Source organism: Geothrix sp. PMB-07 (genome assembly GCF_030758935.1).
In the GTDB taxonomy this organism is placed as follows: domain Bacteria; phylum Acidobacteriota; class Holophagae; order Holophagales; family Holophagaceae; genus Geothrix.
In genome coordinates, this window is sequence record NZ_CP132333.1 from 2,615,726 (window position 1) to 2,673,396 (window position 57,671).

The 57,671-nt window shown below is 65.3% G+C and carries 41 protein-coding genes (2 of these 41 running past the window's edge); 16 read left to right on the forward strand and 25 right to left on the reverse strand.

Features of this window, described 5'->3' with window-relative positions; genetic code table 11:
* The 3 genes in view from Q9293_RS11625 to Q9293_RS11635 are tightly spaced (at most 21 nt apart) and all read left to right on the forward strand, a layout consistent with a single transcriptional unit that may run on beyond the window.
* Nucleotides 1–568 carry the 3' portion of a shikimate kinase gene (locus Q9293_RS11625; RefSeq protein WP_306246636.1) on the forward strand. The gene continues 578 nt to the left of window position 1, outside the view, so only the last 568 of its 1,146 coding nucleotides appear in the window; its start codon lies off the left edge, out of view; the stop codon is at nucleotides 566–568.
* 21 nt (nucleotides 569–589) lie between these two features.
* Nucleotides 590–1,330 carry a metallophosphoesterase gene (locus Q9293_RS11630; protein WP_306246638.1) on the forward strand — a complete coding sequence of 247 codons (741 nt, stop codon included), beginning with the start codon at nucleotides 590–592 and terminating at the stop codon, nucleotides 1,328–1,330.
* Nucleotides 1,331–1,344: 14 nt separating this feature from the next.
* Nucleotides 1,345–2,046: a PilZ domain-containing protein gene (locus Q9293_RS11635; protein ID WP_306246640.1), complete on the forward strand. Its 702-nt coding sequence runs from the start codon at nucleotides 1,345–1,347 to the stop codon at nucleotides 2,044–2,046.
* A gap of 2 nt (nucleotides 2,047–2,048) precedes the next feature.
* On the opposite strand, the gene Q9293_RS11640 is transcribed toward Q9293_RS11635, so the two are convergent.
* Nucleotides 2,049–3,524: an MFS transporter gene (locus Q9293_RS11640; protein ID WP_306246641.1), complete on the reverse strand. Its 1,476-nt coding sequence runs from the start codon at nucleotides 3,522–3,524 to the stop codon at nucleotides 2,049–2,051.
* 94 nt (nucleotides 3,525–3,618) lie between these two features.
* The gene (locus tag Q9293_RS11645; RefSeq protein WP_306246643.1) at nucleotides 3,619–5,775 is read right to left on the reverse strand and encodes a PKD domain-containing protein; all 2,157 of its coding nucleotides are present in this window, start codon (nucleotides 5,773–5,775) and stop codon (nucleotides 3,619–3,621) included.
* A 109-nt stretch (nucleotides 5,776–5,884) separates the two neighbouring features.
* On the opposite strand from Q9293_RS11645, the gene Q9293_RS11650 reads away from it, so the two are divergent.
* On the forward strand, nucleotides 5,885–6,778 hold the full coding sequence (locus Q9293_RS11650; protein WP_306246645.1) for a polysaccharide deacetylase family protein: 894 nt from the start codon (nucleotides 5,885–5,887) through the stop codon (nucleotides 6,776–6,778).
* Nucleotides 6,779–7,054: 276 nt separating this feature from the next.
* On the opposite strand, the gene secD is transcribed toward Q9293_RS11650, so the two are convergent.
* The 3 genes from secD to tgt all read right to left on the reverse strand — a co-directional run bounded on the left by secD (nucleotide 7,055) and on the right by tgt (nucleotide 11,427).
* A complete protein-coding gene (secD, locus tag Q9293_RS11655; protein ID WP_306246647.1) occupies nucleotides 7,055–9,901 on the reverse strand; it encodes a protein translocase subunit SecD in 2,847 nt (948 codons plus the stop codon).
* A gap of 71 nt (nucleotides 9,902–9,972) precedes the next feature.
* Complete coding sequence (yajC, locus tag Q9293_RS11660) at nucleotides 9,973–10,287, reverse strand: preprotein translocase subunit YajC (protein WP_306246649.1); 315 nt, start codon at nucleotides 10,285–10,287, stop codon at nucleotides 9,973–9,975.
* Nucleotides 10,288–11,427: a tRNA guanosine(34) transglycosylase Tgt gene (gene tgt, locus Q9293_RS11665; protein WP_372342209.1), complete on the reverse strand. Its 1,140-nt coding sequence runs from the start codon at nucleotides 11,425–11,427 to the stop codon at nucleotides 10,288–10,290.
* Nucleotides 11,428–11,698: 271 nt separating this feature from the next.
* Here tgt and Q9293_RS11670 point away from each other — a divergent pair, with 271 nt between their 5' ends.
* Genes Q9293_RS11670 through Q9293_RS11685 form a run of 4 tightly spaced genes read left to right on the forward strand, consistent with a single transcriptional unit; the run spans nucleotide 11,699 to nucleotide 14,331 of the window.
* Entirely contained in the window at nucleotides 11,699–12,499 is an 801-nt protein-coding gene (locus Q9293_RS11670) for an energy transducer TonB (protein ID WP_306246653.1), read from the forward strand.
* Between the two features lie 50 nt (nucleotides 12,500–12,549).
* On the forward strand, nucleotides 12,550–13,278 hold the full coding sequence (locus tag Q9293_RS11675; protein ID WP_306246655.1) for a MotA/TolQ/ExbB proton channel family protein: 729 nt from the start codon (nucleotides 12,550–12,552) through the stop codon (nucleotides 13,276–13,278).
* A 58-nt stretch (nucleotides 13,279–13,336) separates the two neighbouring features.
* The gene (locus Q9293_RS11680; protein ID WP_306246657.1) at nucleotides 13,337–13,834 is read left to right on the forward strand and encodes a biopolymer transporter ExbD; all 498 of its coding nucleotides are present in this window, start codon (nucleotides 13,337–13,339) and stop codon (nucleotides 13,832–13,834) included.
* Nucleotides 13,834–14,331 carry a biopolymer transporter ExbD gene (locus Q9293_RS11685; RefSeq protein ID WP_306246659.1) on the forward strand — a complete coding sequence of 166 codons (498 nt, stop codon included), beginning with the start codon at nucleotides 13,834–13,836 and terminating at the stop codon, nucleotides 14,329–14,331. Before Q9293_RS11680 ends, Q9293_RS11685 begins: the two co-directional genes overlap by 1 nt.
* 65 nt (nucleotides 14,332–14,396) lie before the next feature.
* On the opposite strand, the gene Q9293_RS11690 is transcribed toward Q9293_RS11685, so the two are convergent.
* The 3 genes from Q9293_RS11690 to Q9293_RS11700 form a co-directional block, all read right to left on the reverse strand.
* Nucleotides 14,397–15,617 (reverse strand): polysaccharide lyase, encoded by a 1,221-nt coding sequence (locus Q9293_RS11690; protein ID WP_306246661.1) that lies wholly within the window; start codon nucleotides 15,615–15,617, stop codon nucleotides 14,397–14,399.
* Nucleotides 15,618–15,636: 19 nt separating this feature from the next.
* Nucleotides 15,637–16,545, reverse strand: a complete 909-nt coding sequence (locus tag Q9293_RS11695; protein ID WP_306246663.1) for a DMT family transporter — start codon at nucleotides 16,543–16,545, stop codon at nucleotides 15,637–15,639.
* Nucleotides 16,546–16,609: 64 nt separating this feature from the next.
* Nucleotides 16,610–18,106, reverse strand: a complete 1,497-nt coding sequence (locus Q9293_RS11700) for a DUF512 domain-containing protein (protein WP_306246664.1) — start codon at nucleotides 18,104–18,106, stop codon at nucleotides 16,610–16,612.
* Between the two features lie 158 nt (nucleotides 18,107–18,264).
* Between Q9293_RS11700 and Q9293_RS11705 the strand changes: the two genes are divergently transcribed.
* A complete protein-coding gene (locus Q9293_RS11705) occupies nucleotides 18,265–19,470 on the forward strand; it encodes a right-handed parallel beta-helix repeat-containing protein (RefSeq protein WP_306246666.1) in 1,206 nt (401 codons plus the stop codon).
* Between the two features lie 203 nt (nucleotides 19,471–19,673).
* Here Q9293_RS11705 and Q9293_RS11710 read toward each other — a convergent pair whose 3' ends face one another.
* The 4 genes from Q9293_RS11710 to Q9293_RS11725 form a co-directional block, all read right to left on the reverse strand.
* The gene (locus Q9293_RS11710; protein ID WP_306246668.1) at nucleotides 19,674–21,641 is read right to left on the reverse strand and encodes an elongation factor G; all 1,968 of its coding nucleotides are present in this window, start codon (nucleotides 21,639–21,641) and stop codon (nucleotides 19,674–19,676) included.
* 253 nt (nucleotides 21,642–21,894) lie between these two features.
* Nucleotides 21,895–24,258, reverse strand: a complete 2,364-nt coding sequence (locus Q9293_RS11715) for a 3-hydroxyacyl-CoA dehydrogenase/enoyl-CoA hydratase family protein (protein ID WP_306246670.1) — start codon at nucleotides 24,256–24,258, stop codon at nucleotides 21,895–21,897.
* Between the two features lie 12 nt (nucleotides 24,259–24,270).
* Nucleotides 24,271–24,693 (reverse strand): GxxExxY protein, encoded by a 423-nt coding sequence (locus tag Q9293_RS11720; protein ID WP_306246672.1) that lies wholly within the window; start codon nucleotides 24,691–24,693, stop codon nucleotides 24,271–24,273.
* 43 nt (nucleotides 24,694–24,736) lie between these two features.
* Entirely contained in the window at nucleotides 24,737–25,885 is a 1,149-nt protein-coding gene (locus Q9293_RS11725; RefSeq protein ID WP_306246674.1) for a thiolase family protein, read from the reverse strand.
* A 161-nt stretch (nucleotides 25,886–26,046) separates the two neighbouring features.
* Here Q9293_RS11725 and Q9293_RS11730 point away from each other — a divergent pair, with 161 nt between their 5' ends.
* Both Q9293_RS11730 and Q9293_RS11735 read left to right on the forward strand, forming a co-directional pair.
* Complete coding sequence (locus tag Q9293_RS11730; RefSeq protein WP_306246676.1) at nucleotides 26,047–26,997, forward strand: MoxR family ATPase; 951 nt, start codon at nucleotides 26,047–26,049, stop codon at nucleotides 26,995–26,997.
* An 87-nt stretch (nucleotides 26,998–27,084) separates the two neighbouring features.
* Nucleotides 27,085–27,480: a hypothetical protein gene (locus Q9293_RS11735; protein ID WP_306246678.1), complete on the forward strand. Its 396-nt coding sequence runs from the start codon at nucleotides 27,085–27,087 to the stop codon at nucleotides 27,478–27,480.
* 94 nt (nucleotides 27,481–27,574) lie between these two features.
* Here Q9293_RS11735 and Q9293_RS11740 read toward each other — a convergent pair whose 3' ends face one another.
* A complete protein-coding gene (locus Q9293_RS11740; RefSeq protein WP_306246680.1) occupies nucleotides 27,575–30,631 on the reverse strand; it encodes a serine/threonine-protein kinase in 3,057 nt (1,018 codons plus the stop codon).
* Nucleotides 30,632–30,944: 313 nt separating this feature from the next.
* On the opposite strand from Q9293_RS11740, the gene Q9293_RS11745 reads away from it, so the two are divergent.
* The gene (locus Q9293_RS11745; RefSeq protein WP_306246682.1) at nucleotides 30,945–32,699 is read left to right on the forward strand and encodes an ABC transporter permease subunit; all 1,755 of its coding nucleotides are present in this window, start codon (nucleotides 30,945–30,947) and stop codon (nucleotides 32,697–32,699) included.
* A 7-nt stretch (nucleotides 32,700–32,706) separates the two neighbouring features.
* The gene (locus tag Q9293_RS11750) at nucleotides 32,707–34,008 is read left to right on the forward strand and encodes a nitrate/sulfonate/bicarbonate ABC transporter ATP-binding protein (RefSeq protein WP_306246683.1); all 1,302 of its coding nucleotides are present in this window, start codon (nucleotides 32,707–32,709) and stop codon (nucleotides 34,006–34,008) included.
* Nucleotides 34,009–34,169: 161 nt separating this feature from the next.
* Here the strand turns inward: Q9293_RS11750 and Q9293_RS11755 are convergent, their stop codons facing one another.
* The 8 genes from Q9293_RS11755 to Q9293_RS11790 all read right to left on the reverse strand — a co-directional run bounded on the left by Q9293_RS11755 (nucleotide 34,170) and on the right by Q9293_RS11790 (nucleotide 45,625).
* The gene (locus tag Q9293_RS11755) at nucleotides 34,170–38,132 is read right to left on the reverse strand and encodes a right-handed parallel beta-helix repeat-containing protein (protein WP_306246685.1); all 3,963 of its coding nucleotides are present in this window, start codon (nucleotides 38,130–38,132) and stop codon (nucleotides 34,170–34,172) included.
* A 195-nt stretch (nucleotides 38,133–38,327) separates the two neighbouring features.
* Nucleotides 38,328–39,632, reverse strand: coding sequence for a carbohydrate porin (locus Q9293_RS11760; protein WP_306246687.1), 1,305 nt, complete (start codon nucleotides 39,630–39,632; stop codon nucleotides 38,328–38,330).
* Between the two features lie 70 nt (nucleotides 39,633–39,702).
* Nucleotides 39,703–40,584, reverse strand: coding sequence for a DMT family transporter (locus tag Q9293_RS11765; protein ID WP_306246689.1), 882 nt, complete (start codon nucleotides 40,582–40,584; stop codon nucleotides 39,703–39,705).
* A gap of 24 nt (nucleotides 40,585–40,608) precedes the next feature.
* Nucleotides 40,609–40,980: a response regulator gene (locus tag Q9293_RS11770; RefSeq protein ID WP_306246691.1), complete on the reverse strand. Its 372-nt coding sequence runs from the start codon at nucleotides 40,978–40,980 to the stop codon at nucleotides 40,609–40,611.
* Between the two features lie 60 nt (nucleotides 40,981–41,040).
* Complete coding sequence (locus tag Q9293_RS11775; protein WP_306246693.1) at nucleotides 41,041–42,177, reverse strand: D-alanyl-D-alanine carboxypeptidase/D-alanyl-D-alanine-endopeptidase; 1,137 nt, start codon at nucleotides 42,175–42,177, stop codon at nucleotides 41,041–41,043.
* A 2-nt stretch (nucleotides 42,178–42,179) separates the two neighbouring features.
* On the reverse strand, nucleotides 42,180–42,734 hold the full coding sequence (locus tag Q9293_RS11780) for a hypothetical protein (RefSeq protein WP_306246695.1): 555 nt from the start codon (nucleotides 42,732–42,734) through the stop codon (nucleotides 42,180–42,182).
* Nucleotides 42,735–42,756: 22 nt separating this feature from the next.
* Nucleotides 42,757–44,589 carry an HD domain-containing phosphohydrolase gene (locus Q9293_RS11785; protein WP_306246697.1) on the reverse strand — a complete coding sequence of 611 codons (1,833 nt, stop codon included), beginning with the start codon at nucleotides 44,587–44,589 and terminating at the stop codon, nucleotides 42,757–42,759.
* A gap of 130 nt (nucleotides 44,590–44,719) precedes the next feature.
* Nucleotides 44,720–45,625 (reverse strand): ACP S-malonyltransferase, encoded by a 906-nt coding sequence (locus tag Q9293_RS11790; RefSeq protein WP_306246699.1) that lies wholly within the window; start codon nucleotides 45,623–45,625, stop codon nucleotides 44,720–44,722.
* A 31-nt stretch (nucleotides 45,626–45,656) separates the two neighbouring features.
* On the opposite strand from Q9293_RS11790, the gene Q9293_RS11795 reads away from it, so the two are divergent.
* Nucleotides 45,657–46,715: a hypothetical protein gene (locus Q9293_RS11795; protein WP_306246701.1), complete on the forward strand. Its 1,059-nt coding sequence runs from the start codon at nucleotides 45,657–45,659 to the stop codon at nucleotides 46,713–46,715.
* A gap of 111 nt (nucleotides 46,716–46,826) precedes the next feature.
* The gene (locus tag Q9293_RS11800) at nucleotides 46,827–48,545 is read left to right on the forward strand and encodes a sensor histidine kinase (protein ID WP_306246702.1); all 1,719 of its coding nucleotides are present in this window, start codon (nucleotides 46,827–46,829) and stop codon (nucleotides 48,543–48,545) included.
* 3 nt (nucleotides 48,546–48,548) lie between these two features.
* Here the strand turns inward: Q9293_RS11800 and Q9293_RS11805 are convergent, their stop codons facing one another.
* From Q9293_RS11805 to carA, 4 genes are all read right to left on the reverse strand, one after another.
* Nucleotides 48,549–48,956, reverse strand: a complete 408-nt coding sequence (locus Q9293_RS11805; protein ID WP_306246704.1) for a CoA-binding protein — start codon at nucleotides 48,954–48,956, stop codon at nucleotides 48,549–48,551.
* Between the two features lie 50 nt (nucleotides 48,957–49,006).
* Complete coding sequence (locus tag Q9293_RS11810; protein ID WP_306246706.1) at nucleotides 49,007–52,756, reverse strand: PAS domain S-box protein; 3,750 nt, start codon at nucleotides 52,754–52,756, stop codon at nucleotides 49,007–49,009.
* An 89-nt stretch (nucleotides 52,757–52,845) separates the two neighbouring features.
* Nucleotides 52,846–56,061, reverse strand: coding sequence for a carbamoyl-phosphate synthase large subunit (gene carB / locus Q9293_RS11815; RefSeq protein ID WP_306246707.1), 3,216 nt, complete (start codon nucleotides 56,059–56,061; stop codon nucleotides 52,846–52,848).
* A gap of 102 nt (nucleotides 56,062–56,163) precedes the next feature.
* Entirely contained in the window at nucleotides 56,164–57,243 is a 1,080-nt protein-coding gene (gene carA / locus Q9293_RS11820; RefSeq protein ID WP_306246709.1) for a glutamine-hydrolyzing carbamoyl-phosphate synthase small subunit, read from the reverse strand.
* Nucleotides 57,244–57,624: 381 nt separating this feature from the next.
* On the opposite strand from carA, the gene tadA reads away from it, so the two are divergent.
* Nucleotides 57,625–57,671, forward strand: the 5' end (the start) of a protein-coding gene (gene tadA / locus Q9293_RS11825; RefSeq protein WP_306246711.1) for a tRNA adenosine(34) deaminase TadA. It continues 388 nt past the right edge of the window; the window shows 47 of its 435 coding nt (coding positions 1–47); the start codon lies at nucleotides 57,625–57,627; its stop codon lies off the right edge, out of view.

Consider the following 57,671-nt stretch of genomic DNA (forward strand, 5'->3'; position numbering starts at 1 on the left):
GGGCGAAGTGCATCGCAGCGCCGATCCCTCCGCCCTAGGCTGGGAGGCCCAGCGCCTGCGGTGGCGGGCCCGTCCGCCCTTCACCCGCGGTCAGGGTGTGGTCCTCATCGGCGGCAGCGGCGCGGGGAAAACCACCTTCGGGCGGCAGCTGGCCTGGGCCCTCCACCTGCCCTTCCACGATCTGGATGCGACCATCGAGGACCACGCTGGAAAGCCTGTGGCCGACATCTTCGCTGCGTCCGGAGAGGCTGCCTTCAGGCGCCTCGAAACCGACCTGCTGCCCAGCCTGCTGACCCGACCCGCCGTGGTGGCCCTGGGCGGCGGCGCCTGGGAAGCGCCCGCCAACCGGGCGGCAGTGGCCGAAGCCGGTTTTGCCCCGCTCTGGCTGGCCATTCCTCCGCAGCAGGCCTGGGAAAGGGCCAGCCGCGATGCCAACCGGCCCCTGGCCCGGGACCGGGCGGCCTTCATGGCCCGCTGGGCCGCCCGCACCCCGGCCTGGTCGCTGGCGCCCATGATCCTCAGTTTTGGTCACAGTTCCCGGGACTTAGTCTCCGCTTTGTTAGACTAGGACCTCTCCCCCGGACATCCATTGGACCTGATCCTCTCCGATCTGCACTCGAACCTGCACGCCCTTCGGGCCGTGCTGCGCTTCGCGCGGCGACGGGCCATCCACCGCTTCGTGTTCCTGGGCGACCTCGTGGGCTACGGGGCCAACCCCAACCAGTTGCTGGACAAGGTGCGGGAACTGCGGCCCCGCTTCATGGTGCGGGGCAACCACGACAAGGTCTGCGCCGGGCTGGAACCGGATGCCTCTTTCAGCCTGCCTGCCCGCCAGGCGGCGGACTGGACGCGGGAGCGGCTGCGCCAGGACAACTGGCGCTTCCTCGCGGAACTGCCTGTGGGGCCGATCTGGGTGGGCGAAGACTACATGATCGCCCACGGCTCGCCCATGGACGAGGACGCCTACCTGCTCCACATGCGGGAGATCAGCCAGGCCTTTGACGCCTTCCAGGGCCAGCTCTGCTTCTTCGGCCACACCCATCTGCCCGGCTGCTTCGAGCTGGATGAGATCCGGGGACAGCTGAACTGGATCAGCCTGGCCCCTGGCGAGTGGTTCCACCTCCAGCCCCACTGCCGCTACCTCGTCAACCCGGGCTCCGTGGGACAACCCCGGGATCGGAATCCCCAATTGTCCTTCATCACCTTCGATCCCAAGAGCCGCCGCCTGCGCCTGCACCGCCTCGACTACGACGTGAAGGGCGCAGCCAAAGCCATTCTCGCCGCGGGATTGCACCACAACCTGGCTGACCGCCTCAGCCAGGGCATCTGAAAGGCAGATCCACCATGGGCCACGCCTCTCTCCTGTCCCCACCCGTCCTGGAGCAGTTCCTCATCCAGGCCCGCCTCACCAAGGCCGTGGTGAGCCTCAGGCTGCAGGGCACCCCGTCACGCCTGCTGGGCGACCTGCGCATCCATGCCTTTCGCGTGGGCTCGGCTCTGGATCTTTCCGGCCTTCACGCCCGCGACCTGGTGCCTGCCGCAGGCACGCCCGTCACCCTGACCATCCTCCTGGGCGACGAGGTGCTCACCCTTCAGTCGGCCCTGCTTCCTGCGGCGGGAACCGATGAATCCGGCGCCGCGCTGCTGCGCCTCGACTGGCCCCAGGAACCCGCACGCCTCCACCACCGACGGGATGTGCGGGTGGCCGCTCCGGACCAATCACCCCTCAAGGTGAAAGTGAAGGTGGAGGGCCGCCAGCTCGAAGCCCTGCTGGTGAACCTCACGGAGACTGGCGTGGGGCTGGCGCTGGAAGCAACCCTGATGGTGGAACTTCACGCCATGGTGGACATCGACGCTGAGCTGCCGGATGGCTCCCTCCTGCGCTGCCCAGCCGAGGTGCGGCACCTCACCTACATCGAGGGGCAGACCTTCCCCACGCGGCTCGGACTGGTGCTGCGGCCAGGCGATACCACCGACATGGCGCCCATCCACCGCTTCATCCAGACCCGCCGGACGGATCGCTCCCACAGCTTCCGGCAGAACTGAATTCAGCGCTTCGCCAGGCTCACCACCATGCCGCCCGCGCCCAGCAGCAGCATGATCACCGCCTGCACCATGGTCTTGTACGAGATCTCGGCGCCACCCCAGAGCGAGGACCGCAGGAAGAGCAGGCCCACCACCAGCAGCAGCGCGTAGATGCCCATCATCACCTTGCGGGCCTTGGCATTGGTTTCCGGCGTGTCCTGAGCGAACACCCGGTCATACACCACCAAGCCGATGGCCGCACAGATGTTCAGCGCCACGAAGATCAGCCAGAACTTCCGCGCCACCAGGGCCGCTCCGGGCTGGCCAATCACGGGCTTCAGCATGGAGCCATAGAGCGCACCGCCCAGGCTGGAGCCGATGAGGCTGCCGATGACGCCGTAGAGGAAGGCATAGCCCATGTAGACAGCCTTCTTGTCCGCGGGCGCGACAAGGCCGACGTAGCTGTAGTACTTCGGGTGGGCGGTCATCTCACCGATGGAAAACACCGACAGGCCCAGGATGAACACCCACACGTTGGTGGAGATGGCCAGGCACAGGAAGCCCAGGGTGCCAATGACGATGCCCGACACCATGGTGGGCAGGGGCCGGATGTTCTTCACTACGCGGCTCACCAGCACCTGCAGCAGGATGATGGTGCCGCCGTTCACCACGGTCACATGCTCCGTGTCGAACTTCAGAGGCACGCCGAAGGACGCGAAGAAGGCGTTCACGGGTTGGGTGTTCACGAAATCGCGCAGGTACCAGAGCACCGAACCGAAGCTCTGGAAATAGAGGATCCAGAACCCGGAATACACCACGATCATCAGCATGAACCGGGCGTCGCCCAGCACCATGGCGGCGCCGTGGGCCACTTCCCGCAGGCTCTTGGTGTTCTCGGGTTTCGGCGGATCCTTGAACAGGAACACCGTGGGCAGCAGCATCGCGGCGCAGTAAAGGGCCGAGGCGATGAAGACATAGCGCCAGGAGAAGCCCTTCAGCACGGTCACGAGAAGTGGTGCCAGGAAGGCGCCGATGTTGATCATCCAGTAGTAGATGCCGAAGCCGAAGCCGGAGTTCTCCTCCGTGGTGGTGCGCGCCAGGGTGCCTGAGATGATGGGTTTGAAGAGGCCCGCGCCCGTGGCCATGAACAGCAGCGAAGCGAAGACCGCGCCATACATCGTCACGTTGCCCGCAATGAAGTAGCCCGCCGACAGGATGGAGAAGGCGAAGAGCAGCATGCGGCGGTAGCCGTAGCGATCCGCCAAGGCGCCGCCCGCGATGGGGATCACGTAGGTGAAGGCGTAGATGAGGCTCTGGAGGAAGCCCACGGACTGCTCCGTGAAGCCCAGGCCGCCTTCGGAGATCTTGTTGGTGAGATAGACCGCCAAAACCGAGTTGAGGCCGTAGTAGGCGGCCCGCTCGAAGAGCTCCATGACATTCGCCAGCCAGAAAACGGGCGGGAAGGAGCGGAGGATTCCGGAAGGGCGCGGTGTCGACATCCGGCGATTATACGTGACGGTCGGGTCGCGAAAACCTCAAAGAGAAGGGCCAGCGATCCCCTCGAAAGATGGAACCGCTGGCGCAGCTCAGGCCTCAGAACCCCGACACTTGGAAATCGTCGAAATTGACCCGCCGCGTGGAACCATCTGTTTTGCGGATCTCGAAACGGATGGCGCCGGGAACGCTGAGGGAGAAGGTGGCCGTCTGGAGGGTGGGTGAGGCCGTGGTGATGGTGCCGCCCACCTGGGTCCAGGTGCTGCCGCTGTTGGTGGAGTACCACAGGGTCCAGGTGGTGCTGGCGTCGGAACCATAACTGCCATGCTTCACGGACACGCTTTGCGCACCGTTGGCCCAGCTGGTTTTCATGGTCAGCTTGCCGCTATTGCGCATCCGCACGCTCTGGGCGCCGATCTTGGGATCGGCGCTGGTGTTGCCCAGCAGGGCATCGTTCAGGGTCCAGGTCCCGGAGGCGAAGGTCACATCTCCTGTGGTGTAGGCCGCCTTGGTGCCGGTGTCGAAGGTTTCCGTGAAGGAGGTTCCGCCACTGGTGGCGAAGGCCGCTGCGATGCTGTGGTTGGCGACGACGTTGGAGAAGGTGTAGGTCCCCAGGGCACCCTGGTTCACGCCATCTACCGTCACGCTGCTCACCTGGTAGCCCGCGTTGGGCGTCATGGTGAAGGAGCGGCTGGCGCCCGCGCTCACGGAGACGGCGCCCGAAGGGCTGATGGTTCCGTTGGCCCCGGCGGAAGCCGTGATGGTGTAGGTGGTGCCACCGGGCGCCACGGTGATCAGGCGCGTGGCGCTGGCGCTGGCGCCCGAGGCATCCGAGGCGGTGAAGGTCACGGTGTAGGTGATGGGGCTTGCGGTGGCGTTGCTGAAGGTGTGGGTGGCGCTGGCGCCCGTGGCCGTGCCGCCATCCCCGAAGGTCCAGGCGTAGGTGATGGTGGCGGTGCTGCTGCTGTCCGTGGCGCTGCCCGCGAAGGAAACCGCTACCCCCGCATTCACACTGAGGTTGCCGCTGGGCGTGGTGATGACGGCCGTGAGGACGTTGGGCAGCACGGTGCCCGCGTTGTACGAGCCCGCCTTGAAGGTGGTGGGGTCGTACCACTTGTAGCCAGCGGCTGGCACAGCCCAGGGCTCGGCCTGGGGCTCGGTGGAACTGGCGGGATCCTCCATGGCCAGCAGCGCGGTGGGAGTGTCCAGCTGGAGGCCCGCAACCTGGCTCAGCGCCGAATAGGATTCACGGGTGGCCAGCCAATCGATGAGGTTGGGCATGAGCGTGGCATCGTTCTGCTCCTGCCAGCCGGCGTAGGTGGTCTTGGCGCCGCCGGTTTCCTCCTTGAGGTATTTCGGGGTGGCATCCTCGATGGGGGAGGAATCACCGATGAAGGCGGCCTTCCCCAGGCCCACCTTGGCGATGGCCACCATGGGACCCTCAGGGCGTCCGCCGCCGTTGTACACGCCCTGATCCACGGCGCTGGCCCACTTCACCGTGGTGGTGGGAAGGTAGACGATGCCTTTGGCTTTGGTGGGATCCAGGATGGCCAGGGTGGCCCCGGCGTGCATGGCCACGGTGGCCACACCGGTGGTGATGTTGAAGGCCTGGCTGGGGGCCACGATGTCATTGGCCACCAGATCGCCCAAGGCGTTGTAGCGAAAGCGCACGCCGAAATTCGTGGCGAGCCAATCTGAGCTGACCACACCCTGCATGGGGTACGAGGCCGCTTCGGCGGCGCTCATGCCCTTGGCTGGATTGGTCCAGGCGCCGCGGCGGTAGCCATTGAAGACCTCCGAGCCGTCCCAGCGGTTCTTGTTGCGGTCGGCGTTGTAGTGATCGGCAATGAGGAAGAGGGCGCCGCCATTCTGAACGTACTGCAGCAGGGCCGCCTGCTCCGAGGCTTTGAAGGGGATGTTGCACTCGGCCATGACCACCACATCCCAGCCACTGAGATCGCTCAGGGTGATGGGCGTGACCTTGCGGAGCTCCTTCACGTAGTAGCCCTTGTCCGCCAGGGCGTTGGCGAAGTCGGAGAAGGCGCCGTCGATCACCCAGTCCGCCGCACCGGCGGTGGAGCCATGGGTGTTGTCGAACAGCACCTTCTTGCCATTGACGGTGCCCCGGGCCTGGATAAAGGGCGCCGGATCATTGGCGCCTTCGGCCAGAAGTGAGGTGGAGCCCGCCACCCAAAGCAGGGCGGCGAGCAGGGGATGAAAGACACGGCGCACGCGATCCGCCAGGGGGGAGGCCATAATGATCCTTTCAGGATGTGAGGCGCCAAGCTTACCCACGGCTGGGGCGCCTTTCCGCCAACACCCCTGTTAATTGATGTGAATTTTTCAATCAATGGAGAAACACTCGGTGAAGACCATCTCCCTCCGCGTCGATGTGGACACCCTGGAAGGCTCCCTGACGGGCATTCCCACCCTGCTGCGCCTCCTGGACAAGCACCAGATGCAGGCCAGCTTTTACTTCTGCTTCGGCCCCGACAACAGCGGCAAGGCCATCCGCCGCGTGTTCCGTAAGGGTTTTCTCGAGAAGATGCGGCGCACCTCCGGCCCCGGCAAGCTCTACAGCCTGAAGACCATGATGTACGGCACCCTGCTGCCCGCGCCCATCATCTGGAAGCGCGCCGCCGCCGAGATGCGGGCCGCCCGCGAGGCCGGTCACGAGGTGGCCATCCATGGCTGGGACCACGTGCAGTACCACGACCTCATTGACCGCAAGTCCCGTCAGTGGCTGTCCGACTGGTATGCCCAGGCCCACGAAGCCTTCGAGGCGGTCTTCGGCGTGAAGGCCAAGGGCGCCGTGAGCCCCGCCTGGCGCTGCAACGACACCACGCTCGACCTGCAGGAAGCCTACGGCCTCGACTACGCGGGTGACTGCCGGGGTGAGGCCCCCTTCTATCCCATCGTGAAGGGGCGCACCCTCCAAACGCTCCAGATCCCCACCACCCTGCCCACCCTGGACGAGTGGCTGGGCCTCGATGGCCGCACACCGGAGCAGGTGAACCGCGACATCTGGGACCTGGTCCGCGAAGACGCTCTCAACGTCTACGCGCTGCACACGGAAGTCGAAGGTGGTGCCCTGCGGGAAACCTTCGACGCCTTCCTCGCGGGCCTCAACGACCGCGGCGTGCGGGCCCGCACCCACGCCGACTGGCTGCCCGAGCTGCTCGCCGCGAACCCACCGGCCAAGGAAATCACCCGGCGGGAGATCCCGGGTCGAGCGGGTTGGGTGAGCTGGGCGGGCTAAAGCAAAGGCCATTCAGCCGCAGATAAACACGGATGAACACAGATGAAAGCGATTAAGGGCACGGAGCCACCGAAGCGAGTAGGCCTTAGCCTTGTCCTTTATCTGCGTTCATCGGTGTTTATCTGTGGCTTCAAATGCCTTGCCCCTTGAAGTGGGTTGATCGCTCATCTGGCCCAACCCAGCAAAGGCATGCCTACCGCTAAGGTTTCCACCCAAGGCTCCAAATAAGAAGCGGCCCAATTGGGCCGCTTCCACTCGAAATCAAAACAAGAAACCTTACGCGTGCTGCTTCAGCTTGTCCTTGCCACCGAACCACTGATCCCAGTACACCACCACCGGGGCGGCGATGTAGATGGACGAGTAGGTGCCGGTGATGACGCCGATGACCAGCGGGAAGGCCAGATCATGCAGGGCCGGGCCACCGAAGAGCCAGAGGCAGACGGACACGAACAGCACAGAAAGCGAGGTGAGGATCGTCCGGCCCAGAGTCTGGTTGATCGAGTCGTTCACCAGCTTGGTGACGGAGGCGCGGCGATACTCAGGGCGGTGACTGTTTTCACGAATTCGGTCGAAGACCACGATGGTGTCGGCCATGGAGTAGCCCATGAGGGTGAGGAAGCTCGCCACCACAGGGACATTGAACTCGTAGCCGAAGGCCGCGAAGAGGCCCAGGGCCATGAGCAGATCGTGGATCAAGGCCACGATGCCACCCACGGCGAAGCTCGCGGTGAACCGGAACACCACGTAGACCAGGATGGCCAGCATGGCGAGTCCCACGGCCGTGAGCGTCTTGCTCGTCCATTCGCCGGAGATGCTCGGGGAGAAGCTTTCGTTCTTGCGGATGGCCACCGCACCCAGGCGGTACGTGGTCTGGACCGTGTCCTTCACCGCCACGGGCAGATCCTGGGGCAGTTCACTGAAGGCGTGGTAGAGACCGGAGGTCAGGCGGTCGCGGCTGGCAATGATTTTTTCCGCCAGGGGCGTGTAGGTGGTGGTGAGGATCGTTTCATCGTTGGCCGCATGCAGCGGATTGGCCTTGGCAAGGGTGTCGGCCAGGGTCTTGGAGCCTTCCAGGTTCAGGGCGGGCAGCGGGCTACCAGCCGCTTCGGGATCCAGCTGCTTGAAGATGGCCCGCAGGGCGTTGGCCTGGATGGTGCTGTCCTTCTGGTCGCTGTCTTTGGAGGCCTTCACCTTCACGGCGAAATCACGCACCGACTTGTCAGGGTTCTCGTAGGGCACCACGGTGGCATCGGTGAAGCCCTGCTTGGCCAGCGCGGCGCGGATGGTTTCCGCTTCGATGTTGCCGCGGAAGCGCACCGTCATGTCGTTGCCGCCCACGAACTGCATGCCCAGCTGGATGCGGTTGTTGTGGGTGAGGTTCCAGGGCCGCACGAACAGGAGGCAGAGCACGATGATGCCCCAGCTGATGGCCAGAGCCATGCCCTTGTACTTCATGAAGTCGAAGGAGGCGCCCTTGAAGAAGGTATGGACGCCCACGGAAAGGGTCTTGGTGCCCGGATGCTGCTCCAGCACCCAGTCGTAGATGAAACGGCTGATGTAGATGCTGGTGAACAGCGAGGCCACCACGCCCACGGTGAGGGTCACGGCGAAGCCCTTCACGGGGCCGGTGCCGAAGATGAACAACAGCAGGGCCGCGAAGAGCTGAGTCACGTGGCTGTCCACAATGGTCCAGAACACGCGGTCAAAGCCTGCATCGATGGCGCCGGGCACACTCTTGCCGAGAGCCAGTTCTTCCTTGATGCGCTCGAAGATGAGGATGTTGGCGTCCACGGCCATGCCCAGGGTGAGCACGAAGCCCGCAATGCCAGGCAGGGTCAGGGTGGCGCGGAAGGAGCCAAGCAGGCCCATCATCACGATGACGTTCACAACGAGAGCCGTGATGGCGTTGGCGCCGGACCAGCGGTAGAAGTAGACCATGAAGCCGATGATGACCAGGAAGCCCACCAGGGCCGAGGTCACGCCGGCATGGATGGAGTCGCGGCCCAGGCCGGGGCCGACCACGCCTTCCTCCAGGAACTTCATGGGCGCGCGCAGGGCGCCGCTGCGCAGCTGGCTGGCGAGATCGTCGGCCTCCTGGGCGGAGAAGCTGCCGCTGATGCGCACGGCACCGCCGATGATCTTCTCCTTGGAGCTCATCGAGGTGACCACCTTGTGGTCGAGCACGACGGCGATCAGGCGATTCTCTTCGGAAGCAATGCCCGTCAGCCGCGCGAAGTCATCGTCGCCCTTCTTGTTGAGGGTGAAATTCACCTCGTTGGCTTCGGTTTGAGAGTTGGAGGCCCGGTGCGAATCGATGATGTCGGCCCCGTCGAGGCCCACCCTGCTTTCCAGCAGCACCCAGCGGCTGATTTTCTCCTCGCCGGGTTTGGCCTTGACCACCGGCTGGCCAGCACGCTTCGCCTGGCGCTCGCTTTCGATCTCAGGCAGAAGCTCGAATTCCGGGGGAATGGTCCCTTTGTAGAAGGCCAGCGCCTCCTCTTTGGTCGCGAAGTAGACCTGCGGAGCCTTGGCATGGAGGCGCTGCTCCAATCGACCGGGCGTGGCCAGGAGCTTCTTGATGCGCTCACGGTCACCTTCCTCGATGCCCGGGATCTCCACCACGATGCGGTTGCCCTCAGCGCCGCTAGCAGTGATCTCAGGCTCCAGCACGTTGGCGGGATCGATGTCGCGGATGCGCTTCTCGATGACTTCCAGAGCGCGCTTGTTGGCATCGTCCCTCAGCTGCTTCTGGTAGGAGTCCTTCTGGGTCAGGCGGAAGCCATCACCATCCGCCGCCACCACGAAGCCGGGAAAGTAGTCCTTGGCGACCTTCTCAACCGTGGCTTTCTGCTCCACGCCAACGCCATCCACCCGCAGAGCCGCGCCATCCACGCGCACGGCGGCGCCGGGAAGGCCCTTCTCCTTCAGGCGGGAGGCCAGGCGGTCCTTGCCATCGCGCAGATCGGCGGCCAGGGCCTCCTGGCCCTGGACCTCCAGTTCGAAATGGACACCGCCCCGAAGGTCGAGGCCGAGCTTCACCTTGGACAGCGGCAGGAAGAAGTATCCACAGCCGAACAGCACGGCCAGGACGACGGCGAGGCGCCAGAGGCTCCGTTTGGTCACGGGGCGCTCCTTACAGGAAGCGGACCGACGTCAGTTCGAGATGGGCGCCGGTCCGGAAGGTCATGGAGAGATCAGTTCTGCTTGGTTTCGGGTTCGGTGGCCAGCGAGGCCACCGCGGTGCGGCGGGCCTTCACCACGGAGCTGCCCAGCTTCACCCAGATGTGCTTGTCCTCGACGCGGTCGATGGTGGCGTAGAGGCCTGAGCTGAGCACCACTTCGTCGCCAGCCTTCAGCTTCGAGAGGCGGGCTTCCATCTCCTTGCGGGCCTTGCTCTGCGGCCGGATGAGGAGGAAGTAGAACATCAGGCCCATGCCGCCGATGAAGACGAACTGGGTCCAGCCGGGGGGGCCTGCTGCGGGGGTCTGCTGAAACAGGGCGAAGGTCATTCAGGGCTCCTCGGTCATCCATCCGGCGCGTGTGGTCTGGGCGAAGGCCGGAAACCGGTTCTCCAGCAGGGCCTGCCTCGCGGCGCGGGTGAGTCCCACAGTGTAGCTCAGGTTGTGGATCGTGTTCAGCGTGAAGCCCAGCAACTCCCCGCAGCGCAACAGGTGATGCAGGTAGGCCCGGGAGAAGGTGCGGCAGGTGTAGCAGGCGCAATCAGGATCCAGGGGGAGGTCCGCCTCCCGGTGCCTGGCGTTCTTGAGGTTGAGGCGGCCCCTCCCCGTGAGGATGCGCCCATGACGGGCCTCCCGGCTGGGCAGCACACAATCGAAGAGATCCACCCCATGCTCGATGCCGAAGAGCAGATCCTCAGGTGTGCCGACACCCATGAGGTAGCGGGGGCGGTCCTGGGGGAGCTCCTTCACGAACTCGGCCAACACGGCGTTCATCTCGACCTTGGGCTCGCCCACACTGAGTCCGCCCACCGCAAAGCCTTGGAATGGGACCTTCGCATCCAGTTCGAGCGCCTCGGCCAAGTGACGGCGGCGCAAATCCAGGTGGGTGCCGCCTTGGTTGATGGCGAACAAACCCTGGTGCGGCTGCAGCGGCACCGCGCGGCTCCGCGCCAGCCAGCGGGTGGTGCGGGCCATGCTGATTTCGAGTTTCGAGCGCTCCAGCTGGCCCGGCGGGCACTCGTCCAGGGCCATGACGATGTCGGAGCCCAGGTTGCGTTGGATCTCCATGCTGCGCTCGGGCGACAGGAATTGCGGGCTGCCGTCGATGTGGCTCTGGAAGGTGACACCTTCCTCATTCATCTTCCGCAAATCCGCGAGGGAGAAAACCTGGAAGCCGCCTGAATCCGTGAGGATGGGCCCGCTCCAACCCATGAAACGGTGCAGGCCGCCCAGCCTGGCGATGAGCGCGTCACCAGGACGCAGACCCAGGTGGTAGGTGTTGCCGAGGATGACCTGGGGCGCGATCTCACGAAGCTGGACGGGCGTGATTCCCTTCACGGTGCCCTGTGTGCCAACCGGCATGAATGCTGGCGTCAGCACTTCTCCATGAGCCGTGCGGAAGCGTCCAGCGCGCGCGGGCTCCGCTTCACCCCTGCTTTCGCCCCTGAAGGTAAAATCTGAAGTTGTGATCTGAGACATGATGGCGACCTGGCTTTCTTAACAATATTTAACAATTCCATCCTTTTCGCGGCTCAAAGGATGTCGTGGTGATCATGAAAAAACAGAGGAATGCCGCATCCACGGGGGCTTGCAAGCAGTTTCTAAGGCTTGACCAACCGCCGCCCCTTTGCCATCTTAGCCGCTGGGCTCGCCCCAGTTCTTTACCCTAAACCTTGTGGCCGAACCGGTGTTCCCGCTGGCTCGGCTTGTTTTTTCTTCCTGGATCTTTCAAGGGAGTCGCATGAGCAAAGATCCCCAGAAACCCGTTCCCGCCAAGTCGGCTGCCCCCGCAGAGACGTTGGAGGATTCCGTCTATCGGTCCTCCCTCTCCGCAGGGAACGACGCCATCAAGCGGGGCAATCCCATGGTGACCATCCCGACGACGGTGGCCATGTACGCGCTCTTCGGCTTCGTCGCCCTCCAGCTGGCCAAACAATCGTCAGTGGTCAAGGAGAAGCTGAAGACTGTGGGCATCGACATCAGCGAGAAAGCTGAAGACGCTCCGCCGCCTCCCCCCCCTCCTCCGCCGCCACCCCCACCGCCGCCGCCGCCGCCGATGGCCGCTGTCAGCTCCAAGGCCGACACGACCCCCATCGACCCCCGGCAGGAAGTGGTGCCTGAGCAGGCCCCGAAGGAACTGCCCAAGCAGGATCACTCCCTGGGCGGCGTCCCGGGCGGTGTCCCGGGCGGCGTTCCCGGTGGCGTCATCGGTGGCGTGGTCGGCGGTGTGGTCGGCGGCGTGGTCGGCGGTCAGGGCAAGGTCGTGGATTTCGACTTCAGCCAGATCAAGATCAAATATCAGCCCCCCCCGCCTCCCTACCCCCCCCTCGCCAAGATCGCGAAGATCCAGGGAACCGTGGTGGTGGAGATCACCGTGGGACCGGACGGCATCCCCACCTCCGCGGTGGCCAAGGATGGCCCGCCCCAGCTGCGTCCCTCGGCCGAAGCCTACGCCATGCAGTGGAAGTTTGAACCCGCTTTGCTGAACGGGCAGCCGCAGTACGCCCGCTTCAAGCTGACGATGCCCTTCCGACTCAAGTAGCCCACCCCAACCCTGTCATCCACCTTTCTCCTTCCTCATAAGGAAATCTCATGAACCTGCTTTCCTCCCCCCTCATGCTCGCCCTCGCTGAAGGCGGCCACGACAGCTTCTCCCCCAAAGAGCTCTTCATGGCGGCCTCGCCTGCGAACAAGGGGATCATCATCATCCTCTTCATCCTGCTGGCGTACCAGATCTACGTGACGGTCGAGCGCTTCGTGACCTACGCCCAGAGCAACGCGGCCTCCGACAAGTTCCTGAAGCTCTTCATGGATACCCTCCGCCGCGGTGACTTCGAAGCCGCCAAGCGCGCCGCCACCACCCACAACAAGAGCCACGTGGCCCTGGTGCTCAAGCACGGCCTGGACATCTTCCAGTACGAGAAGCAGCTCAAGACCATGAACCCCAACCACGACGCCATCCAGCCCGTGGAGCGCGCCATTGCCCGCGGCACCGCCGAAGTCCTCGAGCTCCTCAAGAAGGGCATGAGCGGCCTGGCCACCATCGGCGCCCTGGCCCCCTTCATCGGCCTCCTCGGCACCGTCATCGGCATCATCAAGGTCTTCTCTGACCTGAAGACCAAGGGCGCTGGCGACATCAACGCGCTGGCCGGCTCCATCGGTGAGGCTCTGGCCACCACCGCGCTCGGCCTCATCGTCGCCATCCCCGCGGTGTGGATCTACAACCTGCTGACCAACAAGCAGGACGTGGTCGTCACCAACATCAACAACGCCGCCTCCCAGATGATCGACGAGTTCATCCGTCGCGAAAGCCAGAACTAAGCGGATATTCCACCCCGTCCGGGGGCGCGAGCCCCCGGGCCATTCAGAGGAGTACACCATGGATGCAGGTGGTGGTAAGAAGGGTGGCGTGAAGTCCGACATCAACGTCACGCCCCTCGTGGACATCGTGCTGGTGCTGCTGATCATCTTCATCGTGATCACGCCCGCGGTGAACAGCAGCGTGAAGCTGCCGCTCGCCAAGCACAGTCCCAAGGCCGAGAAGAACAAGGATGAGAAGTACCTCACCCTGCTCTTCCAGTCCAAGCGCAACGACAAGTACGAAGTCATTGGCCCCGGGCCCGTCCTCATCGACGACAAGGACGCCAAGGACGAAGTCTTCTTCGTGAACAATGAAGCCCAGCAGCAGAAGCTGATCGACTACATCAACCGCAACGTCTCGGCGCTCAGCCAGAAGGTTGTGTTCGTGAAGGCCGACGCGGATCTGCCCTTCAAATACGTCAACGAACTGTTCCAAGTCTGCCGGAAGGGTGGCGCTGACGAGGCGTCCATCGTCACCAGCGAAGACAAGGCCGAAGAGAAGAAAGGGGGCAACTGATGGATGCCGGCGGCCCCAAGGGCAAACAGAAATCCGATATTAACGTCACCCCCCTGATCGACATCGTGCTGGTGCTCCTCATCGTCTTCATCGTGATGGTGCCCGGCCTCGACAAGGCCACCAAGGTGGTGGTACCGCAGGTGGTGGTGCAGAGCAAGCCCACGCCTCCTGATCCCAACAACATCCTGATCCAGCTCGATCAGGATGGGAACATGACCCTCCAGCAGGACAAGGTCGATGCCCAGGGCCTGAAGGACAAGCTTCCCGATGCCGTCATGCTCCAGCCCCTCGGCTATCGGAAGGTCTTCCTGAAGGTGGATGAGGATGTGAAGTTCCAGGCCATGGTGGACGTGCTCGACGCCATTCGCGTCGCGGGCGACATCGCCAAGAAGAAGTCCCTCGAACAGGTCGACAAGTTCCAGGGCCAGGACGGCGGTGACACCAAGGTTGCTGTCTCCCTCCGGAAGCGCGCCGCGGCTACCGCCCCGGTCAGCTAGTTCCTGAAGCTGTCAAAAGAAAAGGGCCCGTTTCGGGCCCTTTTCTTTTGTTCTTTTCCTTTGAATCAGTGGCTGATGGGGCCCGTGGAAACAACGAAATCATCGTTGAATGCCGCTTCTTCTTTCTTCGTGGCGTACGTGGCATCGGACCCGCCGAAGAAGGTGCTGAACTGGAAAGCGTCGATGCCGAAGGCGGGCGTGTCCCGGAACCGGAAATCACGCCGGTCGAAGGCGAGCTTCCCGTCGATCCACCCTTGCACGATCCCATCATGCTGCCCCGGTGCGTTCATCTTCACCCGGTGCTCGATCCAGTACCAGGTGCCCGGCGTGAACACCACCGGCGCGCCGTTCACCATCCAAGCCAGCTCATCACCGTAGACCCCCGCCTGATCAGGGTGGTAGACGTACTCCTTGAGCTGCCCACCGGCCTTCCAGATGAGGCGGACGGAGAAGCCATCTGAATCATTGGGCTTGTGGCCGCCATCGTTCCGGGCCCCACCCGCCAGGCCACGCATCTTGCCCTCTTTGACGAAATCGAAGCCGCTTTGGAACTTGACCCGGTAGGCCACGTACAGTTCCTCAAAGGACTGGAGGGCGCCGCCAGCCCCGAACTGCGTGTTCCAAACGCCGCCGCCCCCTGCCCCCCCAGGCCCCGCCGTGCCGAACTGCCCCGCAGGGTACCAAATCTTCAGGGACCTTCCGCCCTCATAACTTTCCGCCCCTTCCACCACGCTGAGAAACCCCTGGTCAGGGCCATCGGCCCAGGGCGGCCGGTTCCAATCCGTTGAGACGATGGAGGGGCCGTATAAGCCCACGGGATCCTGGGAGAAGTTCAAAGAGAACACCTGAAGGACCGGCTGGGACACCGAGAGCGTCACCGTGGTGGTCGTGGCCCCGGCTCCGTTCTTGGCCGTCACCGTGTACACCGTCGGCGGCGCAGGCGCGGCCGGTGTGCCCGCAATGACGCCGGTGCTGGTGTTCAAATGAAGGTCCCGAGGCAGATCTGGCGCGATCGAGTAGGAAACCACCTGACCCTGCACGACAGGAACATCTGCCGCCAGCGGCGTTCCAACCACGGCCGTGATGGAAGCCTGCGGATAACTCAGCCCCGTTGGCGGCTCCAGGGCCGGAGAGGAGGTGGCACCCGAGGAACGGCCGCTTCCGCAACCTTGCATCCCCGCAAAAACGGCCGTACTTCCTGCCGCGAAGGCAGCCCATCTCCGAGCCATTAATTGACCTGAAGGCATATGAAACTCCGCGGGGGATGTTAAAGCATAGCCAACCATCCGGGGCCCGGCCTCCTGGTTATGCCTGGGGACCTCCGTCCATTCTCCGCCGGGCCCCGAATGCCGTCCCGTAGGCCACCCCAGCCACGGTGATGAGCACACCGGCCAATCCCCAAGAGCTCACCCGTTCCCCGAGCAAAGGCACCGCCAGCAGGAACTGGAAGATGGGAAGGAGCTGGAGCCAGACGGAGGCTTCCGAAACCGACAGCGTGCCATAGGCATCGGACATGAGCATCTGGCCCGCGTAGGCCAGCAGGCTCATGAGACCCGCCAGACCCCAGGGCATCCAGCCCCCAGGCAGTGGTGTGAGGGCAAAGGGCAGCACCACCGGCAACCCGGCGAGGCAGAAATAGAAATAGATCGTGGCGGCGTTGTCGGAATGCCGCACGGCGCGGATGGCATTGGCGCTGGTGGCGGCGAACACCGCAGCGCCCAGGGCCGCCAGCTCGCCCGCGCCCAGGCGGATGCCTGCGCCCAGGTGGCCCTGCCCCAGCACCAGCATCACCCCCAGCGAGGCCGTCAGAAGGGCCAGCCAGAGGTGGACCGAGGGCCGCTCCCGGAGCAGCACCAGCGAGAGGGCCGTGGCGATGACCGGGTAGATGTTGTAGAGGATGCCCGCCTCGCCCGCCGGGATATGGGCCAAAGCATAGAAATAGAGCGCCACCACGGCGCCTCCGGACAGGCCTCGGGCCACCAGCAGCCGGTGGTTGCTCGGGCGGTAGAGCCCGGGCACCAGGCCGAAGACCGCCAGGCTGACCAGGGCCCCCACCACAAAGCGCAGCACCGCCAAGTGACCTGCGCTGAACCCCATGTCCGGCAGGGTGAGTCGGCGCGTGAGAATGGCCATGAGCCCGAAACAGAGCGCCGCCCCGGCCAGTTCCATGCGCGCCAGCAGGCGGCGGGACTGGGAAGCAGTGTGGGCGATCATCCTCGAATCATCCCTGATCGGGCGGGAAAGGCATGGATGAAACCGGGCTCTCAAGGCCGGTCTCTCAAGGGTTGTAGGCACCCTGAGGCAGGTTCAGGCCCGCCGCATGGAACGCGGATTGGAGCGCGCCGCCACGGAAGGCGCCGCGATCCGCGGCTTCCAGGTGATCGAGCAGGTGGGAGAGGTTGGCACCGCTGGGCACGGTGGGTACACCCAGGTCCGCGGCCAACTGCGGCAGCGTGACGTCATCCAGGAAGGTGCCTTCCTCCCGCACCACCGCCCCGCGCAAGGTGTACTGATCCGTGGGTCCCGTGGTGGTGCGCAGGCTGGCAGAGGGCACCACCACCGCATCCACCCAATCAACCCGGCCGCTCCGGTCTTTTCGCTTGGCTTGGGCATCCCGGTCCGCGTGGGCGGCGTATTTCAGATCCTCGCCGCAGAGAAGGCCTGCCACGGTGACGGTCTCGCCGAAACTGAAATTCTTCGCTGCCACGACGCGGAGCTGGCTGCCCACGGCGCGGTTCAATTCGGTCGCCACCCGGCTGAGGGTGGGCGCGAAGCTCGATCCCGTGAGCAACAGCACGCGCCGCCCGGCGAACCCCCGAGCCCGCGGGCTCTTGATGAAGCGGCGGCTATGCTCCAGGAAGCGCCGCACCAGGCCCACACCGTTTTCCAGCTGGGCCCAGGAGCGAGAGTAGAAGGTCCGCCCAGGCACCTCGATGCCCGCGCGGGTGAACCACTCGTCCGCCAGCAGCAGCCAGGGCTCGCCATCGTTGGCCTTGGCGTAACGGCGTACCTCCGGGGTCCAGCGAGCCACCCAGTCCCGCGCGAACTCCGGCCCCACATCGTTCACATCCGGCAGGTTCTCCCGGTGGGCGGTGAGGCCCACGGGCACACAGGAAAGGCTCAACACACTGCCCCGCCCTTCCTTGCGCCGAGCCCAGAGATCATCAAGGGTGCGCTGCCAGATGGCGCCATCGTTGAGTTCCGGAGCCACCACGGCCTGGGTATGCACATCGATGCCACCGGCCAGCAGCCGGTCGATCTTGCGGAGGATGTCGCCCTCTCGCGGATTTCCAACCACCTTCACCCGGGCCACCGGATCTGTGGCGTGGACAGAGACGTGGATGGGGCTCAGGCGCTCGCGGACGATGCGATCCAGCTCCGCATCATCGCTGCTCGACAACGTCGTGAAGTGGCCATAAAGGAAGGACAGCCGGATGTCCTCGTCCTTGAGGTAGAGGGATTTCCGAAACCCCTTGGGCATCTGGTGCACAAAACAGAACACGCAGTTCTGCTTACAGACCTTCACCTCATCCTGGGCCAGGTCCACGCCGATGCCTTCCCCGCCGTTCTCCACAAAGGCCTCGAAGCGGCTGCCGTCGGGCCGCTGAACCACCAGCTCAGCCTCATCCTCACGGGTGATGAGGAACTGGTAGTTCAGCTGATCCAGCACAGCCTCGCCGTGGATCTCCAGCAGGGTGTCCCCCGGGCGGATCCCCGCCTCCTCGGCCAGGCTACCAGGTTCCACACTGATGATCTGAACGCCCTTCTGTGCCAAGCGAGTCTCCCTGCCTGCGAATTGAAGATTCAATTCTGCCAGGGTGGTCCACTGAAACCGTCACCGCGGGATGGAGAGGTTCGTTTTTTGCCCAGTCCGCTGCTACCCTCGTCTCGAAACAAGCCTGCACGACCCATGGCCCACCTCCCGGGGTTCCCTTGAGCATTGAGCATCCCCTAGCCCTCTCTGCTGGCCTTGCCCTCCTCGGCCTCCTAGGGGCTTGTGGTGGCGGCAAGTCGAAGACGGACGTCCCGACGCCGACCTCGCCGCCCTCAGCCCAATGCGCGCCCGCCCCCTCCCCGAACGCGACCGCCAATGTGCGGGATGCGGCCTACGGCGCCAAAGGCGATGGGGTCACCGATGATACCGCCGCCATTCAAAAGGCGGTGGATGCCATGGCGGGCACCGATGGCACGGTGTTCCTTCCCGCCGGCACCTACATGGTGAATCCCGCGGTGTCAGGCAACCGCGGCATCCTGCTCAAAAGCCACATGACCTTTTCCATGGCCAGCGGGGCGGTGGTGAAGGCCATTCCGACCAGCGCTTCGAACTACGCGATCCTCTACGTGGCCGGGGCCAACCACGTGAACATCGTGGGCGGCGCCATCGAGGGCGAACGCTCGGCCCACCGCGGCAGCACCGGGGAGTGGGGCCATGGGCTTTCCCTCAGCGGCGCCCAGGCCGTGGTGGTCGAAGGGGTAACCTCCCGCGAGTGCTGGGGGGACGGCTTCTACGTGGCAGCCTCGACCAACGTCACCTTCTGCAGCGTGGTGGCCGACCACAACCGCCGCCAGGGCCTGTCCATCACCAGCGTGGACGGGATGGTGGTGCGCAACTCCACCTTCAAGAATACCGCCGGGACCCTGCCCGAGGACGGCCTCGACATCGAGCCCAATGCCGGGGACACCGTCAACAACCTCCTGGTGACGGGCTGCACCTTCACGAACAACGCAGGCTTCGGTCTTGAAACCGGGGTGCCCATCGCCCACACGGGAGCGGCCTTCACGACCAACATCACCCTGGATGGCAACACCTTTTCCGGCAACGGGGTAGGCACGTTGAGCACCTCCCCCCGGGGCGGAATCGCGGCCTCCAACTGCAGCGGCCTGCGCATCCTCAACAACACGAGCCTCAACAACCTCGGCTCTGGCCTGCTGCTGCGGGAACATGCCGACACATTCACCGCGAGCGGCAACACCCTGAAGGGCAACCAGGGGGATGGCCTGCTGGTCTATCTTTGCGATGGCGGCAGCATCACCGGCAACACCGTCACTGGCAACACCGGGCACGGCATCTACCCCGTCAATTCCACCAACCTGACCATCACAGGCAACACCGTGTCCGGAAACGGATCAACGCCCTGACGGTACCAGGTGCAGAAACCGGAATGCCGAGAACGCAGTGACTCGGCTTTGCCAGATCATTGCATGGGGGCCAGGGGTGTGCGCGCAGCGCAACGGAGCGTGGAACCCTGGCTGGGGCTAGGCTGAAAGAAGAAGCCCGGCTGAGCCGGGCTTCTTCGCGGGGACCCGGGGGTGTGCGCGCAGCGCGGAACCCCCGGACAGCATCAGGCCGGGGCCTTGGTCTGCTTGCGGGCCTCAACCACCTTGTCCGCATCCCGGCCGACGAGTTCCTGCAGGTGGTGGAAAGCCCAGGTGAAGGAACCGACACCCATGGTGAGGCTGCGCAACTCCACCACCACATCGCCCATCTCAGCCTGGGGGATGTAGGCGGACACCACGTCCCAGCCATTCCAGCCGGGCCGGGCATCGAAGCCCAGCACTTGGCCGCCGCGGCGGCCCGTGACAAGGCGCTGGGCCTTGGGCGTGAACTCGCTGGGCACGGCGATGTGCACTTCGCAGATGGGTTCCAGCAACACGGGGTGGCAGACAGCGCCGGCCTCGTTCATGCCGATGCGGGCGGCGGTCTTGAAGGCCATGTCGGAACTGTCGACGGTGTGATAGCTGCCGTCCACCAGGGCCACGTAGATGTCCACGACCGGGAAGCCCAGGGGCCCGCGCTTCATCCAATCCACAATGCCGTGCTCCACCGCACCGAAGAAGTTCTTGGGCACCACGCCGCCCACGATCTTTTCCTCGAACTCGAAGCCTTCACCTCGGCCGCGGGGCTTCACCTCCAGCCACACATCGCCGAACTGGCCATGCCCGCCGGTCTGATGCTTGTGTCGGCCATGCACCTTCGCAGGTTTGGTGAAGGTTTCCCGGTAGGGCACCATGGGCGGGTGGTGTTCCACGTCGAGCCCGAAGCGGCTCTTGAGGCGGTCCAGTGCGCACTTGAGGTGCACTTCGCCCTGGCCCCAGAGGATGCGCTCCTGGGTTTCGGCATTCTGCTCCACCTTGAGGGAGGCGTCCTCTTCGCAGAGGCGCTGCAGCGCCAGGGACAGCTTTACATCGTCGCCGCTCTTGGTGGTGTGCAGGCTCAGCGCCAGCATGGGCTGCAGCGGCTCAGGCCAGGCCAGCTCCACCTTGGCGGTGGGGGTCAGCCCTTCGCTGGTGTGCACTTCCTCCATGCGACCCAGGGCCACCACCTCGCCCAGCGTGGCCTTCTGCTGCTTGATCTGCTGCGAGCCGAACAGCTTGTTGATGCCGCTGACACGGTTGCCCGCCAGGGAGCTTCCGTCCGCCACCTCGCCGCGCCACACGCGGGAGATGCTCAGCTTGCCCACGTGCTGGGCGTGGACGGTCTTGAACACCTGCACCAGGGTGTCCTTGCCTTCGGGAATGCCCAGACGCGCGGCCGTGACATCCACAAACGGCGCTTCGTCGCAAAGGGCCTGGAAGAGGCGGCGGACGCCCGCGTCCTTGTCGGCCGAGCCGAAGAAGACCGGCACCAGCAGGTCATCCTGCACATCCTTGGCGAGATCCTCCGCGACCTCCTCCAGGGGCGGCACCAAGTCGCTGAGCAGCTCCTCCATCAGGTGATCGTCGAAATCCGCCAGCTTCTCCAGCATGAGCTGCCGCGCCTCGTGCTCCTCCGGCAGCACGGATTCGGGCAGCTGCATCAGATCCGCATCCTTGCCCGCTTCATACTTGTAGGCGTGTTCGCTGATGAGATCGACGTAGCCCGTGATCTGATCGCCATCCCGGATGGGAATCTCCACCAGCACCAGGGGACGCTCGGAGACCACCTGCAGGGCGTTCAGCACATCCTTGATTTTCCCGGCGCTGCCCGCGGCTTCCATCTTGTTGATGAACATGACGTGGGGGACTTTGTGGTCGTCCAGGAACTTCAGCGTGGGCGCCACCATGAGGGCGCGGCCTGGATCCGGGTCCACCACCACCACGGCGATGTCCGCGGCCATGAGGGCGTGGGCGGTTTCCTGGCTGAATTCGACAGATCCCGGACAGTCAATGAGGGTCCAGGCCTGGTTCTGATAGGTGCAGGCCGCCAGGCTGGATTCCACGCTCATCTGGCGGGCCTTGGCCTCCATGGAGGCATCGCCGACGGTGTTCCCCTCCTTGACGGAGCCCTTGCGCGGCAGGGCGCCTGCCACGAAGAGAAGGCTCTCCATCAAGGAGGTCTTTCCAGAGAGGTAGGGCCCGACGATGGCCGCTACGCGTGGAGTTGACTGAGAATTTCCGCTCACAGTGCCCCCTGATTGTCTGGTTCCGATGTGGACCGACCCAAGTGTTCCGACCTTGTTACAAGCTGGCAACACCGAAAAAAAGCCGCCCGGGAAAAGGCGGCTTAAGTCACAAAATGGTGGGGTTTCCAACGGCCTCCAGGACCGGCTTGGAACCAATGGTTCCAAGCCGGCAGAAGCCTTTCTAGTTGCGGAGGGGTCTCCCCGTCTTCAGGATCGCGTCCATGCGAGCCTGCGTTTTCTCATAACTGCAAAGCCGGGCGAAGGCCTGCCGTTCCAGTTCGAGAATGCGCTCCTCGCTGACCTCCTGCACCGGGCTCACGTCGCCGCCGCAGAGGATGTGAGCCAGTTCGCCCATGATGATGGCGTCGTGTTCACTGGCCAGGCCCTGCAACTGGAAATCGCGCACGGCCATCTTGAGTGCCTCGCTGCCCCCCCGGCCTGGCAGGCGCAGGGTGCGCTCCTTCAGGGGCTGGAAGTCTGCGGCCATCTTCAGCACTTCCTGCTTGGCCTCGTTCAGCAGGAAGGCCTTGTTCATGACGCGGCGATCGCTGCGCCGCAGGTAGCCGTTGCGCTGGGCCTCATCGAAGCTGGTGTGTACCGCGGCTGTTCCGATGCCCTGGAAGCTAGCCTTCACCTTGGGCATGGGCCCCAGTTCGCCCCTGGCGGCCATGGCATCCTCCATGCGCAGAAGCATCTGCAGGCAACCGCCGCCCGCGGGGATGACACCCACACCCACTTCCACCAGGCCGATGTAGAGCTCGGCATGGCCCACCACGCGCTGGCAGGCCATGGACATCTCGCAGCCGCCGCCCAGGGCCAGGTTGAAGGGTGCAGCGACGGTGGGGAACGGGGCGTAGGTGAGCATGCGGCCCGCGTACTGCAGGCGCCTCGCCACTTCCTCGATCAGATCGTACTGCTTGTCCTTGGCGGCGTTCAGCACCATCACCAGGTTCGCCCCGGCACTGAAGTGCTGGCCCTGGTTGCCCAACACCAGGCCCTTGAAGCGCCCGGGCACGTGCTTCTGCACCGAGTCTTCCATCAGGCCGATGATGCCGTCATCCAGCGCATTCATCTTGCTGCGGAAAGCCAGGCAGGCCACATCATCACCAATGTCGAGCAACTGGCAGCTGCCGTTCTCTGCCACCACCTTGCCCTTGCCCTCTTCGCGCTTGAGGATGATCACGCGCTTGTCTTCGAGGATGGCGTCGTAGGCCAGGGTCTTCGGATTCAGCTGCGCCACCGGTACGCCATGCTCCCAGCGGTAGAAGCTGGTGAGGCCCTTGGCCAGCATCTGCTCCACGAGCGGGGCGATGGGACGCTCCTCGAAGCGCATGCGTGCCACCACCCGTTCGACACCGAGCGTGTCCCACAGCTCGAATGGGCCCAGCTCAAAGGCGAAGCCGTTGCGGATGGCACGATCCACGTTCAGGGGCCCGTCCGTTACCTCGCCCAGGCGGTTCACCGCGTAGGTGAGGTTCGGCGCAATGCAGCGCCAGGCCAGTCGCCCGGCCTCGGTGTCGCTGGTGAGCAGCGTCTTCACCTTTTCCGCGGGATCATCGATGCCCTTCAATTCCTTGAGCAGGGGCCAGTCCTTCTTCACCTGCGGGATGTACTCGCGGGTAGTGGGATCGATGGCCAGGAAGGTCTTCTTGCCCTTGGCGTCCTTGGGCCCCTTCTTGAAGAAGCCCTGCTTGACCTTGTTCCCGAGCAGTTTGTTGTCGAGCATCCACTGCAGGAATTCCGGGAACGTGAAGACCTCGCGCACTTCATCATCGGGGCACAGGTCGTAGACGTTCTTCGCCGTGGCCGCGAGGATGTCCACACCCGCCAGATCCGCGGTGCGAAAGGCCGCGCTCTTGGCCCGCGCGGCTGCATCGCCCAGCACCAGGTCCAGCACCTCGAAGGGCACCTTCTCTTCCAGAGCAAGGTGCAGCGTGGCCATGATGCCGTGGATGCCGATGCGGTTGCCGATGAAGGTGGGCGAATCGAAGGCGGGCACCACCTCCTTGCCCAGGGCCTCTTCCAGCCAGGTGCGGAAGGCCGTGGCCTCCACCTCATCCACCTCGGGGCCCTTTACGAATTCCAGCAACCGGAGGTAGCGCACCGGATTGAAGAAATGGGTGATGACGAAGTGCTTGCGGAAGGCGTCGCCGCGGCCTTCCACCAGCAGCTTCAGGGGAATGCCCGACGTGTTCGAGCTCACCCAGGCGCCGGGCTTCAGGTGGGCCTCCAGGCGGCCGTACAACTCCCGCTTGATGGCCAGATCCTCCTTCACCACCTCCACCACCCAGTCGCAGTCCGCCAGGCGGTCCAAGTGGTCGCGCAGGTTACCGGGCCGGATCTTCTTCAGGTAGGCGGCGTGCATGACCAGGGCCGGTTTGGATTTGGCCAGGGCCGCCAGGGCGCCCTCCGCCAACTTGTTGGGTGCCGCCTCGTCAATGACGATGTCCAACAGTTCCACCTGGCAGCCCGCCGAAGCCACGTGCGCCGCAATGCCCGAACCCATCACACCTGAACCGAGCACGCCGATCTTCTTGATGGTCATGGAAAACTCCTTTTAGTCCACAGATTCCACGGATTTCACAGATTCTGATTGAGTCTGGGTATTGGAAGCTCCGACCATCCGTTTGGTTTCGAGGGATCTGGTCCCGAAATTCAACAGAAGCCCAACCGGCCTTCCACTCACCTTTAGGTAGTTCAGGAGTTGCGCATCCTCGATGGGGCCCAGCCGAACGAGGGCTTTCAATTCGACGATGACGCGGTTGAAACAAATGAAATCAGCTCGGTAGGCCGTGTTGAGTTTTTCGCCTTTGTATTCGATGGGAAGCAAAGCCTCCCGCTCGAACGGAATGCCTCGCAGCCGAAATTCATGGGCCAAAGCTTCCTGATAGGCCGACTCAGCGAATCCACAGCCAAGCACCCGGTGAACCTCCGTGGCCGCACCGATAATGGCGAAAGTCTCTGGATCCTTGGCTTCCACGATTGCCCCAGATGAATCTGTGTGAATTCGTGAAATCTGTGGATCAAATTGTTTCGATGACCGACGCGATGCCCTGGCCGCCGCCGATGCACATGGTGGCGATGCCGTAGCGGCCGCCATCGGTTTCGAGGCGGCTCAGCAGGGTGGTGAGGATGCGCGCGCCGCTGGCGCCCAGGGGATGCCCCACGGCGATGGCGCCGCCCCAGGCATTCACCTTGGCGGGATCATAGCCACCCTCGCGGATGACGGCCAGGCTCTGCGCAGCAAAGGCTTCGTTGAGTTCCATGGCGTCGATCTGATCGAGTTTCAGGCCGCAGCGGTCCAGCACCTTCTTCACGGCCGGCACGGGGCCGATGCCCATCCGGTCCGGTTCCACGCCCGCCACGGCGCCGCCGAGGATGCGCGCGCGGGGCTTGAGGCCCAGGGACTTGGCCAGCCCTTCCTCCATCACCAGCAGGAACGCGGCGCCATCGGTGACGGGCGAGCTGTTGCCGGCGGTGACATTCCCATCGGCCAGGAAGGCAGGCTTCAACTCCCCCAGCTTCTCCAGGCTGGTATCGGCGCGCACGCATTCATCCTGCTGCAGGGTGACCGCCTTGCCGTCGAGGCCCTTGGTCTCGAAGCGAACGACCTCCTTCTCGAACTTGCCCGCCTTCCAGGCCGCCGCGGCCTTCTGATGGCTGCCGTAGGCGAATTCATCCTGTTCGCGCCGGCTGATCTTGTATTCCTTGGCCAGGTTCTCGGCGGTGATGCCCATGGAACAGTAGGCCGCGGGGTAGGTCTCGCTGATGAAGGGATCGATGCTGGGATTGAAGCCCATCATGGGCACCTTGGACATGCTCTCCACGCCGCCCGCCAGGAAGAGGTCCCCCTGGTTGGCCAGGATGGCGCGCGCAGCCATGAGCATGGTTTCCTGACTGCTGCCGCAAAAGCGGTTGATGGTGGCCGCGCCCGCGGTGATGGGCAGGCCCGAGCGGAAGCTGATGAGGCGCGCCATGTTCATGCCCTGTTCGCCTTCGGGCATGGCACAGCCCACCAGCACATCTTCCAAGGCCGACCAGTCCTTCAGCAGGGGCTTGATGGCTTCGATCACCACCGCGCCCAGCGCCTCGGGGCGGGTGGCGGCGTAGGCTCCCTTGACGCCCCGGCCGATGGGGGTGCGCTTGGCTTCAACGATGACTGCGGATCGCATGGGTCCTCCGGGGAATCGGCTGTCTGGGTTTCCGAGGAGCCTAGCATCCGCTGAGTGCGCCCGGAGCACTTACCGTGGGTCATGGTGGGCTTACCGGAAGTCAACGCAGCGTTTCGGCCCACGGCCTTTCCGGGCAAGATGGAAGCATCCTAGGACACCCCATGGCCCAGACCGCGCACTCCCTGGAACCGCTCCTCGCCGAATGCCGCAAGGTGATCGTGGGCCAGCCCCAGCTGCTGAACCGCCTGCTGGTGGCCCTGCTCTGCCGCGGCCACGTGCTGCTGGAGGGCCTGCCGGGCCTGGCGAAGACGCGCACCATCAAGACGCTGGCCTCCGCCAGCCACACCAGTTTCCGCCGCATCCAGTTCACGCCGGATCTGCTGCCCAGCGACGTGGTGGGCACCCTCATCTTCGACCCCAAGCAGCTCACCTTCACACCCAAGCGCGGCCCCATCTTTGCCAACCTCGTGCTGGCCGATGAAATCAACCGCGCCCCCTCCAAGGTGCAGGCGGCCCTGCTGGAGGCCATGGAAGAGCGACAGGTCACCCTGGGCGAAGAAAGCTTCGCCCTGCCCAACCCCTTCCTGGTGCTGGCCACCCAGAACCCCTTGGAACAGGAGGGCACCTTCCCCCTGCCTGAGGCCCAGATGGACCGCTTCCTCTTCAAGCTGCGGGTGGACTACCCCAAGCAGGAGGAAGAAGTGGAAGTGCTGCGTCGCGCTCACCTCAACGGCGACGAGGTGCGCCCCGTGGTGGATGGCGCCAGCCTGCTGGCGGCGGGCAAGCAGGCCGAACAGGTGCGCCTGGATGACGCCATCCGCGCCTACATCGTGCGGCTCGTTCAGGCCACGCGCCCCGGCCACGGCAAACCCTGGAAGGGCAAGGAGCAGCTCCGCTGTGGCGCCAGCCCTCGGGCCTCGCTGGCCCTGCAATCCTCTTCGCGCGCCCTGGCCTACCTGCAGGGCCGCGACCACGTGCTGCCCCAGGACGTGGTGGACCTCGCGCCAGACGTGCTGCGCCACCGCATGCTGCTTACCTTCGAGAGCGAGGCCGATGGCGCCACCACCGACCAGGCCATCGCCCAGCTGCTCCAGGCTGTGCCACGCCCCTGAAGGCACGCCGAAAACTGCCGCTTGACTTCAGGTAGTCGATTCACCAACCTGATCGCAATCCCCCCCCAATCCCTCATCGGAGGCCCCATGGCACGACCGAAGTTGCTGAAAATCCGCCTGATCTACAGCGTGGAAGGATCCACAGTCCCGCTGGAACTCGACCTTGATCCGGCGCGAACGACCTCGCTTTTCTTTGATGAACACGCCGCCGTGGAAATCCTGGGCGGCTTCTACGAAGGCCAGAAAAAGGAAATCACCCGTGATCAGGCCATCGCCCGCTTCGGCACCCGTGCCGAGGCCTGGTTCCCCAAGGGGAAGGACTGTCTGCCGCTGAACAAGGCGTTTATGAAGAAAGTGTGGGGGCTGAGTAATAAAAAGACCAGGCGCTCCTCCGATGTTTTAGTTGCCCCAAGGGCCGACCCGGACTCTTTGCCCATGGTAATCAGCAAGGACCCTGGCTGCTGGCCAACTGGAGAACCATGATCCTGATACATTGACTAAGCCTAGTGGCTAGTTCTTATTTTGGATATTTCGACTGAATTGCTCTTACATTTGGTCGCATACAAAGTTTAGATACCTACCCTCGAGGCGCTGCCAAAAGAGTGTTACGAATTTCTGGATTGTGCGAATCCAATGCAAAGGCTCGCTGAATTCGAGCCTTTGCTGTTTTCTGCTGTCCATTTGCCTCTGCGAGTTGTGCGCCCCGGAGCCACAACACAGCATTTGAGGGGAAACGCTTAATGCCTTCTTGAAACAACACCTCTCCTTCCATCAGAGCCCTCTCGCTCTCCCCAGCATCCCGTCCGTACGCTCTGCTTTTCCAAAGGGCGATTTCCACGAGAACCGCTGAAACCATCGCCTGGTAAGGTGCGACCTGCCTTGCTTGCCGATACATGTGTTCTGCTTGCTCTAGAGAGACAAGGGCCCCAGGTAGATGATGTGCCGTCTCCCATTGGCCCTGCATGAGGGCCACATTCCCTCTACCGTACAGTGGAAGGAAATCCCGACCCTGCTTTAGGACCATCTCGAAACATATCGCAGATTCATGAAGCGATTGACGAGGATCGAGACCGTGGGTGCGCTCATATTCCGCCCTCTCCCCCCACAGGTAGCCTAGCGCCTCTCTGAGAGATTTCGCATCAGGCTCACGGTCTAATTCCCGCAGGATTAGTTGCAGAGTGGTTTCAAACACTTCCCATGGTGCTTCGCCTCGCAACGTTCCTTCGGATATACGCCACACCGATACTTTGGCCAACTCCCTTGCCAGATCTGAATGTCCTTGCCGCAATTCAAGAGCTCGTCGCCCGTGGGCAAGGGCAAGGTCCAACCAAGTGACAGGATCACCCATCTCAGGAAACTTCGCGGCATAACGCTCTGCCCGCATTGCTCCTTCCAAAGCATCGAAGGATGGATGTGTGGAGTCTAAAAGAGGTGCCAGCAAAGAAATGGCCTTCTTTAGCGGTTCCGCCCCAGAGCGCCCTATCACCAGCGCATTCACGGCTTCTGCAGTCAGCAGGCCGGCTTCCATGATTACGGCATCTCTCCCGTCAATCTCCAGGACTCGAAGAGCCGACACGATCCCCTCAACGGATGACCGAAGTTCCTTTCGTCTGCTCGGGTCGGCGACGAACGCACTGTAGCGCATGACCCCAATGCGCCCTACTAGCTCCAAGGCTTGAATATCGCACGGGGCCGACCTGACCGCAGCCTGGGCCCGCTCGTGCGCCGCCTCCAACATCGCTGTTCGTTCGGTCCCACTCTTCGGCAATCCCCAAGACAGCAGCGCACGGGCCTCCAACAACCGCGCCTCATAGAACCACGGCGCCTGGGCCTGAGCTTCTTTGGCCTTGGCGACGGCCTCTTCCCAGCGGCCGGACACCCAGGCGGCCTGGCCTTCGAGGTAGGCGAGGGGGATGAGGGAGGCGGGGGCGCCGGATTTCAGCAGGGGTTCGATGCGGGTGGCGGCGCGGGCCTGGAGGCGGGCCACGGCCTCCTTGCGCGCGTCGCCCTGGCCGATGCGCCAGGCCTCGTCCAGGGCGTGCTGGTGCAGCTCCAGGAGGGCCCGGCCCAGGGCTGAGCGCAGTTCCGGCGTGTCGAAGCCCAGGGCGCGGGCACGCTCCAGATGCGCCTGGGCCTGCTCGGGCTGGCCCAATGCCAGGCGGGCGCGGCCGATGGCATATTCGCCCGGGGCTTCGGCGATGGCGCTTTCGGCCTTCACCTCTTCCGCCAGACGGGCCACCCGGGCCTCCAGATCGCGGCGTTCGGGGCCGAGGTCATGAGGCGGCGAGAGTTTCAGGTAGCGGGCCAGGGCCTCGATGCGTTCCGCCGCCTGGGCGAAGCGCTGGGCATAGGTCGCCCGGGCCTGGGCGCGCAGGCGCTCCCGCAGGGCCATGCCGCCGAAGACGCCCATGGAGAGCAGCACGGCCGCCGAGGCGATGACCAGGGCTTTGCGCTTGCGCACCCAGTGGGCCAGTTTCTCCAGCGTCGTGGCAGGCCGGGCCTGGATGGGTTCGCCGTCGAGCAGGCGCTGCAGATCCTCGCCCAGGGCCCGCGCCGTGGCGTAGCGTCGGCGGGGATCCTTCTGCAGACAGGTGAGCAGCACCGTCTCCAGATCCGCCGGGGCCGTGGGCACCATCCGGCGCAGCGGGGGCGGTTCGTCCTTCACGATGTGTTCCATGCACACCAGGCCCTCGCCGCCGAAGGGCGGCGCGCCCACCAGGAGGGTGTGGAGTGTGGCCCCCAGAGCGTAGACATCGCTGCGGCGATCCAGCCGCGCCGTTTCCCCCCGCACCTGTTCCGGCGCCATGTAGCTCACGGTGCCCATGACCCGACCGGTCTCCGTGAGGCCGTGGCTTTCGGCGCCCCGGGCCAGGCCGAAGTCCAGCACACAGGCCCGGGGCGCCTCGCCCTCGGGATGGTCGATCATGAGGTTGGGCGGCTTCAGGTCGCGGTGCACCAGCCCCACGCGGTGCGCGGCATGGACCCCCTCGCAGACCTCGATCATGTGCCGCAGCAGCGCCTCCAGGGGCAGTTTCGGCGCGGCTTTCTGCAGCGTCTCGCCCCGGAGGAACTGCATGACGATGTAGGGCTGTCCGCGCCATTCGCCCACTTCGTAGACCCGGCACACATTCGGATGATCCACTCGGGCCTGCAGCTGGGCCTCCTGCAGGAAGCGCTGGATGAGTTCGGGGTCCTCCCGGCGCAGCAGTTTCAGGGCGACCTCCCGACGCAGCCTGGGATCGGTGGCCCGGAAGATGCGCCCCATGCCGCCTTCGCCCAGCAGCACGAGATCCTCAAAGCGGCCCCAGCGCTCCAGCGTCTGCGCCCGGAAGACGCCGCCCTGACGGAACCCCCGCATGGGCCCGGAGGGCGGATCCGAAGAGGGCGGCGTGGGCTCAAGCTGCGTGGGTTCGGCCTGGGGCCCCAGCAGGGTTTGGGCCGTGACCTCCATGGACCAGTGGTCCCCTTCCGTGGCATCCAAGTCCGCCAAGTCCTGCCTCAGCAGGATGCAGTCGCTTTCCGTCAGGCGCCCGCCGGCCACCAGACCCTCCAGGGTGACCCCCTGGGCCTCGTCAGGTTCAAGCAGACCGCGAGCCACGGCCAGGGCCAGTGCCCGTTCCTCAGCTGTGGCCATGGCCGCCTTTACCCACGGTTGTGACTCCTCTGTGAATTATCCACGGCTGGGCCGATGGGGCCTTCCTTTGAAGTTAACCTGGGTTGGCCGGGCTTGGGTTGACCGGGATGATGCCGAAGGTCAGACTGGCTTTGGCCCTGTGCGGGGCAGAAAGGAGGTTCCATGGGACAGCAAGCCGACCTTTCCGAACCTCCGTCGAGTCGCGCCGCCCGCTGAGGCGGTTGCCCGACGCTCTTTCCGCTCCCCCGAATCCGCACCCTGAACGGGATGGCCGCACGCATTTGCGCGCTGCATCCTCTGCACCGGACCGGCCATGATGCACCGATTTCTCGACACCATGTGGGGACAGGCAAATGCCCTCTTCTCGCCCTTCCGGCGGCGCCGCCGCTGGGTGGATCTGCTTCTCATCGCCGCCGCTTTCGGAATGCTCTATGGGCTGATTCTCGTGGGGCGGGAATGGACGGCCATCCAACGCCCACAGCTGGAGATCAACCTCTCCCTGCTGGCGCTGCCCAAATACACCTTCTTCTCCATGATGCGGGGCATCGCCGCCTACGTGTTGTCCATCGCCTTCACCCTGGTGTATGCCTTCTGGGCGGCCAAGGACGACCGGGCCGAGAAGCTGCTGATCCCCCTGCTGGACATCCTGCAGAGCATCCCGGTGCTCACCTTCCTCATGCCGCTGCTGCTGGTCATGGTGGCCCTGTTCCCCCGCAGCAACACGGGCCTGGAGATCACCGCCATCCTGACCATCTTCACGGGCCAGGTGTGGAACATGACCTTCAGCCTCTACCACAGCCTGAAGAGCGTGCCTTCCGAGCTGCAGGAAGCTGGCACCGTCTACCGCTTCACCTGGTGGCAGCGCTTCAAGTGGGTGGAACTGCCCTTCGCCACCACCGGCCTGGCCTGGAACAGCATGATGAGCATGGCGGGCGGCTGGTTCTTCCTCATGATCAACGAATCGCTCAAGGTGGGCGACAAGGACTTCCGCCTGCCGGGCCTGGGTTCGTACATGCGGGTGGCCGCAGAACAGGGCAACGTCAAGGCAGAGGTCATGGCGGTGCTGGCCATGATCCTCATGATCGTGCTGCTGGACCAGGTGCTCTGGCGGCCCGTGGTGGTCTGGGCCCAGCGCTTCCGCATCGAAGACACGGTACAGAACGTGGATTCGCAGAGCTGGTTTCTCAACCTCATCCGCGGCTCCCGCCTCATCCGCCGGTGGGACCGCTGGCGGACCAAGCAGCGCCGGAACCGCCAGCACCGCCGCTCCACCCAGAAGCAGGTCTCCGTGGATGCAGGTCTGGACAGGGCCACCCATGCAGCCCCATGGCTATCCCTGGTGGCCCTGTTTATCCTTTCGGCCTTCCTCATCCTGGGCGGATACGGCGTCTTCCGTCTGCTCCAGCAGCTCCATTCAGCCTCCTGGTGGATCCTCCTGAAGGCCGCTGGCCTCACCCTGGCGCGGGTGATGGCCTCCATCGCCATCGGGCTCTGCTGGACCCTCCCCGCAGGTTTGGCCATCGGGCTCTCCCAGCGCCTGTCGAAGATCTTCCAGCCCATCGTCCAGGTGGCGGCCTCCTTCCCCGCGCCCATGCTGTTCCCAGCGGTCATCGCCCTGCTGGCGGCCTTCAAGATCGGGCTGGGCTGGGGCAGCATCGTTCTCATGCTGCTGGGCACCCAGTGGTACATCCTCTTCAACGTCATCGCCGGGGCCAGCGCCATTCCCAGCGACCTGCGTGAGGTGGGCACCGCCTTCGGCTTCAGCCGCTGGCAGCGCTTCCGCAACCTCTACCTGCCCGCCATTTTCCCGTACCTCGTCACGGGGTGCCTCACCGCCGCAGGCGGTGCGTGGAACGCCAGCATCGTGGCGGAGTACTACAACATCAGTGGCCCCACCCTCCAGACCTTCGGCCTGGGCGCCATCGTGAGCCAGGCCACGGATGAGAAGAACTTCGTGCTGTTGGCCGCGTCCACGCTGGTCCTCGCTGGCACGGTGGTGCTCTTCAACCGCCTGGTCTGGAAACCCCTCTACAAGATCGCCGAGACCCGCTATTCCCTGTCGAAGTGAGGCAGCCATGATCCACGCCAGTACCGCCAGCCACGAAGTCATCTGCGAGCTCAAGGGCATCCAGAAATCTTTCGACCGGGAGACCGGGCACGCCCTGCGCGTGCTGGAGGATATCAATCTGGATATCCGCGCCAACGAAGTGGTGTGCCTCATCGGGCCCTCGGGCTGCGGAAAATCCACCATCCTGCGCATTTTCGCGGGCCTCATCAAGCCGACCAAGGGCAAGACCTTCTACCACGGCGAGAAGATGGAAGGCCTGAACCCCGGTGTGGCCATCGTCTTCCAGAACTTCGCGCTCTATCCCTGGATGACCGTGGAAGCCAACGTGAAAACGGTACTCCAGGCCCAGGGGCTCGACGACGAGACCATCAAGGCCAAGGCCCACCGCGCCATCCGACTGGTGGGCCTTGAGGGCTTCGAGGAAGCCTATCCGCGCGAGCTCTCCGGCGGCATGAAACAGCGCGTCGGCATGGCCCGGGCCCTCAGCGTCGATCCCGAAATCCTCTTCATGGACGAGCCCTTCAGCCACGTGGACGCCCTCACGGCGGAAGGCCTCCGCGCAGAGATCCTCGACATCTGGGACGATGCCGAGCGCAATCCCTCCTCCATTCTCATGGTGAGCCACGACATCAAGGAAGTGGCCTACATGGCCGACCGCATCGTGGTGCTGTCCGCCAACCCGGGCCGGGTGCGCACCATCGTGGAGAACCCCCTGCCCCGCCCCCGCGACATGCGCAGCCCCGAGTTCCTGCGCCTGGTCGATCAGCTGCACGACATCATCACCAGCACCGAACTGCCCGACATCGAAGTGAGCGCCCCCGAGCCCAGCCTCCTGCCCGACCTCGTGGAGCCCCTGCCGCCCGCGCCCTCCTCCGACATCCTGGGCCTGCTGGAATACCTGGAGACCCAGGGCGGCGCCGCGGACCTCTTCCAGGTGGCCGCCGCCACCCACGTCACCTTCGAGAAGATCCTGGCCTCCGTGAAGGGCGCCGAGATGCTCGACTTCGTGGACACGCCCAAGCGCCAGGTGCTCCTCACGGCCCTGGGCCAGCGTTTCGTGCGCGCGGACATGGACGAGCGCAAGGACATCTGGAAGGCCCAGCTTCTGGAACTGCGCCTGTTCCGCCTGGTGCAGGAGCTCATCGAGCTGCACAAGGGCGAACTGCAGGAGGACGAATTGCTGGCAGAGCTGCAGCAGCGGCTGCCCCTGGAGAACTCCGAGCAGACCTTCGAGACACTGGTCACCTGGGGCCGTTTCGGCGAACTCTTCGCCTTCCGCGAGGATCGCGGCGTACTCACGCCGGAGTAGGCGACCCGGATCGTTTCTCTTCGACTCGGATGAATACCAAAGCAGGCATTCAGGTCCCCGCAAGGGTCTCTGAATGCCTGCTTCCCATCATCCCCAGGTCTTCCTTCCTGACCTGGGGCCCCTCCCTTTGCTTGCCCGGCAGAAGACGCTTCCGTTCTGAATCACTGCCCGTTGCTGTTCACGGTGTTGGGGGCATAGGTCCCCGACGAGGCATCGTGGTAGATGCCCGTTCCCGCGTTACCGGTCACCGTGTTGTCCGTGACCACCGCCCCACTGCACCCCGTCAACAGCATCCCATCGCCCTTGTTGTTCATCACCCGGTTCCCGGTGATGGTCAGCTTCGTGGCCTGGCCATAGGTCTTGATCCCATTGTCCAGGTTGTCGTGGATGTAGTTGTTCCGGATGATGTTCGAATCGCAGCAGGAGAAGGCGATGCCGCCATCCTTGTAACTGGAGCCTCCGTTGCCGAAGACCTCGTTGTTCTCGATGATCGTGTTCGTCGCGAAGGTGTAGCTCATGTCGGCCTCTGAGGCGCCCTGCTGAATGCCGCCGCCCGCGTTGCCCGAGAAGATGCACTCGCTGATGTGGATGTTGTTGCAGGTCTGCCCGCCGTTCGGCTCCACGTCGATGCCGCACTCAGGGGCCGTGCCCTGGGTGTTCTTGAAGACCGAATTCTTCACCACCAGCCCATTGACGCTGGTGACGGACAATCCCTGGCGGCGGTTGTGGTCCGCGGTCACGTTGCAGAGGGTCACATTCGTGCAGAGGTCGGTGATGTAGAAGCCATCTCCCCAGCACTCTTTCGCGGTCACGCCCTGGATCACCACCTGATCCGAATTGTTGATGGAGAGGCCCATGCCCCATTCGCCACTGGTGCCCGAGTGGGCGCTGCGATCCCCCAGGAGGGTTCCCCCCACGACGTTGACCTTGCTGGCAAAACTGATGGCCACGATGGCGTAGGTTCCCGCCGAGTTCGGAATGGCTTTGAGGACCGCGCCTGCGGAAAGGCTCAGGGTCATGTTGCTCCCCAGGCGGATGCCCGAACTGTTCTGCTTCACCGCATCGATCATGTAGGTGCCATCGGGAATCAGCACCGTGCCGCCTGTTCCGCTCACCGCATTCACCGCCTTCTGGATGGCGGCCGTGTCATCGGTCGTGCCATCACCCTTGGCGCCATAGGCCGAATCCCGGACATTCACCACCGTGGAAGCGGTGGGCGCAGGAGCGCAGCCACTTTGGATCAGGATGGCGGACGTTGCCGATTTGCTGGTGTCGCCCACACTCATGGCCGTCACTGTGTCGCTGCCGCTGGCGGGTGCCGTGTAGAGGCCGCTGCTGTCGATGCTGCCGTGCTGGGCGGACCAGACCACGCTGCTGCTGAAGGCGCCGGTCCCCGTCACCGTGGCGGTGAACTGCTTCTGGGTTCCGCCGCTCATCGACCAGGAAGCGGGGCTGATGGCCACGGCCGTGACCGTGGGCACCACAGGATCGGAACCGATCACCGTGACAGTGGCCGTGGCGGACTTGGTGGGATCCTGCACACTCTTGACCGTCACCACATCGGTGCCGCTGGTGGCAGGAGCGCTGTAGAGGCCCGTTGCCGTGATCGTTCCCCGCTGGGCCGACCAGGTGGCTGCGGAGTTGTAGGAGCCAGTGCCGGACACAGCCGCGTTGAACTGGTTCTGGGTGCCCACATTGAGTGCCAGCGTCGGAGGATTCAGCGAAACAGAGCTGATGGTCGCGGCGGGGCCCTGTGGCGTGATGGTCACGCTGGAATCCGCGAAGACGCCCAATGGGCTCGTCACCCGCAGCCAGTAGGTCTGGGTGGAAGTGCAGCCGCTGCCTGCAGAAGCTGCATTGACCGTGCCAGCCACGGGCTGGTCGCACCACACCGAGAGGATTAAATCATTTGCATTTGTGGTGGTCACCCCCGAGTTCGCATGGCTGGTGGCATCGGCGGAATCGCCCACCAGGGAGCGGCCATCCAGGACGGTGGCCAGAGTGCCTGAGGGACCCGAAATCACGTGGACCATGCACCCATCGTCGTAACTGTCACCCAGCAAGGAAGTGGTGATCGTCAGGGTGCCGCTGCTCTTGGCAATGGCGTAGTGCTGGAACATGGCGTTGTAGTGCACAGGTTCGAAGAGACCGCTGCCCACCTGACTGTAGGTGTTCGACCCGCCATTGGCATTGTCGGTGACGGTCACGGTGGTGAGACCGCCCCCCCGAGCCGAAGTGACCACGATGAGATCCCCCGCCGACACGGAGATGCCCGTGGCTTGGGCGGTGTCAAAGGAGGCGACGCTGCGAACCGAGGCGGTCGACGCCACCCGGAACGCACTCATGAAAGAAAGCAGGGTGGTCGAACCCGGCGTGGTCACGGTCTGGGAATAGAGCCCCTGATTGGCCGCCTGCTGGGTGAAGGCATGGAAGATCAGGTTCGAGCCGGCCGGAACAAAACCGCCCTTGGCCACGGGAATGGGCACGCCAGACACGGGGCTCGCGCTGATGTCGCTGCCACCTAGGCTGGTGCCTACGATGGCCGTTCCCCCGGTGAAGGAGGGCGTGATGGTCACGTTCGTGGCACCAAACACAGGCGTGGTGCTGCTCGCCGAGAGGTTGGCCGTGGGGGCCGGGGCCACGGTGATGGTGCAGGCCGTGGCGGCCTGGATGCCCGCCGCGCTGGTCACAGTCAGGGTGTAGGTCTTGGTCGCGGACAGGATGCCCGTGCTGACCGGAATGCCTGAAACAACGGCGGTGCTGAGGTCCGAAGAGCCGGGTCCGGCGCTGCCAAGGGTGGCTGTTCCACCAGAAAAGGTGGGCGTGAGGGTGGTGCTGCTTCCGGAAGCCACCGTGCTGCTCGCGGCCACCAGGCTTCTGGCGATGGGAGCGACCACCACGGTCAGGGCGGCGCTGGCGGTTTTCGTCGGGTCCGCCACGCTGGTGGCGCTCAGGGTGTGGCTGCCCGCCGCCGCAGGAGCGGTGTAGGAGATGGTGCTCCCCGAACCCGCGATGGTTCCCACGGTGGCGTTGCCATTGGCGATGCCATCCACCTTCCAGGTGACGGCGGTATTGGGGGTGCCGGTGACCGCGGCCGTGAAGGAGGCGGACTGGCCTCCAAGCACCTGGGCCGCACTCGGCGTCAGGGCCACGCTGACCGAAGCTCCCTGCTGTGGCGTGATGGTCACGCTCGAATCCACGAAGGCGCCTGAGAGATCCGTCACCCGCAACCAGTACGTCTGGGTGGCGACGAAGGCGCCACCGGTGGGGGCTGAAGCCGAAGTGATCTTGCTGGCGTTGGGCTGATCGCACCACACGGAGAGGATGAAGTCGTTGGCGTTGGCCGTGGTGGGGCCGGGGTTGGCGTGGCTGGTGGTATCGCCGGCATCGGCCACCACCGAGCGGGCATCCAGGACCGTTGCCAGAGTGCCAGTGGTCCCGGAAATCACATGCACCATGCAGCCATCGTCATATTTGTCCCCCAGGAGCGAGGTGGTGATGGTCAATGTCCCCGTGCTTTTGGCGATGGCACAGTGCTGGAACAAGGCGTTGTAGTGCTTCGCCTCGAAGACGCTGCCCACCTGGCTGTAGGCATTCGATCCACCACTGGCGTTGTCTGAAAGGGTCACGGTGGTCAACCCGCCACCGCGGGCCGAAGTCACCACAATGAGATCGCCCGCCACCACGGAGATGCCCGTGGCCTTGGAAACCGTGAAGCAGGCGCTGCTGCGAAGCGAGGCCGCCGTTCCCACCTTGAAGGCGCTGATGAAGGAAAGCAGGGTGGTCGAAGCCTTGGATTTGACCGATTGGGAGTAGGTTCCAGTGCCGGTCACAGATTGACTGAAGGCTTGAAAGACCAGGTTCGAACCCGCGGGCCTGAACCCGGTCACAGGTACCGGGATGGCCACACCCGACGCAGCGCCGGCGCTGACATCTGAACCGCCCTGGCTCGTTCCCACCAAGGCCGTCCCACCCGAGAACGTCGGCGTGATCGTCACATTGGTCGCCCCATAAGGTGGGGCCGTGGTGCTGGCCTTGATGCTGCCCGTGGGCGCGGCGGTCAGAACCACCATGCCTGAAAGCGCCATTCCCTGAAGCGAGGCTAGACATCGTCCGATTCGCATAAATCCCTCCGCAGTCGGATAAGGCAACGGAGGTGCCGAGAAAAAATCGGCCGGTGCGACTTGTGTTAGCCATTCAGTGACAAGGTTTGGGTCAACGAGTAACCCACATCGCTTGCACGCGAATCTGGACTTTGGATCTGTATTCCAGGATCCGGATTGATCGCGAAGCTAAGTCGTGATTCTGGATTGGGGCATTCAGAACTGGGCGTGCAACCGCAGGGCGTAGAGGGCTGCGGGGCCGCGATCGCTGTTGTAGCCTGGGTTTGCGATGCGCTGCGCATCCAGCGTGGCCGTGAGGTACCGCCCCAGGGCCAGGGCGTAGTAGGCCTCGACAATGCGCTCGGGCGCATAGCTCAGTCGGCCATCGCCCAGCAGGAAACCCTGGCCTCCAGCGCCGAGGTAGGCCTCGTGGTCGGGGCTCAGGCCATTCTGCACATAGGCGGTCCCCACTCGATCCTGTGCACGCTGCCAGGCGGTTCCCTTCAGGGTGAAGCCCACCGAGGCAGAGCGATCTGCTTCTGTGAAGGCCCATGATTCCGTGCGCCCATCGCTCCAGCTCCAGCGGGCGAAGGCGCCCAGATCCGCCGTGAGGGCCTGTTCCAGATTGAGCCCCCAGCCGCGCTTGGCCCGCCCGTAGGCACGCGTCGAAACCACATCCGGATCCTGCGGCCGCTCGGCCAGGCTCTGCCGGTAGTCTCCCATGCGCGTGGTGTTGCGGAAGGCCATGAGGCGCACCGCCCCGGCCTGGCCGCCGAGGGCATGATCGTGCTCCAGCTCCACCACGTCCCCATGGGCGCGCGCGAAGCCGTGGTCCATCTCCAGCTGGTTGGCCTCCAGGGGTTCGGCGAAGCGACCGTGCCGCAGCACCCAGTCGTCCCAGTACAGCTCAGCGGCATAGCCCCAGGTGTAGCCCCGCGTGTCGGCCGGGTAATCCCAGGCGCCATGGCCCATCAGCGTCCAGTTGAGGAACTGGGAACGGGGGTCGTGGGCCAGGGCATTGGCATCGAAGACATCCATCACGCTGAACTTGCCCACATGAACCACCAACCGCCGCGCGGCCTTGGAACCGGCCAGCTGGTGGGCATCGGCCTCCACTTTCTGGGACTCGCCGCCCAGGTCGAAGGTCTGCTTGATCCACACACGGGCCACCGTGGCCCGAAAGTCCGTGCTCCCCACGCGGTACGTCTCACCGTTGGGCGCCCCCGCCAGACCGAGGACGCTGCTCACCCCCTTGCCCGCGGCGCCTTCGGCATCCACATACACCTCGGCGCCCGACCAGGGCCGCCAGCCCGCCATGAGCGTGGTGGTGAACGAGGTGGCCCGCTCGGGGCCCGGGCGCAGGCTGTGTTCACCCAGGTAGGGCGAGGCGAAGCTGCCCAGGGATTGGGTGACCACGGTGGCCTGGCCGTGCAGGCTCCAGTCCTCGGTCCCCTGAGCCATTAATAAGGAAGAACCCGTCAGGAGGAGGAAGGGAAGAAGAACTCGGCGGCAACGGAACATGGAAACACCATGGCAGAGGAGAGAATCAGAACGGGGACGGGCGTGTGACGGCGGTGTTGCCGCAACCTGCTTAGTGTCTTTCAGGCACCGGCGGCGCGAAAGCGCAGAGGGTCACGCCCGCCAGTACCAGCAGGGTGCCCACGGCCTGGAGGGGACGCAGGGGTTCGGAGAGCAGCAGCCAGCCGAACACCACCGTCGCCACAGGCTGGGTCATGAGGCCCATGGCGCCCATGTTGGTGGAGACATGGCCCATGCCCCATGTGATGAACCACCAGGCCACCACCTGGATGGCCACCCCCAGGGCCAGGAGGGCCCACCAGGAACGGGCCGGATAGCCCCGGAAGGCCTCGCCCTGCAGCAGGCCCAGGGCGCCGAAGAGGACCGTGCAGCTGAGCACCACCCAGAAGAGGGCCTCAGGGGCGCTGAGTTCCCGCCGGGCCCGGCCCAGGGCCAGGGTGAAGGCGCCGTAGGCCAATGAGGCCAGGGCGCCCAGCAGCTCACCCAGGCCCGAGCCCCAACGGGCTCCCTTGGCGAGGCCCAGCACCAGGGCCCCGGCCAGGGCCAGCAACATGCCCATCCAGAAGCGGCGGCGAAGCCGGGCCCCCAGCCACAGCACGGACACCACCGCCACCCAGATGGGCGCCAGGGTCACCAGCAGCGTGGCATTGGCGGCGCTGGTGTGGTGCAGGGCCGTATGCCACATCCACAGGTCCAGCACGAAGCAGGCGCCGGCCACCAGGGCCCAGAGGCGGGCGCGGCCTGTATCAGGGCGGGCCGTGCCCCGGGCCATCAGCGCCACGAAGGGCAGCGCGAAGGCCATGCGGTAGAAGCCCACCGCCAGAGGCCCGGCCGGGGCGGCCCAGCGCACCAGCATGGCGGCGAAGCCCAGGAGTGATGCGCCGAAAAGAAGGGAAGCCAGTCCTCGGGGATCCGGCGTCTTGTGAATGACCATGCCACCAGCCTTGCAGGAAGCCCCTCAGGCCTCAATGGCCTCGGCCACCTTGGCGACCAGGGTCGCCGCATCCACGGGCTTGAGCAGGAACCCGGAAATGCCCAGCTGCTGCATGGTCTGGAGCAGGGCGTCATCCCGATGGGCAGAGACCACCAGGATGGGCAGGTCCCTCAGTGCCGCATCCTCGCGCACGGCGCGCACCAGGCTCTCCCCGGGGCATTCGGGCATGAGGAAATCCACCAGCAGCAGATCCACTGGCGATTCCCGCAGCACCTGGAGCACCTCGAAGAGGGAGGTGGGTTCCACTTCCACCGTCTCGTGGCCCTTGGCCCGCAGGGCTCCCGCGGCGAAGGCCCGGACCAGGCGGCTGTCATCCACGATGGCGATTCGGGACATGGATTCTCCTCAGCCCCTCATCGTCACGCCGATTCCAGAGATCAACAATGGACCGTTTTTTTAATTGGCCCACCGGGAGACCTGCTCCCAGATGTCCTCGTCCTGGCTGGGGCCGTTGAGCAGGATGGCGAAAACCCGCACCCGCCCGTCCAGCGTCTGCAGGTAGCCGCAGAGGCTCGTGACCTGGTCGAGGTGGCCGGATTTCACCCGCACCCGCCGGGTGAGGTTGGGGTCCTTCATGCGGAGCTTCCAGGGTTCCCCCCCGATGACCTTCAGGGACGCCACGAACTCCGGGCCCACGTCGAAGTCGTGGTAGGCCCCCCGGAGAATGATGGCCAGGGTCCTGGCCGAAAGGCGGTTGTCCTTGCTCAGGCCCGAGCCGTCGGTGATGCGCACAGCCTCAGGCCCCAGGTCGAAGCCGGTCCGGTAGAAGTCCTGGATGCGCTTGACGCCCCGGGGCCAGGAGCCACCGCCGAAGCTGCGCACCAGCATCTCCACCATGAAATTGTTGGACCATTTGTTGATGTCCATGACCAGGGCCCGCAGGGGCGGCGAGGGCCAACTCAGTAGCTTGCGCGGCGTTCCCGCCGGGACCGCCCGGCCCTCGATGGCGATGCCCGTCTCCTGGAGAATCTGCTGGAGGGTGTCCCGGGACTGGCGCTCGGGGTCCGCCGCCTGGCGCCCAGCTTCGTTCCGATTGAAGTTCACGGAAAGGGGCAGCACGGAAGGCAGGGTGTCCGCCGTGGTGTTCTCCCAGCCCTGGGGCTGCCGCTGGCCGTCGAAGGCGCTCTGATCCAGCACGATGCTTCCGGTCACCCGCTGCAGGCCCTGCTTCTTGAGGGCCTGGGCCAGCAGCCAGATCCGCTCGCTCACCAGCAGGGGATCACCGCCCCCCTTGAAGATGAGGTTCCCCTGGATGACGCCATCCTTCAGATCACCCCAAATTTCCGTTTCGAGGGCGCTATCAGGCTTCAGCGTCTTGAGCAGGGCATAGGTGCTGACCACCTTGGTGGTGCTGGCGGGCACCAGGGCCGTGTCCTCATGGAACCGTTCGAGGGCCTTGCCGGTCTGCACATCCCACAGCCCCGCGGATACGCTGATGCCGCGCGCCTCCAGTCTGCGGGCCCAGGCCTCCAGGCCTTGGGCGGAGAGGCTCAGGCAGCCCAGCAGAAGGGCCGCCGTGACTTTCCAGGACATCCTCACTCCTTTGAAGCGGGCTTGTCGGCGGGCTTGTCCGCCGGTTTGTCGGAGGCGCCCCCAGGCTTCAGTGCGGCGCCGCCCGAGTTCAGCGGGTTCGACAAGCCCAGCAGGTTCTGCTCCGCCGTGAACTGCCAGCCGTGGTACAGCGTGGTGTTCTGGTAGAGCCGGAAGGCGTTGCCGCCATTCGCATTGGTGAGGGTGCGCACACCGATGATGGGCAGCCCCTTGGTGTTGCCGGAAGCCCCGGGCTGCACCTGGGTGATGTACTCCCACTCGCCGTCGGGGGTCATGGGGTCTTTGTACTTCTGGCGCAGGATGCGGGGACGGATCTTCATCACCTCGTCCAGATCCGTGGGGTATTTCCCGGTCTTGGCGAAGTACACCCGCAGGGCGTTGGCGATGGCTTCGCCTCGGAAGATCAGCTCGGCCTCGTTCTCCCGCTGCACTTCCCGGATGACGCTGGGGCCCGCCTTCATCAGCAGGATACCCATCGCCACGGCCAGGGCCAGCGCCAGGGCCATGGTGAATCCGCGCTGGGTTCGGTGGACGGACATGCTTGCTCCAGCCACCAGGGTACTACCCCTGCCCGCCCTTGCGCGCCATGAGTTCGCAGAAGGCCTGCACCACCTTCGGATCGAACTGGGCGCCGGCCTCGTTGGCCAGTTCGGACAGCACCTGCCGGAACCCCTTGGGCCGACGGTAGCCCTTGCCGCTGGTCATGACTTCGTAGGCCTCGATGAGGCCGATGATGCGGCTACCGATGGGAATGCCGGTCTCCCGCAACCCATCCGGGTAGCCTTGGCCATCCCAGCGCTCGTGGTGGTGCCGGATCATCTTCACCACATCAAAGGGGAACCGCAGATCCTTCAGGAACACCGCCGCCAATTCGGGGTGGCTGCGGACCTTCATGAGTTCTTCCCCGTTCAGCTCTGGCTTGCTGAGCATCTGTGGATCGAGCATCAGCAGGCCCACGTCGTGAAGGATGGCCGCGATGCTGACCGCCTCCACCTCTTCGGTGGTGAGTTCCAGCTTCAGGGCCAGGTCGCGGGCCAGCCGGGCCGTGGCCAGGCTGTGCGGGCGGAGTGTGGGCATCCGGCCCTCGCTGGACTGGAGGATGCGGTGACTCACGGACAGGAAGGCGTGGTGGTAGCGCTCATGCAGCCGGGCCTCCTGCATGTGCAGGCCCAGAATGCGTCCCAGCTGCTGGATGGCCTCGATCTCCGAGATGGAAAACGACTGGTCTTCCTGGCGGAACACCAGCATCAGGTCATGGCCGTGCAAAGTCTCGTTCAACAGCAGCGGCATGTAGGTGGCGAAGGCGCCGCTGAGACTGGGCGATTCCGCCATCTCCACCCGCGTGATGAGGCGCAGGTCCTGCTGCCGAACCGTGGGCAGGTGGAAAGTGGCATGGGCCAGGATCTGCTGCTGCAGATCGGGGGAAAGCGGCAGGGTGCTGTAGGCCAGGATGGGCCGGATTTCCTCCGGGTCATCAATCCAGAGCGCCACCGCGGCAGTGGAGAGGATCTGGCTTAGAAGCCCGGCGATCTCCCAGAAGAAGGCCCGCTGTTCTGGCGGGACCATCCCCCGCTTGCGTTCGGGACTGACCGGCGCCGGCGCCACCCAGGCGCTCAGGGTGCGATCTGGTTCCCAGGGCAGGGCCGCATAGCCATCCTGGCCCACGGGAAAACCGTACATGCGCTCCTGCGCCGAGGGCCCGCCGGTGGGCACCGGGATTTCCGGCGTACGCATGGGGGGGGTCGTCACGGGAGCAGGCGGCAGCAACCGTTCCGCCACCGGGGCGACTTCGTCGATGATGGCCGAGGCTGTGGGAAGGCCCAAGGGCACAGAGCCAGGGCCTGTCGGTACGGGACTAGAAGGCATGGCCACGGGCCCGGCTGCAGGAATGGGCAGCACCGGTGGCGGTGCCTCTGGGCGCGGGCTAGCTCCATAGAGGCGGAATTCCCGAAGGGCCTCCACCAGATCGCCGCAGATGGCCAAGGTGGGCGGCTCATCCCGCTCCACATCGAAGGTGCCGCCCTTGATGCGGTCCCGCTGGATGAGAAGGCCCACCCACTCACCGGTGAGGTACACCGGTGTGATGAGGTAGCGGGGCCATTCGCCGCCCTGCCCAAAGGCTGCCAATTCCGGTGAGTCGGAAGCGTCGCTGACAACGAAGGCCCGGCGCTCCCGCTGGGTGTGCACCAGGAGCGGATGGCCTTCCGGAATGGACACCGGCGGCCGGGTGCCGCGAGGCCATCCATAGAAGCTCACCACCTCGAAGGCCCCCTGGTTCGGGGTGCGCAGATACAAGGCGCCTTTCGTGCTGCCCACCTCTTCCAGACAGCGGTAAAGCACCTGTGAACAGCGGTTGGCGAGTGCCTCACCAAGGATCAATGCAGGGGGTGGCATGGTTTCAGGGGATCCTGAGCAGGGTTATGAGGAACTCCAATCATGGCAGAGCTCAGCCGGGACGAAGCACGGAATCGGCAGCCCAGGTCACCGGCTTTTTACCGTTGCGTCGTCAAAACCCATCGGGTGTTTACGTTTTCGGCTGAGGCTGTGCCTGGAGGCTCGTGACCTGGAGGCTGCGATCAGCCCACCGCGTCAGGCCTGAAAGCTGACTGCCGGACCCGCATTCCGCCAAGGGGGCCCCGAGGGCCTGCAGGGCCGCCACCACCGCCAGCCAATCCACAGGCAGTGTCACGGAGGCCAGGCCATCATCCCAAGCCGCGGCGCCGGTCCGCAGCAGACGCCCGTCGAAGTGGGAGATCAACGGGAAGGCGGGTTCAGCGGGCCGGTACGCAGCCATCCGCCGAGCCACCGCAGGCAGCAGCGCCGCCATGTGGGGGCCGTGCAGGGGATGTTTCACGGGCAGCATTCCCACCTTGAAAGCGGAGGAACGAAGGGCTGCCACCAGGGCCTCCAGTTCCTCCACAGCGCCAGACACCGTGAACTGGGCCTGGCCGTTGCGGTTGGACAGCGCCAGACCTGGGAGGCCCTGAAGCGCCTGCCGCACCTCCAGTTCCGGCACGCCGATGACATAGGCCATGCCCATGGGACGCCCTGCGAAGGCCGCTTCGCTGAGATCCTCCACCGCCGAAAGCAGATCCAGAGCGGCTTCCAGCGGCACCACTCCGGCCGCCACCAAGGCGGAGTAGAAGCCCATGCTGTGCCCCGTCGCGGCCACGGGCAGCGGCATTCCAGCTTCCCGCCAGGCCCGGAACACGCCCACGGAATGGGCCAGCACCGCGCAGGGCGCGTGGCGCTGGAAACGCAGGTCCTCCAGGGGCCCCTGCCCCATGAGCCGCCGCAGGGCGTAACCTGTGTGCGCTTCCGCCGCTTCCAACGTGTGCGCCCAGGCGCCGTGTGCCTCCCAGCCCACCGACATGCCCACGGCTTCGGTGCCCTGGCCGGGAAAGAGGAGGACAGCGGGAGCGCTCAGCATGGCTTCAGCATAATTCGAGTACTGTGTCCCCATGAGCCCTCAAACGCCCTGGCAGCAGGTGGCCTGGCACGAACGCCGCTCCTACTGGGAGCTGGAAGAGGAGGAGCGCAGCAGCCTGCGCGAGGCGCTGTCCATCGAAGCCGCAGCCCTCGCCCGGCACGCGGACCGCGCCCTGGAGGACTACGCCAACACCCCAGGCACCCTCGACGGCCAGCTGGTGAATGGCGACCTGCTGGCCACCCTGCTGCCCAGCCTGCGCCGCAATCCCACCCAGGGCTACGAAGCCCTGGAGGATCCCGCCGGGCGCGCCGCCGTGCACCTGAACTTCCTCGGCAAGCGCCTGCGGGACCGGGCCCTGGCCTGGGCCCGGGGCGAGCGGGTGATCATTTTCATGGGCGGGCAGGCCAGCGGGAAGACCACCAGCGCCCTGGCGCTGGGCGCCGCGTTCGCCGCAGCCTTCGACGCGCCCCATACCGATCCCGATGGCGTGGCCTTCCTGCTGGGCCGCATCCATCGGGCCGGCTGCCGGGAAGTGCATCTGGCCTACACCGACCGCGCCCCGGAAGGTTCTCTGAAGGCCATGCTGGCGCGGTCCGAGCGGGAGGGCCGCTACGTGCCCCTCGACCGCATGGCCCGGGCCCATGCCTGGGCTCCGCACACCTTCCTTGGCCTGGCATCGCGCGTGGGCCGATCTCTGCAGGTCTATCACGTGCAGGTAGACGAAACAGGATCGGCCCACATGACCGAAGGACTCAACGCCCTGGGCAGCGTCGAAAGACGGGACAAGCCGAATGAATCCGTGGTTGCCTACCGCCTGCAGACCGCTTACCTTTCTCTTCTGAGGAATCCAACCCATGATCCCCAAGCCTGGTACCCGCGAGATGTGCTCGCAGGACTCAACCGATCCCTCGACGCATGGCGCCGAGGTGAAGCCGACCATCTCCTTCGCCGATTTTTCAAAACTATGGCGGAGCGAGGTGCCCAAGCTGGTTCAGGCCCACGAGGAGCATCGGCTGGAAGTGCGCCGGACCCTGGGCCTGGTCTAGATTTCAAACCCCTCCGGCACCTGCGCCCTCCTGGCGAAGGCTGAATGACGTCTCGGCCTGAGGCGGATCGTGGCGTTATTCACTACACGTTGGACATTTTTGATGAATGCCATTTTATAGTTTACTGATTTTGTTTTAGTCCGATTCTTTTAGGCATGCTCCCCCGCATTCGAAAGGCAACGCCTGTCTGGCTGCTTTGCGGCCTCGGCTTGGCCGGTGGTTGGGTTACCGCAGCCTGCGGAGATCCCTGGCGGCGGGGTTTGTACCTCGGCATCGGCATGATCGGCAGTTTCGCCTTGGCAGCTCTGGGGGCCTATGGGCGAGCCAGGGAAGAGGCCGAGATGGCCAAGGGCTGGCGCACCCTCGGTGCCTCCTTCGCCCTCATGGGCCTGTTCGGAGCGCTCTCCCTCGCCCGGCTCCTCGCCCTCGGGGCGGAAACCCCGCCGCCCCCGCCCCTGGAAATGCTCTCCCTGGCCTCCCTGATCCTCGTGGCCTGGTCCTGGTACCGCTTTCAGCCGGGGCTATCCCGCAGCCCCCAATGGTCCGAATTCTTGCTGGACGGGGGCAATTTCGTGGCCTCCCTCCTCCTCGGCTACTGGCTGCTTTTCCTCCACGGTCTCTTCGCGGTCGATCACCTGCCTTTGCTTGATCGCATCGCCACCCTCTGCTTCGTGGTGGGTGTGGGCAGCATGGCGGGGCTGTTCGGTCACGCGGCCCGCCAACACGAAAAGGGACTCAAGGGCCCCATGGGCTTCATGTCTCTGGCCCTGTTCTGCCTGGCTTTCAACCTGCCCTTTCTCCAGGCGCTCGTGGAGCGGAAATCCTGGCTGGGCCACCCCAGCCAGGTGGGGCTGATCCCCTGCTGGCTGCTCTTCATCGCAACCACCCGCAGGCCCTTCCCCGGCGTTCAGATTCCTCTCAAGCTTTGGGGGCGCCCCGTCCAGGACCTGCTGCCCTACGCGCCCCTGGTCGTGGCCCTGCCCGTGTTGATCTACTCAAGTTCAGTGCGACGGGTGGCCCTGGATCCCCTGGCCATGGGCATCCTCGTGGTGCTCCTGGTGTGCCTCGGGGCCCGGCACCTGATGACGCTGGGCCAAGTGCGCCGGTTGAACCAGACCCTGGAGGATCGGGTGGAGGAGCGCACCCGTGAATTGGCCGAGGCCCAGGCCCTCCTGGTGCGGACGGAACGGATGAACGTCCTCGCCACTCTGGGGGCTGGCGCAGTGCATGACATCAACAACCTGCTCGCGGCGGCCATGTCTTCCTCCCAGCTGATGCTGGAGGAAGATCCAGGATTGCCGCCGCACATCCGGCAGAGGCTCGAATCCCTCCACAAAACCACGGAAACCGCCGGACGCCTGACGAAGCGGCTCATGGTTTTCGGCAACGGTGAAGAACCCACGGGCCCCCTCGCCTTCGACGCCCAGGCGCGCCTGCAGCACCTGGTGCCGCTCCTCCGGACCCTCGTCCCCCGCCACATCGATCTGGAGATTCAACAGGACGACCGCGCCTTCATCCTGGTGGGCGAGCCCCAGGCCTTCGATCAGGTAATCGTCAACCTCGTGAGCAATGCCCGCGATGCCATCTCCGGCAGGGGACGCATCTGCATCCGGTCCCTCCAGGCCATTGGCGACGAGACACGCTACCGGTTGGAAGTGGAGGATACCGGCGAAGGCATTCCCCACCACATCCAACACAAGATCTTCGACTCCTTCTTCACCACCAAGCCTCCAGGCATCGGCACCGGCCTGGGGCTGAGCTCGATCAGGGTGATCATCGAGGCCTTCGGCGGCAGCATCGAGGTGGACAGCTCACCAGGCGCGGGCGCCACCTTCCGCGTGCTCTTCCCCTTGCTGGCCGCGCAGGCCGAGTGACCCCTATTCGTGGTAGCCCAGCACCACCAGCAGGCACGCTCCACCCGCGATGACGGACATGCCCGCGGCTTCGGCGGCCCGGATGGCGGCCTCGCTCTCAGCCCCGGGCTGCATCCAGATGTGCTTCACGCCCGCGGCAGCGGCCTCGCGCACCACCTGCTCCGTGGCCGCCGGTGGGGTGATGACCGACACGGCCGGAACCTCCACCGGAAGCGCTCCGAGGGAGGGGTAGGCCCGGAGGCCCTCCACTTCCGGCGACTTGGGGTTGATGGGGTAGACCTCTTTTCCGTGCTGCTGGTAGCAGCGCAACACCTTGTTGCCATACTTCGAGCGGTCAGTGCTGGCTCCCACCACGGCGAAAGGGCCCCGTTCGAGGAAGGCGCTGATCTTTTGTTGGATGGTCTCGGCCATGATCACTCCTGCCCTTCGGATGCCCGGGGAAACCCGCTCGTGACGGCCCCTCAGGCGCCACTGGGCGGGAAGTGGATGCGCAGGCCCAACCCTTTCCCATCGCCACCGTAGAGGTGCAGCCCCGCCCGGTGGGCGCGGAGAATGCCCACGGCCGCCGCCAGCCCCAGGCCGCGACCCAGCTCCTTCGTGGTGTAGAAGGGATCGCAGATCAAAGGCAGCGCCTCCCGCGGCACGCCGGGTCCGTCATCCACGATTTCCAGGCAGACCGTCGCCGGACCTTCCGGCCGACCCAGGGGCCAGAAGCCCGAGGAGTCGGCGCCAGGTCGGTCCTGGCCGAAATCGGTCCGCAGCCGCAGCCGAACCCGGCCACGGCGACCTTCCGCGGCCTCCCGGGCGTTGTCGACGACCGCGCGCACCACCTGCTCCAACTTGGCCGGGTCTCCCTGAATAAGCGGCACCGGATCACAGGCCAGATCCAACTGGAATGGGGAGGGCGATTCCAGTTGGAGTGTGGCGAGAAGGGCCGGGAGCCAGGATTCCAGGTCCACCCGCCGGAGATCCAGCAGCCCGCGCCCAGAGAAATCGAGCATCTTCCAAGACAGCCCAATGGCCTTGTGCAGGGCCTCCTCCGCACCGTCGAGCGCGGGCCTGAGCGCGGGGTTTCCAGCGGATCTGGCCTGGGCCACCTCCAGGTATCCCAGCACCCCCTGGAAGAGGTTGTTGAAGTCGTGGGCAATGCTCCCGGCCATCAGCACCAGGCTTTCAGCCTTGCGGGTGCGCACTTCGCTTTCGTGGAGCTGCTCCCGCTCGCTGAGGTCGCGCACCACGGCCAGGATCTGCCTCGGCGGCTCGGCCCTCAGAAGGCCCAGGCGGATCTCCACCGGGAAGAAGGACCCATCCTTTCGCCGGTGGGTCGCCATGAGCGATACCTGCTGGCCCACTTCCAGGGCCTTTCGAGCCAGCACATTCCGCTCTTCCATGAAGGTGGCATCCAAGTCGCTCACCCGCATGCGCAGCAGGGCCTCCATGGGGTAGCCGGTGCTTCGGCAGGCCTCCCGGTTGCAGAGCAGGATGGCCCCCTCCCCATCGTGGAGGTAGATGGCGTCACCGGCGTTCTCGACCACGCTGCGGAACTGGCGCTCACTCTCTTCCACGAGCAGCTGGCCCAGCTTCTGATCCGTGATGTCGGTGGAGATGCCCTCCCAGATCAGGGTTCCATCCGCCTGGCGGCGCGGCGCGGAGCGCACCCTCAGCCAGCGCCAGGCCCCGTCGGGCCGCAGGATGCGGAATTCCATCACGAACGGGGTGAGGTCGCGGGCGCTGATGGCCTCCGCCTCGAGGTAGGCCTGACGCATGGCCGGATCGATCTGGGAGAACAGCAGCGCCGGGTCCGCCAGGGCCTCGGCCTGCTTCAGGCCCGTGATCTGCTCCAGACCTCCGCTGAGGTAGGCGAAGGCTGGCGTGCCATCGGGCAGGGCCGCCAGCTGGAAGAGGAAGCTGTCCGGCAGGTGGTCCACCAGGATGCGCAGGCGCGACTCGCTCTGCTGAAGGGCTGATTCCGCCTCCTTCCGCGCCGTGATGTCGGTGTGGGTGCCGATCATGCGCGAGGCCCGCCCCCGCGCGTCCCGGGCCACGGCCGTGCCCCGGGCCAGCACCCACGTCCACTGGCCGTCCTTGCGGCGGATCCGGTATTCCATCTGATAGACCTGCAGGGTCCCTTCCAGGTAGGCCTCCACCGAGGCCAGAACGGCCTCCCGGTCCTCCGGATGGATCCGTTCCACCCAGGCAGAGAAGGAATCCCCGATGTCTTCAGCTTCGCCGTAACCCAGCATGGTTTTGTAGCCGGGGCTGAGGAACATGGCGTTGGCGTCTCCGTTCCAGTCCCAGACCCCGTCTCCGGCCCCATCCAGGGCGAACTGCCAGCGGGCCTCGCTTTCCAGCAGGCGCTGTTCGGCGTGCCTGCGCTCGGAAATGTCGCGGTAGACGATCACCAGACCCATGCCCTGGGCCTGGGCGGCGATGGGATCGGCCGTCACCAGAATCCAGGCCACGCTCCCATCAGGGCGGCGCACGCCCATCTCCACATCCTCGATGCGCCGCTGCTCCGCCAGGGCCCGTACGCTGGCGTACTCTTCGGGCGGCATGGCCGTGCCGTCCGGACGGATGACCTCCCAATAGGGCCCCTTGAAATCCCTGCGCACCATGTCGTCGGAGGGAATGCCCAGCAGGGCCTCGCTCACTGGATTGGTGGCGAGGATGTGGCCGTGGCTGTCGGTCACCGTCACCCCCACGGGCAGCAGATCGAAAAGGGCCCGGAATCGGGCCTCGCTCGCCCGCAGCGCCTCCTGGGACGCCGCCCATTCGGTGATGTCCTCGACGATGGAAAGGTGGCGGGCCGGCCTTCCCGGGAGGCCCGGCAGCCTCACCATGCTGAGCTGGCCCCAGACCACCTGGCCATCGCGGCGGAGGTAGCGCTTCTCCCGGTGGATCTCGTCGGTCTCACCGCCCAGGAGCTGCTCGACGGAGGCCCTGTCCTCGGCCTGGTGATCGGGGTGGGTGACCTGCATGAAGGTGCGCGTCAGCAGTTCCTCCGGCTCGTAACCCAGGATGCGGCCCATGCGCGGGTTGACCGAGAGGAACCGCCCGGACCCGCTCTCCACGATGGCCATGCCGAAGGGCGCGTGCTCGAAGAGTGCCGTGAAGCGCGCCTCCGTCGCCAGCAGCTCCGCCTCCCGCTCGTCCGCGAGGCGGCGGGCACGCAGCTCGGCCCCCTGGATGGTGACCATCAGGGTGAAGATGAGCAGGCTCCCCGCCAGCCCGCCGACGAGGATCTCCCAGTGGTGGTGCCTGCCAGCCTCGGCATAGAACGCGGCATTGGCCTGCACCGTCGCCGTCCAGGCCCGGCCGGACGCGGGGAAGGACCGGATGAGGACAGGCCCGAGGAAGGACCTGGCGCGGCCGGGATCGGAATCGAACAGCAGGCCGGCCGGAAGGTTGGCCGGTCCATCCGACAGGATCAGGTGCGCCGTGCGGAGATCCCTCGCCAGCGCCGCGCTGACGAAATCACCCATCCGCAGGGGGAAGGACACCCACCCCCGCAGGGCCCTGCGCCGCTCCACCACGGTTTCGGGGCGGAGCCCCTGGCGGTAGACCGGAGCGAAGAGCACCGCCCCCACCTGGGGATCGGCGCCCGTTTCCTGGTACAGCGTGACCGGCCCCGACAGCGTCACCAGGCCCTGATCCCGGGCCCGGAGCATGGCTTCCCGGCGCACCGCCTCCCGCAGCATGTCCCTGCCGAAGGCCCGCTGGTTCAGGGCATCCATGGGTTCGATGTAGAGGATCGCGCTGCACCCCTCCGGATCCATGGCCAAGGGGCCCCCGGGAAGCAGCTCGTAGTCCGGGAACCCCTCCTGGCGCACGCGCGCCCGATGGGAGGGCAGCTCCGATGTCGGAATCCATTCCACGAAACTCAGGCCCTGAGCCCCCGGGTAGGTGTCAGGCAGGGCCAGGCTCGCCACGAAATCGCGCCACTCGGTCCGGCTGGGCAAGGGGCCCCGCCCCAGGAAGCCCGCCGCACTCCGAAGCACCTGCCCCAGCCCGGCCATGCGCTTTTCCAGGTGCATGGCCATCTCGTTGGCTTGGGTGGTGCGCAGATCCTTGAGGCGGGCATGCTCCGCCCGGAGCACGGTGCGCCAGACCACGAGCGTGAACAGCAGCCCGACCGCCAGGCCAAGCCAGGGCCAAGGGGACCACAGGGGTCTCGAAGGCCATGCGGGCCTGGCTCCAGCGAGGGCCACCATTCACCTGACCGGGGCGACGGGCCCCTCCCGATTCTTTACGACGGACGGATGGCGTTCAATAAGTTAAATTCGCGGCCAACCCGAATGAATCAAGCCGGTCCCAGGGACTGAATGGCCCGCACGGTCATGTCGCCCCGCAGCGTCTCCACCGCTTCGCAGGCGGCCAGGGCCGCGCTGAGGTTGGTGAGGCAGGGGATTTTGAGACGCAGTGCTTCCCGGCGGATGGCGCTCTCGTCGAAGAAGGCGTCGCGGCCCAGGGGGGTGTTGATGACCCACTGCACCTCGCCGTTCTTGAGCAGATCCACCGCGTTGGGGCGGCCCTCGTTCACCTTGAAGATCTTGCGGACCTTCAGGCCCACGGCCTCCAGCGCCTTGGCCGTGCCCTCGGTGGCGCAGAGGCCAAAGCCCAGGGCCACCAGCTTGTGAGCCAGCTCTGGCAGGCGCAATTTGTCTGCGTCGTTCACCGTGAGGAACACCGTGCCCGACAGCGGCAGCGGAATGCCGGCCGCCAGCAGCGACTTGGCGTAGGCCTCACCGAAGGTCTCGCCGATGCCCATCACTTCACCGGTGCTCTTCATTTCGGGGCCCAGCACCGGATCCACGCCCGGGAACTTGCCGAAGGGAAAGACCACGCCCTTCATGGACACCAGGCGGGGCACGCCATCGGTGATGCCCTGCTGCTTCAGGCTCTGGCCCAGGCCGATGCGCGCGGCAACGCCCGCCCAGTCCACGCCCGTGGCCTTGCTCACGAAGGGCACCGTACGGCTGGCTCGGGGGTTGGCCTCCAGGCAGTAGGCGATGCCATCCTTCACGGCGAACTGCAGGTTCATGAGGCCGCGCACACCCAGGTCCAGCGCCAGCTTGCGGGCATAGCCCTTCACCGTCTCCAGGATGGCCTCAGGCACGCCTAGAGCCGGGATCACGGCGTAGCTGTCGCCGCTGTGGATGCCCGCCTCCTCGATGTGGGCCAGCAGGCCCGCGATGGCCACCTGCTCGCCGTCGCACACCACGTCGATATCCAGCTCCTGCGCGCCGTCCAGGAAGCGGTCCAGCAGCACCGGCTGGTCCTCGCTCACGGCCACGGCTTCCCGCATGTACTTCTCCAGGCCCGCGTCATCGAAGACCACGGCCATGGCCCGGCCGCCCAGCACGAAGCTGGGGCGCACCATCACCGGGTAGCTGAGGCGCTGCGCCACCGCCTTGGCCTGCTCGAAGCTGGTGGCCATGCCCCACTGGGGCGCGGGGATGTCGAGGCGCTTGAGGGCCTGGCCGAAGCGCTCGCGATCCTCCGCATCCATGATGGTGTTGAGCGGGGTGCCCAGCAGCTTCACACCCGCCTCGTGCAGGGGCGTGGCCAGCTTCAGGGGCGTCTGCCCGCCGAACTGGGCGAAGACGCCCAGCAGGTTGCCGCCCTTCCCTTCGCGGTCCACCACGGCCTTCACGTGCTCGTAGGTGAGGGGCTCGAAGTAGAGGCGGTCGGCGGTGTCGAAATCCGTGCTGACGGTCTCGGGGTTGCAGTTGATGAGAATGGCCTCCACCCCGCTGGCGCGGATGGCCTCCACCGCCTGCACGCAGCAGCAGTCGAACTCGACGCCCTGGCCGATGCGGTTGGGGCCGCTGCCCAGCACGATGGCCTTGGGGCGGTCCGTGGGTTCGGCCTCGCTCATCTGTTCCCAGGTGCCGTAGAGGTAGGGCGTCTCGGCCTTGAACTCGCCCGCGCAGGTGTCCACCCGCTTGTAGGCGGGATGCAGGCCCAACGAGGCCCGTCGCGCAGCGACTTCAGCCTCGGTGCCCGAGCAGAACACGGCGATCTGGTTGTCGGCGAAGCCCGCGCGCTTGGCCTTCTCCAGCAGCTCCTCCGGCAGCCGGTCCACGGGGAAGCTGCGCAGGCGACCCTCCAGCACCACGATCTCTTCGATCTCGCGCAGGAACCAGGCGGTGATCTTGGTGAGGCGGTGGATCTCCTCCACGCTGTGACCGGCCTTGAGGGCGTGGTAGACCCAGAACAGGCGCTGCGGGCCGGGGATGAGCAGGTGCTCCTTCAGCCGGTTGAGATCGAGCTTGCCTTCCAGCGCGCCCGATATCCCCTTGTGGCCTTCCTCCAGGGAGCGCACGGCCTTCTGCAGGGCCTCCTGGAAGCTGCGGCCCAGGCTCATGACCTCGCCCACGCTCTTCATCTGCGTGCCCAGCACCTTGTCGGCCTGGGGGAACTTCTCGAAGGTGAAGCGGGGGATCTTCACCACCACGTAGTCGAGCACCGGCTCGAAGGCCGCCTTCGTCATGCGGGTGATGGCGTTGGGCAGCTCCCACAGGCGGTAGCCCAGGGCCAGCTTGGTGGCCACCCAGGCGATGGGGAAGCCCGTCGCCTTGGAGGCCAGCGCCGAGCTGCGGCTCACGCGGGGGTTCATCTCGATGACGATGATGCGGCTGGTCTCGGGCTCCAGCGCGAACTGGATGTTCGACCCGCCCGTCTCCACGCCCACGGCGCGGATGACCGCCAGCGCGGCGTCGCGCATCTTCTGGTACTCGGGATCGGTGAGCGTCAACGCGGGGGCCACGGTGATGCTGTCGCCCGTGTGGACGCCCATGGGATCGAAGTTCTCGATGGAGCAGATCACCTCGACGTTGTCGTCCAGGTCGCGCACCACCTCCAGCTCGAACTCCTTCCAGCCCAGGATGCTCTCCTCGATGAGCACCTGCTTGGTGGGGCTCAGGTCGAGGCCGCGGGCCACGATGGTCTCGAACTCCTCCACGTTGTAGGCGATGCCGCCGCCGCTGCCGCCCAGCGTGAAGCTGGGGCGGATGATGGAGGGAAAGCCCGTGAGCTTCAGCAGGTCGCGAGCTTCCGCCATGTTGTGGGCGAAGCCGCCGCGGCAGGTCTCCAGGCCCAGGTCGTCCATGAGCGCCTTGAAGAGCTGGCGATCCTCGCCGCGGTTGATGGCTTCAGGCTGGGCGCCGATGAGCTGCACGCCGGTGCGCTCCAACAGGCCGCTCTCGTGGGCCTCCATGGCCAGGTTCAGCGCGGTCTGGCCCCCCACCGTGGGCAGGATGGCATCGGGCTTTTCGGCCTCGATGACCTTCGCCAGCACCGAGAGGGTCAGCGGCTCGATGTAGGTGGCATCGGCGCGGCCCGGATCCGTCATGATCGACGCTGGGTTCGAGTTCAGCAGGATGGTGCGAATGCCCTCCTCCCGCAGCGCCTTCAGTGCCTGGGTGCCCGAGTAGTCGAATTCGCAGGCCTGGCCGATCTGGATGGGGCCAGAGCCCAGCACCAGCACACTCTTCAGATCTGTTCGCTTAGGCATATTCAGAATCCTTTTTTATCCACAGATTTCACAGATTCACACAGATTGAAAAACACAGCCTTTGCAGTTGAATCTGTGTCCATCTGTGGAATCTGTGGATGATCATCTTTGATTCTTTCCCATCAACTCAACGAAACGCTGGAAGGCGGGGTGCGCGTCGTGGGGACCGGGCGAGGCTTCGGGATGGTGCTGCAGCGAGAAGATGGGCAGCCGCGTGTGGCGCAGGCCCTCCACCGTGCCGTCGCTGAGGTGGCGGTGCGTGACCTCCACATCCTTGGGCAGGCTGGCCTCGTCCACCGCGAAGCCGTGGTTCTGGGCCGTGATCTCGATGCGGCCAGTCATGAGGTCGTGCACGGGCTGGTTGGCGCCGCGGTGGCCGAACTTCAGCTTGAAGGTGCGGCCGCCGAAGGCCTGGCCCAGCAGCTGGTGGCCCAAGCAGATGCCGAAGATGGGCAGCTGGCCGATGCAGGCTTCGACTTCCTTCTGCATGCCCGGCAGGGCCGCAGGATCGCCGGGGCCGTTGCTGAGGAAGAGGCCATGGAAGCGCTTGTCGGTGAGCTCCGTGGCGGGCGTGTCCCAGGGGAACACCTCCAGGTGCAGCCCCGCGCCCACCAGCTGGTTCAGGATGCTCAGCTTGATGCCGCCATCGAGCACCGCCACGCGGAAGGCGCCGCCGGGGTTCAGCTCGTAGCGGTCGCGGCAACTCACGTCAGCGCAGAGGGCCTGGCCGGTCATGTCGGGCAGGGCCTTGGCCTTGGCGACACCGGCCTCCAGGCTGCCGTCCACCTCGGTCCAGATCAGCGAGGGCTGCGAGCCCTGGTCGCGCAGGTGCTGGGTGAGGGCGCGAGTATCGAGATCGCTCATGACGGGGATGTGGTGCCGCTTGAGCCAGCTCGGCAGGTCGCCCTCGCAGCGGTGGTGGTCCGGCGCGAAGCTGAGGCGCCGACAGAGCAGGCCCGTGGCCCAAGGCCGGGTGCCCTCGTTCAGATCGGCGTGGATGCCGTAGATGCCCTGCTCGGGAAAGGTCATGCAGACCATCTGCCCCGCGAAGCTGGGATCCGTGAGGATCTCCTGGTAGCCGGCCATGGCCGTGGTGAACACGGCCTCGCCGCCACCCCCGAAGCCCAACGGCGCCCGCCCCCGGAAGATGGTCCCGTCTTTCAGGATCAGGTGCGCGCGCATGTGCCTCCCTCGAAGGTGATCCCGACCATGGAACCGCTCTGTGGTCGAGGTGGGGGGGGTCCTGGGAGTGGGCTCCATCCAGCCGGACGGAACCTCCCGCGGACCATGACAAAGACTCTGCAAAAACCCCGCGATGGCCAAGCCGTCGCGGGGTCGTGAGAAGGACTCGGTCCAGGCAGGACCAAAGTGAGTGTAGCGACCCGGAAAACCAAGGATCAGCCTTTTTCTTCAATGAGAAATCGGCCATACTGCTCCTTTGTTTCTGATGGTGCGTGAGGACTTCCGCTGGGGCTCGGTGGTGCTGTTTCCCAGACCGGACATCCGTCACCGTCCTTTGTTGCCACACTAATGGTCATGTGGAGCGGGGACGACATCTATTTCATGAAGCTCGCCCTCGAAGAGGCCGAGAAGGCGGATCGCCTCGATGA

Bases quoted from the DNA above. Each gene is read 5' to 3' on its own strand.
- Q9293_RS11635 (WP_306246640.1), top strand. From the start codon at position 1,345: ATGGGCCACGCCTCTCTCCTGTCCCCACCCGTCCTGGAGCAGTTCCTC.
- Q9293_RS11640 (WP_306246641.1), bottom strand. From the start codon at position 3,524: ATGTCGACACCGCGCCCTTCCGGAATCCTCCGCTCCTTCCCGCCCGTT.
- Q9293_RS11645 (WP_306246643.1), bottom strand. From the start codon at position 5,775: ATGGCCTCCCCCCTGGCGGATCGCGTGCGCCGTGTCTTTCATCCCCTG.
- yajC (WP_306246649.1), bottom strand. From the start codon at position 10,287: ATGACCTTCGCCCTGTTTCAGCAGACCCCCGCAGCAGGCCCCCCCGGC.
- Q9293_RS11670 (WP_306246653.1), top strand. From the start codon at position 11,699: ATGAGCAAAGATCCCCAGAAACCCGTTCCCGCCAAGTCGGCTGCCCCC.
- Q9293_RS11675 (WP_306246655.1), top strand. From the start codon at position 12,550: ATGAACCTGCTTTCCTCCCCCCTCATGCTCGCCCTCGCTGAAGGCGGC.
- Q9293_RS11680 (WP_306246657.1), top strand. From the start codon at position 13,337: ATGGATGCAGGTGGTGGTAAGAAGGGTGGCGTGAAGTCCGACATCAAC.
- Q9293_RS11685 (WP_306246659.1), top strand. From the start codon at position 13,834: ATGGATGCCGGCGGCCCCAAGGGCAAACAGAAATCCGATATTAACGTC.
- Q9293_RS11690 (WP_306246661.1), bottom strand. From the start codon at position 15,617: ATGGTTGGCTATGCTTTAACATCCCCCGCGGAGTTTCATATGCCTTCA.
- Q9293_RS11695 (WP_306246663.1), bottom strand. From the start codon at position 16,545: ATGATCGCCCACACTGCTTCCCAGTCCCGCCGCCTGCTGGCGCGCATG.
- Q9293_RS11715 (WP_306246670.1), bottom strand. From the start codon at position 24,258: ATGACCATCAAGAAGATCGGCGTGCTCGGTTCAGGTGTGATGGGTTCG.
- Q9293_RS11725 (WP_306246674.1), bottom strand. From the start codon at position 25,885: ATGCGATCCGCAGTCATCGTTGAAGCCAAGCGCACCCCCATCGGCCGG.
- Q9293_RS11730 (WP_306246676.1), top strand. From the start codon at position 26,047: ATGGCCCAGACCGCGCACTCCCTGGAACCGCTCCTCGCCGAATGCCGC.
- Q9293_RS11735 (WP_306246678.1), top strand. From the start codon at position 27,085: ATGGCACGACCGAAGTTGCTGAAAATCCGCCTGATCTACAGCGTGGAA.
- Q9293_RS11740 (WP_306246680.1), bottom strand. From the start codon at position 30,631: ATGGCCACAGCTGAGGAACGGGCACTGGCCCTGGCCGTGGCTCGCGGT.
- Q9293_RS11745 (WP_306246682.1), top strand. From the start codon at position 30,945: ATGATGCACCGATTTCTCGACACCATGTGGGGACAGGCAAATGCCCTC.
- Q9293_RS11750 (WP_306246683.1), top strand. From the start codon at position 32,707: ATGATCCACGCCAGTACCGCCAGCCACGAAGTCATCTGCGAGCTCAAG.
- Q9293_RS11755 (WP_306246685.1), bottom strand. From the start codon at position 38,132: ATGCGAATCGGACGATGTCTAGCCTCGCTTCAGGGAATGGCGCTTTCA.
- Q9293_RS11760 (WP_306246687.1), bottom strand. From the start codon at position 39,632: ATGTTCCGTTGCCGCCGAGTTCTTCTTCCCTTCCTCCTCCTGACGGGT.
- Q9293_RS11765 (WP_306246689.1), bottom strand. From the start codon at position 40,584: ATGGTCATTCACAAGACGCCGGATCCCCGAGGACTGGCTTCCCTTCTT.
- Q9293_RS11770 (WP_306246691.1), bottom strand. From the start codon at position 40,980: ATGTCCCGAATCGCCATCGTGGATGACAGCCGCCTGGTCCGGGCCTTC.
- Q9293_RS11775 (WP_306246693.1), bottom strand. From the start codon at position 42,177: ATGTCCTGGAAAGTCACGGCGGCCCTTCTGCTGGGCTGCCTGAGCCTC.
- Q9293_RS11780 (WP_306246695.1), bottom strand. From the start codon at position 42,734: ATGTCCGTCCACCGAACCCAGCGCGGATTCACCATGGCCCTGGCGCTG.
- Q9293_RS11785 (WP_306246697.1), bottom strand. From the start codon at position 44,589: ATGCCACCCCCTGCATTGATCCTTGGTGAGGCACTCGCCAACCGCTGT.
- Q9293_RS11790 (WP_306246699.1), bottom strand. From the start codon at position 45,625: ATGCTGAGCGCTCCCGCTGTCCTCCTCTTTCCCGGCCAGGGCACCGAA.
- Q9293_RS11795 (WP_306246701.1), top strand. From the start codon at position 45,657: ATGAGCCCTCAAACGCCCTGGCAGCAGGTGGCCTGGCACGAACGCCGC.
- Q9293_RS11800 (WP_306246702.1), top strand. From the start codon at position 46,827: ATGCTCCCCCGCATTCGAAAGGCAACGCCTGTCTGGCTGCTTTGCGGC.
- Q9293_RS11805 (WP_306246704.1), bottom strand. From the start codon at position 48,956: ATGGCCGAGACCATCCAACAAAAGATCAGCGCCTTCCTCGAACGGGGC.
- Q9293_RS11810 (WP_306246706.1), bottom strand. From the start codon at position 52,756: ATGGTGGCCCTCGCTGGAGCCAGGCCCGCATGGCCTTCGAGACCCCTG.
- carB (WP_306246707.1), bottom strand. From the start codon at position 56,061: ATGCCTAAGCGAACAGATCTGAAGAGTGTGCTGGTGCTGGGCTCTGGC.
- carA (WP_306246709.1), bottom strand. From the start codon at position 57,243: ATGCGCGCGCACCTGATCCTGAAAGACGGGACCATCTTCCGGGGGCGG.